56 protein-coding genes (1 of these 56 running past the window's edge) are annotated in these 55,241 nt (G+C 72.6%); 24 read left to right on the top strand and 32 right to left on the bottom strand.

The features are described 5' to 3' along the window. The 7 genes from ggt to hemH form a co-directional block, all read right to left on the bottom strand. On the bottom strand, positions 1–1,734 hold the 5' portion of the coding sequence (ggt, locus tag CRT23_RS05915; RefSeq protein ID WP_103708971.1) for a gamma-glutamyltransferase. The gene continues 48 nt to the left of window position 1, outside the view; only the first 1,734 of its 1,782 coding nucleotides appear in the window; the start codon lies at positions 1,732–1,734; the stop codon falls past the left edge of the window. A gap of 1 nt (position 1,735) precedes the next feature. After that, positions 1,736–2,248, bottom strand: coding sequence for a hypothetical protein (locus tag CRT23_RS05910; RefSeq protein WP_103708970.1), 513 nt, complete (start codon positions 2,246–2,248; stop codon positions 1,736–1,738). Between the two features lie 3 nt (positions 2,249–2,251). Next, positions 2,252–3,553, bottom strand: coding sequence for a 23S rRNA (adenine(2503)-C(2))-methyltransferase RlmN (rlmN, locus tag CRT23_RS05905; protein WP_103708969.1), 1,302 nt, complete (start codon positions 3,551–3,553; stop codon positions 2,252–2,254). Between the two features lie 173 nt (positions 3,554–3,726). Next, positions 3,727–4,182, bottom strand: a complete 456-nt coding sequence (locus tag CRT23_RS05900) for a hypothetical protein (RefSeq protein WP_245435990.1) — start codon at positions 4,180–4,182, stop codon at positions 3,727–3,729. Positions 4,183–4,302: 120 nt separating this feature from the next. Beyond that, positions 4,303–5,283, bottom strand: a complete 981-nt coding sequence (hisG, locus tag CRT23_RS05895) for an ATP phosphoribosyltransferase (protein ID WP_055946560.1) — start codon at positions 5,281–5,283, stop codon at positions 4,303–4,305. Beyond that, positions 5,276–6,466, bottom strand: a complete 1,191-nt coding sequence (locus CRT23_RS05890) for an ATP phosphoribosyltransferase regulatory subunit (RefSeq protein WP_055946563.1) — start codon at positions 6,464–6,466, stop codon at positions 5,276–5,278. The genes hisG and CRT23_RS05890 overlap by 8 nt, the downstream gene beginning before the upstream one ends. A gap of 106 nt (positions 6,467–6,572) precedes the next feature. Continuing rightward, entirely contained in the window at positions 6,573–7,703 is a 1,131-nt protein-coding gene (hemH, locus tag CRT23_RS05885; protein WP_245435989.1) for a ferrochelatase, read from the bottom strand. A 125-nt stretch (positions 7,704–7,828) separates the two neighbouring features. Between hemH and CRT23_RS05880 the strand changes: the two genes are divergently transcribed. The 3 genes from CRT23_RS05880 to CRT23_RS05870 all read left to right on the top strand — a co-directional run bounded on the left by CRT23_RS05880 (position 7,829) and on the right by CRT23_RS05870 (position 11,135). Further along, a complete protein-coding gene (locus tag CRT23_RS05880) occupies positions 7,829–8,782 on the top strand; it encodes a class I SAM-dependent methyltransferase (RefSeq protein ID WP_103708968.1) in 954 nt (317 codons plus the stop codon). Between the two features lie 110 nt (positions 8,783–8,892). Beyond that, positions 8,893–10,431 carry a bifunctional UDP-sugar hydrolase/5'-nucleotidase gene (locus CRT23_RS05875; RefSeq protein WP_245435988.1) on the top strand — a complete coding sequence of 513 codons (1,539 nt, stop codon included), beginning with the start codon at positions 8,893–8,895 and terminating at the stop codon, positions 10,429–10,431. Next, a complete protein-coding gene (locus CRT23_RS05870; RefSeq protein ID WP_103708967.1) occupies positions 10,431–11,135 on the top strand; it encodes a uracil-DNA glycosylase in 705 nt (234 codons plus the stop codon). The genes CRT23_RS05875 and CRT23_RS05870 overlap by 1 nt, the downstream gene beginning before the upstream one ends. 21 nt (positions 11,136–11,156) lie before the next feature. Here the strand turns inward: CRT23_RS05870 and CRT23_RS05865 are convergent, their stop codons facing one another. Genes CRT23_RS05865 through CRT23_RS05855 form a run of 3 tightly spaced genes read right to left on the bottom strand, consistent with a single transcriptional unit; the run spans position 11,157 to position 13,002 of the window. Then, on the bottom strand, positions 11,157–11,507 hold the full coding sequence (locus CRT23_RS05865) for a lysozyme inhibitor LprI family protein (RefSeq protein ID WP_103708966.1): 351 nt from the start codon (positions 11,505–11,507) through the stop codon (positions 11,157–11,159). A gap of 29 nt (positions 11,508–11,536) precedes the next feature. Further along, positions 11,537–12,175, bottom strand: a complete 639-nt coding sequence (locus CRT23_RS05860) for a Maf family protein (protein WP_055946575.1) — start codon at positions 12,173–12,175, stop codon at positions 11,537–11,539. Then, positions 12,172–13,002, bottom strand: coding sequence for a pyruvate, water dikinase regulatory protein (locus CRT23_RS05855; protein WP_055946578.1), 831 nt, complete (start codon positions 13,000–13,002; stop codon positions 12,172–12,174). Before CRT23_RS05855 ends, CRT23_RS05860 begins: the two co-directional genes overlap by 4 nt. A gap of 551 nt (positions 13,003–13,553) precedes the next feature. Here CRT23_RS05855 and CRT23_RS05850 point away from each other — a divergent pair. The 8 genes from CRT23_RS05850 to CRT23_RS05815 all read left to right on the top strand — a co-directional run bounded on the left by CRT23_RS05850 (position 13,554) and on the right by CRT23_RS05815 (position 20,598). Then, positions 13,554–14,729 (top strand): uroporphyrinogen decarboxylase, encoded by a 1,176-nt coding sequence (locus CRT23_RS05850; RefSeq protein WP_103708965.1) that lies wholly within the window; start codon positions 13,554–13,556, stop codon positions 14,727–14,729. Between the two features lie 7 nt (positions 14,730–14,736). Further along, positions 14,737–15,183, top strand: coding sequence for a protoporphyrinogen oxidase HemJ (hemJ, locus tag CRT23_RS05845; protein WP_103708964.1), 447 nt, complete (start codon positions 14,737–14,739; stop codon positions 15,181–15,183). A 116-nt stretch (positions 15,184–15,299) separates the two neighbouring features. After that, on the top strand, positions 15,300–16,322 hold the full coding sequence (locus tag CRT23_RS05840; protein ID WP_103708963.1) for a cation diffusion facilitator family transporter: 1,023 nt from the start codon (positions 15,300–15,302) through the stop codon (positions 16,320–16,322). Continuing rightward, a complete protein-coding gene (locus CRT23_RS05835) occupies positions 16,319–17,158 on the top strand; it encodes a shikimate dehydrogenase (RefSeq protein WP_181017264.1) in 840 nt (279 codons plus the stop codon). Before CRT23_RS05840 ends, CRT23_RS05835 begins: the two co-directional genes overlap by 4 nt. After that, the gene (gene coaE / locus CRT23_RS05830) at positions 17,155–17,769 is read left to right on the top strand and encodes a dephospho-CoA kinase (protein ID WP_103708962.1); all 615 of its coding nucleotides are present in this window, start codon (positions 17,155–17,157) and stop codon (positions 17,767–17,769) included. The genes CRT23_RS05835 and coaE overlap by 4 nt, the downstream gene beginning before the upstream one ends. A 58-nt stretch (positions 17,770–17,827) precedes the next feature. After that, complete coding sequence (gene dnaQ, locus CRT23_RS05825) at positions 17,828–18,553, top strand: DNA polymerase III subunit epsilon (protein ID WP_103709068.1); 726 nt, start codon at positions 17,828–17,830, stop codon at positions 18,551–18,553. 139 nt (positions 18,554–18,692) lie between these two features. Beyond that, positions 18,693–19,118, top strand: a complete 426-nt coding sequence (locus CRT23_RS05820) for a hypothetical protein (RefSeq protein ID WP_055946596.1) — start codon at positions 18,693–18,695, stop codon at positions 19,116–19,118. Positions 19,119–19,185: 67 nt separating this feature from the next. Next, complete coding sequence (locus tag CRT23_RS05815) at positions 19,186–20,598, top strand: PHB depolymerase family esterase (RefSeq protein WP_245435987.1); 1,413 nt, start codon at positions 19,186–19,188, stop codon at positions 20,596–20,598. A 13-nt stretch (positions 20,599–20,611) separates the two neighbouring features. Here CRT23_RS05815 and panC read toward each other — a convergent pair whose 3' ends face one another. From panC to CRT23_RS29055, 11 genes are all read right to left on the bottom strand, one after another. Next, complete coding sequence (gene panC, locus CRT23_RS05810) at positions 20,612–21,469, bottom strand: pantoate--beta-alanine ligase (protein ID WP_103708961.1); 858 nt, start codon at positions 21,467–21,469, stop codon at positions 20,612–20,614. 100 nt (positions 21,470–21,569) lie between these two features. Then, positions 21,570–21,965, bottom strand: a complete 396-nt coding sequence (locus CRT23_RS05805; protein ID WP_103708960.1) for a hypothetical protein — start codon at positions 21,963–21,965, stop codon at positions 21,570–21,572. Between the two features lie 50 nt (positions 21,966–22,015). Beyond that, positions 22,016–22,948 (bottom strand): class A beta-lactamase, encoded by a 933-nt coding sequence (gene bla, locus CRT23_RS05800; RefSeq protein WP_103708959.1) that lies wholly within the window; start codon positions 22,946–22,948, stop codon positions 22,016–22,018. 39 nt (positions 22,949–22,987) lie between these two features. Beyond that, positions 22,988–24,295, bottom strand: coding sequence for a BatD family protein (locus CRT23_RS05795; RefSeq protein WP_103708958.1), 1,308 nt, complete (start codon positions 24,293–24,295; stop codon positions 22,988–22,990). Next, positions 24,289–25,197 (bottom strand): tetratricopeptide repeat protein, encoded by a 909-nt coding sequence (locus tag CRT23_RS05790; protein WP_103708957.1) that lies wholly within the window; start codon positions 25,195–25,197, stop codon positions 24,289–24,291. Before CRT23_RS05790 ends, CRT23_RS05795 begins: the two co-directional genes overlap by 7 nt. After that, complete coding sequence (locus CRT23_RS05785; protein WP_055946614.1) at positions 25,197–26,138, bottom strand: VWA domain-containing protein; 942 nt, start codon at positions 26,136–26,138, stop codon at positions 25,197–25,199. Before CRT23_RS05785 ends, CRT23_RS05790 begins: the two co-directional genes overlap by 1 nt. Next, positions 26,135–27,145, bottom strand: coding sequence for a VWA domain-containing protein (locus CRT23_RS05780; RefSeq protein ID WP_103709066.1), 1,011 nt, complete (start codon positions 27,143–27,145; stop codon positions 26,135–26,137). The genes CRT23_RS05785 and CRT23_RS05780 overlap by 4 nt, the downstream gene beginning before the upstream one ends. Before the next feature lie 18 nt (positions 27,146–27,163). After that, a complete protein-coding gene (locus tag CRT23_RS05775; protein WP_103708956.1) occupies positions 27,164–27,622 on the bottom strand; it encodes a DUF4381 family protein in 459 nt (152 codons plus the stop codon). A 78-nt stretch (positions 27,623–27,700) separates the two neighbouring features. Beyond that, on the bottom strand, positions 27,701–28,645 hold the full coding sequence (locus tag CRT23_RS05770) for a DUF58 domain-containing protein (RefSeq protein ID WP_245435986.1): 945 nt from the start codon (positions 28,643–28,645) through the stop codon (positions 27,701–27,703). Between the two features lie 8 nt (positions 28,646–28,653). After that, positions 28,654–29,664 (bottom strand): AAA family ATPase, encoded by a 1,011-nt coding sequence (locus CRT23_RS05765; RefSeq protein WP_055946622.1) that lies wholly within the window; start codon positions 29,662–29,664, stop codon positions 28,654–28,656. Positions 29,665–29,973: 309 nt separating this feature from the next. Next, entirely contained in the window at positions 29,974–30,201 is a 228-nt protein-coding gene (locus CRT23_RS29055; protein ID WP_181017263.1) for a hypothetical protein, read from the bottom strand. A 141-nt stretch (positions 30,202–30,342) separates the two neighbouring features. Here CRT23_RS29055 and CRT23_RS29050 point away from each other — a divergent pair, with 141 nt between their 5' ends. The 5 genes from CRT23_RS29050 to CRT23_RS05735 all read left to right on the top strand — a co-directional run bounded on the left by CRT23_RS29050 (position 30,343) and on the right by CRT23_RS05735 (position 35,784). Continuing rightward, the gene (locus CRT23_RS29050; protein ID WP_103708954.1) at positions 30,343–31,242 is read left to right on the top strand and encodes an alpha/beta hydrolase; all 900 of its coding nucleotides are present in this window, start codon (positions 30,343–30,345) and stop codon (positions 31,240–31,242) included. Positions 31,243–31,628: 386 nt separating this feature from the next. Continuing rightward, on the top strand, positions 31,629–33,320 hold the full coding sequence (locus tag CRT23_RS05750) for a methyl-accepting chemotaxis protein (protein WP_103708953.1): 1,692 nt from the start codon (positions 31,629–31,631) through the stop codon (positions 33,318–33,320). Between the two features lie 172 nt (positions 33,321–33,492). Further along, positions 33,493–34,194: an orotate phosphoribosyltransferase gene (locus CRT23_RS05745; protein WP_055946638.1), complete on the top strand. Its 702-nt coding sequence runs from the start codon at positions 33,493–33,495 to the stop codon at positions 34,192–34,194. 51 nt (positions 34,195–34,245) lie between these two features. After that, on the top strand, positions 34,246–34,962 hold the full coding sequence (locus tag CRT23_RS05740; protein WP_103708952.1) for an MgtC/SapB family protein: 717 nt from the start codon (positions 34,246–34,248) through the stop codon (positions 34,960–34,962). A 138-nt stretch (positions 34,963–35,100) separates the two neighbouring features. Beyond that, complete coding sequence (locus tag CRT23_RS05735; protein ID WP_103708951.1) at positions 35,101–35,784, top strand: SDR family oxidoreductase; 684 nt, start codon at positions 35,101–35,103, stop codon at positions 35,782–35,784. A gap of 61 nt (positions 35,785–35,845) precedes the next feature. Here CRT23_RS05735 and CRT23_RS05730 read toward each other — a convergent pair whose 3' ends face one another. Further along, positions 35,846–36,223 (bottom strand): hypothetical protein, encoded by a 378-nt coding sequence (locus CRT23_RS05730; protein WP_055946647.1) that lies wholly within the window; start codon positions 36,221–36,223, stop codon positions 35,846–35,848. A gap of 264 nt (positions 36,224–36,487) precedes the next feature. Here CRT23_RS05730 and CRT23_RS05725 point away from each other — a divergent pair, with 264 nt between their 5' ends. Then, a complete protein-coding gene (locus CRT23_RS05725; RefSeq protein WP_103708950.1) occupies positions 36,488–37,360 on the top strand; it encodes a C40 family peptidase in 873 nt (290 codons plus the stop codon). Here the strand turns inward: CRT23_RS05725 and CRT23_RS05720 are convergent. Genes CRT23_RS05720 through CRT23_RS05705 form a run of 4 tightly spaced genes read right to left on the bottom strand, consistent with a single transcriptional unit; the run spans position 37,338 to position 40,169 of the window. Beyond that, the gene (locus CRT23_RS05720; RefSeq protein ID WP_103708949.1) at positions 37,338–37,799 is read right to left on the bottom strand and encodes a low molecular weight phosphatase family protein; all 462 of its coding nucleotides are present in this window, start codon (positions 37,797–37,799) and stop codon (positions 37,338–37,340) included. The genes CRT23_RS05725 and CRT23_RS05720 overlap by 23 nt on opposite strands. A 39-nt stretch (positions 37,800–37,838) precedes the next feature. Continuing rightward, positions 37,839–38,387: a UPF0262 family protein gene (locus tag CRT23_RS05715; protein ID WP_082512765.1), complete on the bottom strand. Its 549-nt coding sequence runs from the start codon at positions 38,385–38,387 to the stop codon at positions 37,839–37,841. Between the two features lie 7 nt (positions 38,388–38,394). Then, positions 38,395–39,690 (bottom strand): histidinol dehydrogenase, encoded by a 1,296-nt coding sequence (gene hisD, locus CRT23_RS05710; protein WP_103708948.1) that lies wholly within the window; start codon positions 39,688–39,690, stop codon positions 38,395–38,397. Beyond that, positions 39,690–40,169, bottom strand: a complete 480-nt coding sequence (locus CRT23_RS05705) for a DUF2948 family protein (protein ID WP_055946659.1) — start codon at positions 40,167–40,169, stop codon at positions 39,690–39,692. Before CRT23_RS05705 ends, hisD begins: the two co-directional genes overlap by 1 nt. A 294-nt stretch (positions 40,170–40,463) precedes the next feature. Here CRT23_RS05705 and CRT23_RS05700 point away from each other — a divergent pair, with 294 nt between their 5' ends. Next, positions 40,464–41,528, top strand: a complete 1,065-nt coding sequence (locus CRT23_RS05700; RefSeq protein WP_245436007.1) for a glycosyltransferase — start codon at positions 40,464–40,466, stop codon at positions 41,526–41,528. A gap of 98 nt (positions 41,529–41,626) precedes the next feature. Continuing rightward, on the top strand, positions 41,627–41,989 hold the full coding sequence (locus CRT23_RS05695) for a hypothetical protein (RefSeq protein WP_245435985.1): 363 nt from the start codon (positions 41,627–41,629) through the stop codon (positions 41,987–41,989). Positions 41,990–42,034: 45 nt separating this feature from the next. On the opposite strand, the gene murA is transcribed toward CRT23_RS05695, so the two are convergent. Both murA and CRT23_RS05685 read right to left on the bottom strand, forming a co-directional pair. After that, entirely contained in the window at positions 42,035–43,324 is a 1,290-nt protein-coding gene (murA, locus tag CRT23_RS05690; protein WP_055946668.1) for a UDP-N-acetylglucosamine 1-carboxyvinyltransferase, read from the bottom strand. Positions 43,325–43,484: 160 nt separating this feature from the next. Further along, a complete protein-coding gene (locus tag CRT23_RS05685; protein WP_103709063.1) occupies positions 43,485–43,670 on the bottom strand; it encodes a hypothetical protein in 186 nt (61 codons plus the stop codon). Positions 43,671–44,103: 433 nt separating this feature from the next. Between CRT23_RS05685 and hemA the strand changes: the two genes are divergently transcribed. Continuing rightward, entirely contained in the window at positions 44,104–45,447 is a 1,344-nt protein-coding gene (hemA, locus tag CRT23_RS05680; RefSeq protein ID WP_103708946.1) for a 5-aminolevulinate synthase, read from the top strand. Positions 45,448–45,465: 18 nt separating this feature from the next. Here the strand turns inward: hemA and CRT23_RS05675 are convergent, their stop codons facing one another. Further along, positions 45,466–45,999 carry a TspO/MBR family protein gene (locus tag CRT23_RS05675; RefSeq protein ID WP_103708945.1) on the bottom strand — a complete coding sequence of 178 codons (534 nt, stop codon included), beginning with the start codon at positions 45,997–45,999 and terminating at the stop codon, positions 45,466–45,468. 135 nt (positions 46,000–46,134) lie between these two features. Between CRT23_RS05675 and CRT23_RS05670 the strand changes: the two genes are divergently transcribed. Both CRT23_RS05670 and CRT23_RS05665 read left to right on the top strand, forming a co-directional pair. Beyond that, on the top strand, positions 46,135–47,334 hold the full coding sequence (locus CRT23_RS05670) for an aminotransferase class I/II-fold pyridoxal phosphate-dependent enzyme (protein WP_181017271.1): 1,200 nt from the start codon (positions 46,135–46,137) through the stop codon (positions 47,332–47,334). A 104-nt stretch (positions 47,335–47,438) separates the two neighbouring features. Beyond that, positions 47,439–47,861 (top strand): hypothetical protein, encoded by a 423-nt coding sequence (locus CRT23_RS05665; protein WP_103708943.1) that lies wholly within the window; start codon positions 47,439–47,441, stop codon positions 47,859–47,861. A gap of 15 nt (positions 47,862–47,876) precedes the next feature. Here the strand turns inward: CRT23_RS05665 and mdoH are convergent, their stop codons facing one another. Continuing rightward, positions 47,877–49,787, bottom strand: a complete 1,911-nt coding sequence (gene mdoH, locus CRT23_RS05660) for a glucans biosynthesis glucosyltransferase MdoH (protein WP_103708942.1) — start codon at positions 49,785–49,787, stop codon at positions 47,877–47,879. Between the two features lie 226 nt (positions 49,788–50,013). On the opposite strand from mdoH, the gene CRT23_RS05655 reads away from it, so the two are divergent. Then, positions 50,014–51,486: a glucan biosynthesis protein gene (locus tag CRT23_RS05655; protein WP_245436005.1), complete on the top strand. Its 1,473-nt coding sequence runs from the start codon at positions 50,014–50,016 to the stop codon at positions 51,484–51,486. A 164-nt stretch (positions 51,487–51,650) separates the two neighbouring features. Here the strand turns inward: CRT23_RS05655 and CRT23_RS28370 are convergent, their stop codons facing one another. Further along, the gene (locus CRT23_RS28370; protein ID WP_181017261.1) at positions 51,651–51,824 is read right to left on the bottom strand and encodes a hypothetical protein; all 174 of its coding nucleotides are present in this window, start codon (positions 51,822–51,824) and stop codon (positions 51,651–51,653) included. A 282-nt stretch (positions 51,825–52,106) separates the two neighbouring features. Here CRT23_RS28370 and CRT23_RS05645 point away from each other — a divergent pair, with 282 nt between their 5' ends. After that, a complete protein-coding gene (locus CRT23_RS05645; RefSeq protein ID WP_103708941.1) occupies positions 52,107–54,431 on the top strand; it encodes a Tex family protein in 2,325 nt (774 codons plus the stop codon). A gap of 65 nt (positions 54,432–54,496) precedes the next feature. On the opposite strand, the gene CRT23_RS05640 is transcribed toward CRT23_RS05645, so the two are convergent. Further along, positions 54,497–55,057, bottom strand: a complete 561-nt coding sequence (locus tag CRT23_RS05640) for a DUF4337 domain-containing protein (RefSeq protein WP_055946689.1) — start codon at positions 55,055–55,057, stop codon at positions 54,497–54,499. Positions 55,058–55,241 lie beyond the last annotated feature (184 nt).

The raw sequence follows: 55,241 nt of genomic DNA, 5'->3' as shown, positions 1-55,241 counted from the left end.
CGCCAGCAGCCCGTCGCCGACCTGCACCGAGTTGGCCGAGCCGGAGGTCGCCCCGACCCGGACCGTGTGGCCGCGGGCCCTGAGCAGGGCCAGGGTGTCGGGGGAGAGGCCCTCCTCGGCCATCAGCACGTCCGGCTGCCACTGGTGGTGGATGCGGGGCGCGGCCACGGCCTCGGCAAGGTTCATCCGGAAATCGAGCACGTTGACGATGACCTGCAGCACCGTCGAGATGATGCGGCTGCCGCCGGGGCTGCCCGTCACCAGGACGAGCCGGCCGTCGCGGAAGACGAAGGCGGGAGTCATCGACGAGAGCGGCCTGGCCCCGGGGGAGACCGCGTTGGCGACGCTGCCGACGAGACCGTAAGCGTTGAGGGCACCGGGCTTGGCGGAGAAATCGTCCATCTCGTTGTTCAGGAGCACGCCGGTGCCCTCCGCCACGAGGCCGAGCCCGTAGGAGAAGTTCAGCGTAGTGGTGTTCGAGACGGCGTTGCCGGCAGCGTCCACGACGGAGAAATGCGTGGTCTGGTCGGACTCGAAGGGGAGGGGATCGCCCGCCTTGACCGCGGCGGCGGGGCGAGCGCGGGCGGGATCGATCCCGGCCCGCACGGTGACCGCGTAGGGCTTGGCGATCAGGCCCTCCACCGGCACCTGCGTGCGGGCGGGGTCGCCGAGCCAGGTCGCCCGGTCGGCGTAGGCCGGCTTCATCGCCTCGGCCAGGATGTGGAGGGCATCGGCGCTGCCGGCTCCCATGCGGGCGAGGTCGAAGCCCTCCAGCACGTTCAGGATCTCGATGAGGTGGATGCCGCCGGAGCTCGGCGGCGGCATCGACGCGATGGCGTAGCCCCGGTAGGAGCCGCGCACGGGCTCCCGCAGCACGGGGCGGTAGGCGGCCAGATCCTCGGCCGTCATCACGCCGCCCGCGCCCCGGACGGCAGCGGCGATGCGCTCGGCGATGGGCCCGGTGTGGAAGGCGTCGGGGCCGGATTTGGCGATGGCCGCGAGGGTGTCGGCAAGATCGGTCTGAACCAGCCGTTCACCGCGCTCCAAGGGTCTGTCGCCGGCAAAGAAGATCTTGCGCGAAGAGGGCCAGCGGCCGAGCAGGCCGGCGGCGCGGGGCAGCGAGTCCGCGAGGCCCGCCTCCACCGGGATGCCCTCGCGGGCGAGCGTCTCGGCCGGGGCGATCAGGTCGGCCAGGCTGAAGCGGCCCGAGCCGTAGAGGCGGTGCGCCTCGGCCAGCCCCCGCACGGTGCCGGGCACGCCCACCGCCTTGCCGGTCCGGGTCGAGGCGGCGCGATCGGGCTCGCCCCGGGGGTCGAGGAACATGTCGGAGCGGGCGGCGGCCGGGGCGATCTCGCGGTAGTCGAGGGCGATGGTCTCGTCGCCCTCCGCCCGGTGGATCATCATGAAGCCGCCGCCGCCGAGATTGCCGGCCCGCGGCAGGGTCACGGCGAGGGCGAAACCGACCGCTACGGCGGCGTCGACGGCGTTGCCGCCCGCCCGCAGGATCGCGACGCCGACGCGGGTGGCGCGGGCCTCCTGCGAGGCGACCATGCCGTGGGCGCCGAGCACCGGCAGCAGGCGCGCATCGTCGGACTGGATCGGCGGCGGCTCCGGCAGGGCCGGTACCGGCCCGCCCCCCCCTTGCGCGAAACCCGGCCCCGTGGCGACCAGGACCGTGCCGGCCAAGACGCTGCCGGCCAAAACCAGGGCGATGCGCGAGGGGGTCAGCCGCATGTCAGGCGCGTCCGTTGTCGCGGGGCGGGAGGGCGGGCGCGCCGTGATGGCGCCCCGCGATCAACCAGTAGACGAGGCCCGACGCCGCGCCGGTGAGGAACAGCACCGCGGTGATGCGGCCCTCCAGCGCCAGGGCCTCGCCGCTTGCCCCGCTGCGCGACAGGCCGCGGGCGAGCCAGGGCACGGAGGCGGTGAGCAGGCCGGTACCGGCGCCGTACCAGGTGGCGGCGCGCCAGTTCAGGACCGCCCCGAGGACGGCCACCAGGACCGGCGGCACCACCAGGAGCACGAACAGCGCGCGGGCGATGGCGGCCAGGGCGAACAGCAGGGTCTCGGGACCGATCCCGGACGCGAGATCGGTCAACCCGGAGAACAGCCCGACGAGGCCGAGGCGGGACAGGGTCTCGCTGGTGGCCGGGTCGAGCATCGCGCCGAGGGCCAGGACGGCCGCCCCGCAGGGAATCGCCAGGATCAGGGCGAGGCTGGCGATGAACAGGTCGCCGAGGAGACGCACCCGTCAGTCTTCGTCGCCGTCGTCGGCACCCGCATAGACGCCCTCGGCGCCGATGCCGTCCTCCAGCATCATCCGGGCCCGGGCGCGCAGCTTCTCGGTCTCGCTCTTCAGCTGGCCGCAGGCGGCCAGGATATCGCGGCCGCGCGGGGTGCGCACGGGTGAGGCGTAGCCGGCTTCGTAGATAATTTCCGAGAACCGTTCGATCCGCTCCCAGTCGGAGCATTCGTAGACGCTGCCCGGCCAGGGATTGAACGGGATCAGGTTGATCTTGGCCGGAATGCCCTTGAGCAGGCGCACCAGCTCGCGCGCGTCGGCGTCGCTGTCGTTCACGCCCTTCAGCATCACGTATTCGAAGGTGATGCGGCGGGCGTTGTTCAGGCCGGGATAGGAGCGGCAGGCGGCCAGCAGCTCGGCCAGGGGGTACTTGCGGTTCAGGGGCACGAGAGTGTCGCGGATGTCGTCGCGCACCGCGTGCAGCGAGATCGCCAGCATGGCGTGGGCCTCGTCGCCGAGGCGCTGCATCTGCGGCACGACGCCGGAGGTCGAGACGGTGATGCGCCGACGGGAGAGGCCGAGGCCCTCCTGGTCGGCCATGACGCCGACGGCGTCGACCACGTTGTCGAGGTTGTAGAGGGGCTCGCCCATGCCCATGAAGACGATGTTGGTGACCTTGCGCCGGCTCTCGTCCGCACCCGGGGCGGTCGGGTTCTGGCCGGCCCAGTCGTTGAGGTGGTCGCGGGCCACGACGAGCTGCGCGGTGATCTCGGCCGCCGTCAGGTTGCGCACCAGACGCTGCGTCCCGGTGTGGCAGAACGAGCAGGTCAGGGTGCAGCCGACCTGGCTCGAGACGCAGAGGGTGCCGCGGCCGCGCCCCGGGATGTAGACGCACTCGATCTCGGCGCCGCGGTTGTGGTCGTGCTTGCCCGTGGGGGCCATGCGCATCAGCCACTTGCGGGTGCCGTCGCGGGAGACCTGCTCGGTGACCACCTCGGGCCGGTCGAGGGTGTAGGCGTCGGCGAGCTGGGTCTTCAGGCCCTTGCCGACATTGGTCATCTCGTCGAAGGCCTTGGCGCCGCGCACGTTGAGCCAGTGCCAGATCTGGCCGGAGCGCATGCGCTGCTCGCGCTCGGAGACGCCGATGGCGCCCAGCCGGGCCTTCAGCTGCTCACGGGTGAGCCCCACCAGGGACGCGCGCCCGGGCGGCAGTGCCGGGGTGCCGGCCTGGGGCTCGAACTCGGGCAGCTTCTCGATTGCGGGAACGGCGCTCGCGTCGCGCCGGGCGGTGTCGAACGACGCCGTCGCCATGATCTGGATGAACCTTCGGACTTGGAATGGGTCCGATATAGGGGATTCGGGTCCAAAACGCGAATGCGGGACGGGGCTGTGCTGGGATCATGCGATCCGACACCCCGGCCTTACGCCTTATTCCGGATCGGTCACCCGGGCCGGACGGCGCTCGCCGCTCGGCCGGCGGGCACTTACTGCGCCGGCTTGACGTCGCTCGGCTTGGTTTCGCCGGGCTTGATTTCTCCTTGCTTGATCTCGCTCTGCGGGGCGCCGGCGTCAGGCGCTTCGGCGGGCAGGAGGACGTTCTTGCTGACGTTGCCCTCGGGGCCGTACTCCCCCGCGACCGCGATGCAGGCCTTCTCGCGGTTGAGCTGCATCTGGTTCGACATCAGGGCGAACATGGTCTGCACCCGCCCGCCGAACGGGCCGCGCGGGCTGACGTCCGCGGCCCGCACGTTCTGCTTCTCGAGGAGGGCGTCGAACTCCTCCGTGCCGATGCGGTAGCCGCAGACATTGGCGGCCGCGAAGATGTAGGCGGCGAATTCCAGGGCCCGCGGCGAGGGCGCGTTGCGGATCTGGGCCTGCGCGGCGAGCGGCAGCGCGAGGCAGGTAACGAGGCCGGCGGCCAGCGGAAGGCGAGCGAACATGCGGGGGTTTCCTCAGGCGCGGAGGCTTCACGCTCCGCTTGCGCGCTGAGATAGGCCCCGGGCGCGGCGCGTCAAACGCCCGCCCGAACACCTGCCCAAACACCTGCCTAAGCGCCCGCCTTAGCCGAGCCGGCCGAGCAGCCGGTCCATCAGCGGGTTGTCCGGCGTGAAGGCGTAGTCGATCTTGCGCACGTTCACGGCGCCCGCTCCGGCCTTCACCAGGGCGTCGGCGAGGTCGAACACCGCGTCGACGGGGCAGTGCAGCACCATCTCGCCGCGCCCCTCGGGTGCGCCGTAGGGCAGGGCCGCGTCGTGCAGGGCGGCGATGCCGGCCAGGTCGATGTCGCCGTCGTCCGGCATAGCGGCGCGGACCTCGCGGGTGGTGCGGGCGCGCTCCTCCGCCTGGATGCGGCCGAGGACGGCGCGCAGGGCCCGGCGCTGGGGCTCGCCCCAGGGGGCGTTCAGGGCGGCGACGAGGTTCGCTTCCGAGCGCAGGATGATCCCGTCCTCCAGGATCTTCAGGGCGTTGGCCGCCAGCGTCGCTCCCGTGGTGGTGATGTCGACGATGATCTCGGCCGAACCCGCCGCCGGTGCCCCCTCGGTGGCGCCCAGGCTCTCGACGATGCGGTAATCCGCCACGCCGTGCTCGGCAAAGAAGCGGCGCGTGAGGTTGATGTACTTCGTGGCGATGCGCAGGCGCTTGCCGTGGCGGACCCGCATCTCGGCGGCGACCTCGTCGAGGTCGCTCATGGCGCGGACGTCGATCCAGGCCTGGGGCACGGCGACCACCACGGTGGCTTGGCCGAAGCCGAGGGGCGTCAGGAGTTCGACCTGGCCGCGGGCGTCGGGCAGCGACTCGCGGATCAGGTCCTCGCCGGTGATGCCGAGATGGGCCGCCCCGCTGGCGAGCTGGGCCGCGATCTCGGACGCCGAGAGGTACCGCACCTCGACGCCGGGCACGCCCACGAGCTTTCCGCGGTAATCCCGCGCGCCGGTGTTCTGGGCGAGCTTGAGGCCGGCCCGGGCGAAGAAGGCGGCGGCGTTCTCCTGCAGCCGGCCCTTGGAGGGAACCGCGAGGACGAGGGAATCCGGTTCAGCCAACGGTCGCGTCCTTCTCGGTGGGGGCGTCCGCGACGACCCGCGAGAGCCAGACGGCGCAACCGACGGCGGGCACGGGGACGGGGCTCCCGAGGTGCTGGAGCAGGCCGTCGTAGCGGCCGCCGCCCACCAGGGGCAGCTTGGGCGCATCGGGCGCCGTGCCCTCGAAGATGAAGCCGGTGTAGTAGTCGAGGTTGCGGGCGAAGCCGCCCGAGAAGCGGAAGCGCTCCACGGCCAGGCCGCGGGCGGCCATGAAGCCGGTGCGCTCCTCGAACAGGTCGAGGGCCGCATCGAGAGGCGGATGGTCGAGGCCGGCCTCCTGCACCAGGGCCCGCACCGCGGCGGCGGCGCTGTCGGGATCCCCCTCGATGGCGCGATACCGATCGATGAGGGCGCGGTTCTCGGGGTTGAGCCCGGAGCCGCCGCTCGCCTGCGCGGAGGCCTTGGCGAGGAAGCGCTCCGCGATCTCGCCGGCGCTGCGGCCGCCGACCCGCGAGATGCCGGCGATCGACAGCACATCCTCCACGAAGGCGCGAACCCCCTTCGGATCCTGGCCCTGGATCGCGGCGAGGAGCCCCGCATGGGGGTCTTCCGTGCGCAGGCCGTTGGTGACCGCGTCGAGGGACCGGCCGGCGGCCAGCGCCCGCAGGGTGCGGCGCTTGGCGGTGGGGGGCACGCTCAAGGCATCGAGCAGGGCGTCGACGAGGCCCATGTCGCCGAGGCGGACGGCGACGTCGCTGCGCCCGAGCAGGGCGAGGCCCTCCAGGGCGAGGCCGATCACCTCCGCGTCGGCGGCCGGCGTGTCGGTGCGCCCGACCGACTCGATGCCGGCTTGGAGGAACTCGTCCGGCTCGTCGCCGGCGAGCCGGAAGACCGGTCCGAGATAGCTGTAGTCGGCCCCCTGCGGGTCCTGGGGAGCGGAAAACTTTGGGGCATGCGCGAGGTGGTGGCGGCAAACCGGAATCGTGAATTCCGGGCGCAGGCAGAGTTCGCTGCCCGCGGCATCCTGCGTCACGAAGATGCGCCGGCGGATGTCCTCGCCGGACAGTTCGAGGAACGGCTCCACCGGCTGGAGCACCGGCGGCGTCACGGCGCCGTAGCCGGCCTCCTGGAAATGCGCGAGCAGGCGCAGGTGCTCCTGCGATTGTTCGCCCGCGGTGCCCCCGCCTGCCTCCGGTCTCGTCATCGTCTCGCCTGCCGCCTCGTCGCGGGCTCTAGTAGCAACCGGGCCTGCGCTTGGCGATGGCTTTCACCTGGCGATGGCTTCCGGCGACACCGTCCGGCCCGGAACCCTAGACCCAGCCCTGCAATTCGCGCCGGACCACGGTCTCGATCACCGTCATGCCGAGGTCGCTGTCGTTCAGGCAGGGGATGTAGGCGAACTGCTCGCCGCCATTGTCCTCGAAGTAGTGGCGGTTCTCGCCGTCGAGCTCCTCCAGGGTCTCGAGGCAGTCGGCGGTGAAGCCGGGCGCCACGATCGCCATGCGCTTGACGCCGCTCTTGGCAAGGGTCTGCACCGTCTCGTCGGTGTAGGGCCGCAGCCATTCCTCGTTGCCGAAGCGCGACTGGAAGGTGGTGCGCATCTTCTCCGGCGAGAAGCCCAGCGCCTCGCGGATCAGGCGTCCGGTCTTCACGCACTGGCAATGATAGGGGTCGCCCTTGAGAAGGTAGCTCTTGGGCACCCCGTGGAACGAGGTCAGGATCACCTCGGGCTCGAAGTCGAGCTTGGCCAGGCCCTCCCGGATCGAGGTCGCCATCGCGTCGATGTAGACGGGGTCGTCGTGATAGGGCGGCGAGACGCGCACCGTCGGCTGCCAGCGCATCTGCATCAGGGCCTTGAAGGCCTGGTCGCAGGCCGTGGCCGAGGTCGCGGCCGCGTATTGCGGATAGAGCGGCACCAGCAGGATGCGGTCGCAGCCCTGGTCGAGCAGGGCCTGAATCCGCACGGAAACCTCCGGCTTGCCGTAGCGCATCGCCCAGTCGACCACGACCGAATCCCCCATGGCCGCCTGCAGGCGCTCGGCCTGGCCGCGGGTGATCGTCTTCAGGGGACCCTCGTCGCGCTCGTTGTTCCAGACGCTGGCATAGTCGCGGCCCTTCGGCCCCGGGCGCTTCGTCAGGATGATCAGGTTGAGGAGCGGCCACCAGATCAGGCGCGGCACCTCGATCACCCGGCGATCGGAGAGGAATTCCTTGAGGTAGCGGCGCATCGGCCAGTAGCTCGTGCCTTCCGGCGTCCCGAGATTCATCAGGAGGACGCCGACCCGGCCCCAGCGCACCGGCGGATGTTCGGCGGGCAGGCTGCCAGGTCCCGGTCCGGGAGCGGCTCCCGGAGCCGTGTTGGGAGCGCTTCCGGGCACGTCCGTCTGGGTCGGGAGCGACAGTCCGTCCTGCGGAAGCGGCGGTGCGACGCGTTCGTTCATCGGGTTTCCGTATCGCCCTGGAGGTGAGCGCTTGAGAGCGGCGGGTTCACAAAGGTTGTGTCGTTGGGGATATCTATCTAGAGCACGGAGCCTTCCAGCGATCACACGATGGATGAAGGCGCGACATGCCGTCTCCCCGGTACTTCCTCAACCACTTCATGCCCTTCACGGGTTATCCCTATACGGGGGGGCCGACCGCCTGCAATCTCTGCGGATCGGCGGAGTCCGTGGTGGTGGCCGAGAGCGACCGCCGGCTCAAGACCCTGAAATCCATCGCCTGCCGCCAGTGCGGCCTGATCCGCACCGACCCGATGCCGACGCCGGCCGAGCTGGCGGACTACTACGCCAGCGCCTACCGGGCCGATTATCAGCTCGCCTTCGCGGGCGGCCCGCCGCGGGTCCACCTCAAGCGCTCGGCCCGCGAGGCGGACTTCCGCACCGGCCTCCTGGCGCCCAAGCTGAAGCCGGGGGCCCGGGTCCTGGATTTCGGCTCGGGATCGGGCGAGTTCCTGGCCGAGGCCCGCGCCAAGGGCTGCGAGGCGATCGGCATCGAGCCGGGTCGGGACTACGCCAACTACGCCCGCACCCATCACGGCGTCGAGGTGCTGGACGATGCCGGGGACGAGCGCTTCCCGGAGGCGCATTTCGACGTCATCACCACCCGGCACGTGCTGGAACACCTGCGCGACCCCGCCGACGTCATGGAGCGCCTGTCGCGCTGGCTGAAGCCGGACGGCGTGCTCTTCGCCGCCGTGCCCGACATGGCCACCACGGGCAAACCCGCGCACGAGCGCTTCCACTTCGCCCATGTCCACGGCTTCGTGCGCGAAACCTTCGATCTCACCGCCCGCCGGGCCGGCCTCGTGCCGCATCCGGACTACCCGCGCGAGAACACCGCGGTGGTCTATGCCAAGACCGATGCCCTGCCCGTGGCCCTGGCCAATCCCGGCCTCGCCGAGCGCCTGGCCGTGGACCTGAAGCCGATGCCGCCCGCCGTCTTCCTGGCCTCCGGCGCCTGGCTCTGGCCGATGGTCCGCCGCAACGCCAAGGCGGTGCGCGACACCTTCGTGTCGCGCTGAGGCGGCCGCGCGCCGCTTGCCGGCCGTCGTAGCCCCTTCGTGAACGGCGTCCTAGAACACGGGATCGGGCGGCGGCATCCGTCCGCCCGCCCAATGCCCGAGACGCCGCCGTGACGAACCCCCACAGGACCATTCCGAACCGCCGCCAGACCCTCGGCCTCGGGGCGGGTCTCGCCGTCGGTCTGGGCGGCCCGGCCGGGGCCGCGCCCGCGGCGGCGCCTGACCCCACCTTCACCCTGCTCCTCGTCAACGACCTCTACCAGATGGCCGAGGTCGACGGCCGGGGCGGCTTCGCGCGCCTCGCCGCCATCGTGAAGGCCGAGCGGGCGCGGGGCGTGCCAATGCTCTACGCCCATGCGGGCGACACCCTGTCGCCCTCGCTGCTGTCGGGCTTCGACCGCGGCGCCCACATCGTCGAGCTCCTCAACCGCGCGCCGCCCGACGTGTTCGTACCGGGCAATCACGAGTTCGATTTCGGTCCCGCCACCTTCGCCGAGCGCATGGGCGAGGCGAGCTTTCCCGTCCTGGCCGCCAACCTGCGCGACGGGGCCGGCCGGCCGCTGGCGGGCCTGCGCGACCGAATGCTGGTCACCCTCGGGGGCATCCGGGTCGGCGTGGTGGGCATCGCACTGGCGAGCACGCCGGAGAAATCGCAGGCGGGCGACCTGCGCTTCGCCCCCGAGATCGAGACCCTGGCCCGCGAGGTCCAGGCCCTGCGAACGGAGGGCGTCGACCTCGTGGTGGGCGTCTGCCACACGGCCCGGGCCACCGACGACGCCATCGTGGCTGCCCGCCTCGTCGACATCCTGCTCTCGGGCCACGACCACGACCTCGTGGTGCGCTACGACGGCCAGACCGTGATGGCGGAATCGAGCTTCGACGCCCATTACGTCACCGCCATCGACGTGACGGCGACGGTGACCGGCACGGGCCGGGACCGGCGCGTGGACTGGCGCCCGAGCTTCCGCATCCACGACTCGGCCCAGGTCACCCCCGATCCGGAGACCCTGGCGGAGGTGCAGCGCCTCCAGGGCGCGCTGTCGCGGGAACTCGACGTGCCGGTGGGCGCGACCCGTGCCCCCCTCGACAGCCGCATCGCCGCGGTGCGGGTCCGCGAGGCGAGCTTCGGCAGCCTCGTGGCGGACGCCATCCGGGCCACCACCGGGGCGCAGGTCGCGATCACCAACGGCGGCGGCATCCGGGGCAACCGGCTCTATCCGGCCGGCGCGACCCTGACCCGCCGGGACATCCTCACCGAACTGCCCTTCGGCAACACCATCGTGCTGGTTTCGCTGACGGGCGGGCGCCTGCGCACCCTCCTCGAAGGGGCGCTGGCGGATTGGGGCCGGCCGGCGGGGCGCTTCCCGCACGTGTCCGGCCTCGTCGTCAGCGTCGATCCCGCCGCGCCGGTGGGCAAGCGGATCGTGTCGCTGACCGCGGCGGGCAGCCCCGTCGACCCGGACGCGACCTACACGGTCGCGTCGAACAACTTCCTGTACGACGGCGGCAACGGCTACGGTGACCTCGCCCGGGGCCGGACCCTGATCGGCCGGACGGACGGACAGCTCGTGGCCAATGCCGTGATGGCCTATATCCGCGCCAACGCCCCGCTCCCCGCCCCCGCGGAGGGCCGTATCCTGGTTCGCTGATGTCCGAGACGCCCGTCGCCGACGCCCTTGCCCGCTTCCGGAGTTCGGGCTCGCCCTGGCTCGCCCTGCCGTTCTTTCACGATGGCGCCGCCGACGCGGTGGCCGCCCGGGTCGATGCCCGCATCGCCGCCGGTGCCACCGTGCTGCCGGCGCCCGAGAACATCTTCAACGCCCTCGCGCTCACGCCCCTCGACCGGGTGAAGGTCGTCATCCTGGGGCAGGACCCCTATCCGACGCCGGGCGACGCCAACGGCCTGGCCTTCTCCTATGTCGGCCCGCGGCGGCTGCCGGCCTCGCTCAAGGTGATCCTGGCCGAGCTCGCCGAACCGGGCGCCCCGCCGGCCAAGCCCCGGACGGGCGATCTCACCCCCTGGGCCCGGCAGGGCGTGCTCCTCCTCAACGCCGCCCTCACGGTGGAGGCCGGCAAGGCCGGTGCGCACCTGCGCTACGGCTGGTCGGCCCTGACCGACCAGGCGGTCACGGCGGTCTCGGCCCGCCCGGAGCCGGCAGTGTTCCTGCTCTGGGGCGCCCAGGCGCGGGCGCGCGCCGCCCTGGTGGAGGCCGGCCGCCACGGCATCGTCGCATGCGGCCATCCCTCGCCGCTCAACCGTGCACGGGATTTTCCCGGCTCGCGCCCGTTCGACGCCGCCAATGCCTGGCTGTCGGCCCACGGCGTCGCCCCGATCGACTGGCAGCTCGGCTGAGGGCCGGGGGGTGTCGTGCCCTCAGAGCGGGCCCTGCTTGGCGAATTCCGAGAACACGGCCCGCAGGACCTTCAGCCGGCCCTCGTAGGATTGCTTCAGACAGTCCACGTCGGCGCCGCAGGCGCGGCGCTCGGTGAGCCAGGCTTCCTGGTCCTCGCGCAGCTTGGCATTGCCGCCCATGGGCAGCATCGCCCGCAGGATCTCGAAGCGGGTCGCCATCTCCACGTCGCGGTCGTTGAGGGGCAGGTGGGCGCAGATCGCCTTCTCGTCGGGGGTCTCCGCCTTCTCGCAGGAGAAGCTCGCGGCCTCGGCCGAGCCGGCCGCGAGGACGAGGAGCAGGCCGCCGAGCAGCGGGCGGAGAATCGTCACCATGGAGCAGGCCTCGCGCGGTCGGAGAAACATCAGAAGCTGAGCCAGCCCCGCGCCCGCAGCCGTGCCAGGAGCGGCAGCAGCGGCAAACCGAGGATGGTGGAGTGGTCGCCCGCGACCGTCGCGAACAGGTGGATGCCGAGGCCTTCCAGCTGGTAGCCGCCGACGCTGGAGCAGACCCGGTCGGGCCCGGCGAGATCGACATAGGCCGCGATCGCCGCGGCATCGAGGGGCCGCATGGTCAGGTGCGCGGTCTCGACGAAGCTCTCGACCACGGCGCCGTCGACGGCGAGTGCCACCGCCGCGTGGAGCGCGTGGGTCCGGCCCGCGAGATCGCCGATCTGCGCGCGGGCGGCGGCGAGATCCGCCGGCTTGTGGAACAGGATGCCGTCGCAGGCCAGGACCTGGTCGGCGCCGACGACCACGCGCCCGGGCCGGCGGGCCGCCACGGCTCCCGCCTTGGCCTCGGCGAGCCGCCGGGCCAGGGCCTCCGGCGGCAGACCGGCGCAGGCCGCCTCCACGGCGCGCTCGTCGACCCCGGGACTCTCGGTGTCGACCCCGAGGCCCGCGCTCTCGAGAAGCGCACGCCGCGTCGCGCTGGTGGAGGCGAGGAGGAGGGGCAGGCCCCCGCGCCAGGGCGAGGCGACCGTCGGCTGGCTCGGGGCGCTCACGAGGCGATGAACTTCAGGCGGTGCTCGCGGTGCAGGTCGAGGATGGCGGCCGCCGTCTCCTCGATCGAGCGCCGGGTCACGTCGATGGTCGGCCAGCGGTGCTTGGCGCAGAGCCGCCGGCAGGCGGCGATCTCGTCGGCCACGGCGCCGCGGTCGACGTAGAGGGAGGAATCGTCGGCCTTCAGGCTGAGGAGCCGGTTCTGGCGGATCTGGACGATGCGCTCCGGGCTGGCGAGGAGCCCGACCAGGAGCGGCTTTCGCGCCGTCTCCAGGCTCTCGGGCAAGGGCATGCCCGGCACCAGGGGGAAGTTCGCGGTCTTCAGCCCGCGATTGGCGAGGTAGATCGCGGTGGGGGTCTTCGAGGTGCGGCTGACGCCCACGAGGATCACGTCGGCCTCGTTCACGTCGAGCGGCAGGTTGCCGTCGTCGTGGGCCAGGGTGAAGTTCATCGCGTCGATACGCTTGAAGTACTCGGCATTGAGCATGTGCTGCGCGCCGGGCCGGGCCGTCGAATCCGCCCCGAGATAGGATTGCAGCAGGGCGTGCACCGGCTGCAGCACCGAGAGGCAGGGCGAGCCGGTCTCGCGGCAGGCCGCCTCCAGCCGCTCGGTGAGATCGTGGCCCACCAGGGTGTAGAGCACGAGCCCCGGCGCGGCCTCGATCTCGGAGATCACCCGCTCGAGCTGCGGGGCGGAGCGCACCAGCGGATAGACGTGCTCGATCGCCGAGACCCCCTCGTACTGGGCGGCGGCCGCGCGGCCCACGTTGATCAGCGTCTCGCCGGTGGAATCCGACACGAGGTGCAGGTGGAAATAGCTACGGCTCATCGAGGGGCAGTCTCCTCCGGCCCGGCGGAGAGGATCCCTGAGGACGCGCCGCAGGGTCTTGTCCACCGGGCTCGGTCAGGGGAGTCGATAAGGGTGGATAAGCCGGCTTGCCCGGGCGGTCCAGCGGGAGGCCCGGCCGGCTTGTCGACTCCGGCGTCAACACGCGATCACACCGGCGCGATTCCCGCACGGTTTTGGGAGAATCCGGGACCGAGGCCCGGTCGGCGTCCGCCGGGCAGGGGCAAGGCACTGTCGGCCATCACCTATCCGAGACATTGGACCCAATCCGTTAAAGCCTGATTAACGCCGCGGCCGCGGGGACGCCCTGTGGACGGTTTTTCGCTCCCGCCATCCGCCCCTCTAAAAGAAAAAACAGAGTCCTAGAATCTCTCTTTCCTTTTAGAAGACCGGTGTGGGGATGACGGCGTTAGCCCCCCCTCCGGCACCCGCAGGCGAACAGAGGTTTTCGCGAGCACGGGTTTTCGAGAGGGGGACATCCGACGCTTCGGTGCTACATACCGGCCATCGGGGAACGGGACGTCGGAGATCGGATGAGCCAGGCAGTTGCAGGGGACCGTCTTTCAGGGGATCGGACGGTCCTGCGGGTTCTCGCGGGCGAGGCGCAGTCCCGCCCGCCCGCCTGGATGATGCGCCAGGCCGGGCGCTACCTGCCGGAATACCGGGAGGTCCGGGCCCGGGCCGGCTCCTTCCTCGACCTCTGCTACAATCCCGACTTCGCCACCGAGGTGACGCTGCAGCCGATCCGGCGCTTCGGCTTCGAGGCCTCGATCCTGTTCTCCGACATCCTGGTGATCCCGGACGCCCTCGGCCAGAACGTCCGCTTCGTCGAGGGCGAGGGCCCCCGCCTCGACGCCATGGCCGGCCGGGCCGAGTTCGAGCGCCTGCGCGAGGCCGGCGACCCGGCGATCTTCACCCATCTCGAGCCCGTCTTCGAGACGGTCCGGCGCCTGCGCGCGCAGCTGCCCCACGAGACCACGCTGCTGGGCTTCTGCGGCGCCCCCTGGACGGTGGCGAGCTACATGATCGGCGGCCGCGGCACGCCGGATCTCGCGCCGGCCCGGGCGCTCGCCCGGCACGACACCGCCCTGGTGGAGGCGCTGATCGACCGCCTCGTCACCGTGCAGACCGAGTACCTGGTGCGCCAGCTCGAGGCCGGGGCGGATGCCGTGCAGATCTTCGAGTCCCACGCCGGTGCGCTCCCCGACGCGCGCGGCGCCGGCGAAAACCCTGGCGAGACCGTCGGCGAGGAGACCGTCAACGAGGTCGCCGAGAGCGCGCTGCCCGAGAGCGCCTCGGCCGGGTCGAACGACCGCGACGCCCTGACCCGCTGGTCGCTCCAGCCCATCGCCCGGATGATCGCCGGCGTCCGTGCCCGGGTGCCGGGCGCGAAGATCATCGTGTTCGCCCGCGGCTCCGGCCTCGACGGCCATGCCCGGGTGATGCCCGAGACCGCCGCCGACGCGGTCGGCGTCGACTGGTCGGTGGACCTGAAGGCCCTGCGCGACCGGGTGCCCGCCACGACCGTGACGCAGGGCAATATCCATCCGGAGACCCTGATCGAGGGGGGCACGGCCCTCGACGCGGCGGTGGACGGGGTGCTGGCCGCCACCGAGGGCCTGCCGCATATCTTCAACCTCGGCCACGGCATCACCCCGCAGACGCCGATCGCCCATGTCGAGCGCATGCTCGCCCGCCTGCGGGGCTGAGGCGGCGATGGACGGCCTCTATCCCTGGCTCAAGGCCGGGCACCTCGTCGCGCTCATCTCCTGGATGGCGGCGATGCTCTACCTGCCGCGCCTGTTCGTCTACCACGCCTCCCTGGTGCCGGGGCCGCACGCGGCGGCCCAGTCCGAGACCTTCAAGGTCATGGAGCGGCGCCTGCTGAAGGCGATCATGACCCCGGCCATGATCGCCACCTGGATCTTCGGACTGATCCTGGCCTGGATGAGCGGCTACTACGCCGCCGGCTGGCTCCAGGCGAAGTTCGTCCTGGTCCTCGCCATGAGCGGTATCCACGGCTGGCTCGCCCGGATGGTCAAGGACTTCGCCGCCGACCGGAACACCCGCGGGCACAAGTTCTACCGCGTCCTCAACGAGGTGCCGACGCTCCTCATGATCCTGATCGTGATCCTGGCGGCGGTGAAGCCGAGTTTCGGGTGAGGGCGTTTGCACGGTATCCCGGGATCACAGGATGCCGGGATGCGGTGAACCCGGGAGCCGGGGCCGGCCGCGGGGGCTGACCGGTACGGCCCGAGGCGCGACGGAAAGCGGGATCGATGGCTGACCACATGCACGATCATCATGACCACGATCACGCCGAGCACGGGCATGCCCACGCTCCCAACCCTGCCCCCGCCTCTGCCGGGCACGGCCATTCGCATGGCGGTGGTCATTCCCACGGGGGCGGCCATTCTCACGCGCCGGCGACCTTCGGGCGCGCCTTCGCCATCGGCATCGGCCTGAACATCGCCTTCGTGGTCATCGAGACGATCTACGGCTTCGCCAGCGAGTCCATGGCCCTGGTGGCGGATGCCGGCCACAACCTCTCGGACGTCCTCGGGCTCCTCGTCGCCTGGATCGCCTCGGTGCTGGTCAAGCGTGCGCCCACCCCCCGCTTCACCTACGGCCTGCGCGGCTCCTCGATCCTCGCGGCCCTGTTCAACGCGGTGTTCCTGCTGGCGGCCACCGGCGCCATCGCCTGGGAGGCGGTCGCCCGCCTGATCGCTCCCGAACCCCAGCCGGTGGCGGGCATGACCGTGATGATGGTGGCCTGCCTCGGCATCCTCATCAACGGCGTCACCGCTTGGCTCTTCGCCTCGGGCAGCCACGACATCAACATCCGTGGCGCCTACCTGCACATGCTGGCCGATGCCGCCGTCTCGGCCGGCGTGGTGGTGACCGGCCTCATCATCGTGCTGACGGGGGCGGCCTGGATCGACCCCCTGGTCAGCCTCGTCATCGCCGGGCTCATCATCTGGGCGACCTGGGGCCTCCTGCGCGACAGCGTGGTGATGGCCCTCTCGGCCGTGCCCCCCGGCATCGACCCGACGGCGGTGGGCGCCTACCTGCGCGGCCGCTCCGGCGTGGCGGATCTGCACGACCTCCACATCTGGCCGATGAGCACCACCGACATCGCCTTGACGGCGCATCTCGTCATGGCGGAGGGGCATCCGGGCAACGGCTTCCTCATCGCCACGGCCGCCGAGCTGAAGGCCCGCTTCGGCATCGGCCACGCCACCCTGCAGATCGAGGAGGCGGGCGGCCCCGCCTGTGCGCTTGCCGGAGACTGCACCGTATGATCCGGGCCTTCGTCGTCGGACATCCCATCGCGCATTCGCGCTCGCCCCTGATTCACGGCCATTGGCTCGCCGAGCATGGCATCGATGGCCGCTACGAGCGCATCGACGTGGCGCCGGAGGCCTTTCCGGCCTTCCTCGCCGGGCTGCGCGCGAACGGCTTCGCCGGCGGCAACGTCACCATTCCGCACAAGGAGGCGGCGTTCGGGCTGGTCGAATCCCTGACGCCGCGGGCGGAGCGGATCGGGGCGGTCAACACGCTGTTCTTCGACGGGTCCGCGCGCCTCTGCGGCGACAACACCGATGCCCCGGGCTTCGTCGCCCATCTCGACCAGAGCCTCGGCCTCGGCTGGACCGAGCGCGGCGCCGGCACCGCCCTGGTGCTCGGGGCCGGCGGGGCCGCCCGGGCCATCGTCGTCGGCCTGCTGGAGCGGGGCCTGTCCCGGATCCGGGTCGCGAACCGGACGCTGGCCCGAGCCGAGGCCCTGGTGGCGCTCGATCCCGCCCGGGTCGAGGCCGTGGCCTGGCCCGACCTGCCGGACGCCCTGGCGCGGACGGGGCTCCTCGTGAACACCACCTCCCTCGGCATGGTCGGCCACCCACCCCTCGCCCTCGACCTCCTGCCCCTGCCCGAGGACGCGGCGGTGGCCGACATCGTCTACGCGCCCCTGGAGACGCCGCTCCTCGCGGCGGCGCGGGCGCGAGGGCTGCCCGCCGTCGACGGCCTCGGCATGCTGCTGCACCAGGCGGTGCCGGGCTTCGCCCGCTGGTTCCGCACGACTCCGCGCGTGACGCCGGCCCTGCGCGCCCGGATCGTCGCGGACCTGGCGCCCGCATGACCCGGCCGGTCATCCTCGGGCTCACCGGCTCGATCGGCATGGGCAAGTCCGCCACCGCGGCGATGTTCGCGCGCCACGGGGTGCCGGTCCACGACGCGGACGCGGCCGTGCATGCCCTCTACGGCGCCGGGGGGGCGGCGGCCGCCGTCATCGGCGCGGCCTTCCCCGGAACCCTGGACCCCGACGGCGCCGTCGACCGGACCCGCCTGCGGGAGACGGTGATCGGCGCGCCCGAGCGCCTCGCCGCCCTCGAGGCCCTGGTCCATCCCCTGGCCCAGGCGGCGGCCCGGGACTTCCTCGCCCGCCAGGCCGGGGCGCCCCTCGTGCTCCTCGACATCCCGCTCCTGTTCGAGACCGGCGCCGAGGCCCGCTGCGATCGGGTCCTGGTGGTCACCGCCCCGCCCGAGGTGCAGCGCGCCCGGGTCCTCGCCCGGCCCGGCATGGATGCGGCGACCTTCGAGGCGATCCGTGCCAAGCAACTGCCCGATGCCGAGAAGCGGGCCCGCGCCGATTTCGTCCTCGATACCAGCCTGGGTTTCGCCCATGCCGAGGCCGAGGTGGCGGCGATCATCCGGCAACTGACCGCGGGACCGATGCCGGCTGCGCCTTGACGCGGTCTCAGGAGGGCGCATGGTCCGGTGGCCGAACGCCACCCTCCAGGATCCTTCGATGCTGCGCGAGATCGTCCTCGACACCGAGACCACCGGCACGGATGCCAAGAACGGCGACCGCCTGATCGAGATCGGCTGCGTCGAACTGATCAACCACGTCCAGACCGGCCGGTCCTACCACCAGTTCATCAACCCGACCCGGCCGGTCTCTCAGGGCGCCTTCGCGGTGCACGGGATCTCCGACGCCTTCCTGGCCGACAAGCCGCTCTTCGCCGACATCGTCGACGCCTTCCGCGACTTCTGCGGCGACTCACCCCTGGTGATCCACAACGCGCCCTTCGACGTCGGCTTCCTCAACATGGAATACGCCCGCCTCGGCACGGCGGCGCCCCCGCCGATCGACCTCGCCGACGTCGTCGACACCCTGCAGCTCGCCCGCCGCAAGCACACGGGGGCGGCCAACAACCTCGACGCCCTGTGCTCGCGCTACGGCATCGACACCACGCGGCGGACCAAGCACGGCGCGCTCCTCGACGCGCAGATCCTGGCGGAGGTCTATGTCGAGCTCCTCGGCGGCAAGCAGACCAGCCTCGGGCTCGCGATGACGGAGGTCGAGGCGGTGGTGATCCTCGGCGACGGAAGCGAGGTCGTCCCCGTGGGGCCGCGCCAGCTGCGCCACCGGCTCAGCGAGGCCGAGCGCACCCGGCACGCGGCCTCCATCGCGACCCTCGGGGGCGGTGGTGCGGTCTGGCGCGATTATCTCGGCGAGGAGGAGACTGCCTGAAGACGACTCGAACCGACCCGGATCGACGCCGGTTGGTCATCCCGTCAGCGCCATGATGCTGCGACGCACGAGGCTGCTTATTGCATCGCAGCAAAAGCCTCCCATATACCATCCCACTGGATGGTAACGGGAAGGTCCGATGCTCGATCTCGAGGATAAGCCCAGGGCGCCGATCCGGGTCGGCGACACCGAGAAGATCACGATCAATCTCGGCTACGTCGATCTCGGCCACATCGACCTTCTCGTGTCCGAGAGCGTCTACGCCAACCGAAGCGACTTCATCCGCACGGCCGTGCGCAACCAGATCGCCCGCCACGGCGACGTGACCCGGCAGTCGGTGGCCCGCAAGGGCGTCGAACTCGGTCTGCGCCGCTACGACCGGGCCGAACTCGAGGCCGCGCGCGCCAGCGGCATCCGCCTCGACATCCGCGTCCTCGGGCTCGCCAGTATCGCGCCCGACGTCACGCCGGAACTGGCCCGCGACGCCATCGCGTCGATCGAGGTCATGGGAAGCCTGCAGGCGACCCCGGCCGTGAAGGCGGCCCTCGCCGACCGCCTTCGCTGACCATCTCCGAAACCGCGTTCCCGATCTCGCATGGTTCGACCCGTCGTCGAGCCGGAAAGCGAACCCCATGACCGACTCTTCGAACCGGATGCAGGACCGCCTCGCCGACATGATGGAGGCGACGCGCCTCACGGCCGCCGGGCGCCTGCAGGACGCGACGGACCTGTTGCAGCGCGGCTTCGCCGGCGCGCCCGGCCGGTCGACGGCCGACCACGGCGCCCCGGCGCCCCAGCCCCACACCATCGACCTCGTGGCCGAGCGCGTCGAGACCGGCCCTGCGACCGACCGGTCCGGCGCATCGGCCAAGCCAGCATCCCCGTCGGCATCCGAGCCTGCGTTCAGGACCGAGCCCAAATCGGGTCCGGCCGCGGCCAAGTCGGGTCCGGCCGCGGCCCAATCGGGTTCGGCCGCGGCCGAGGAGGCGCGCCTCGCCGCGATCCTCCCCGAGAAGCTGCGCAAGGTCGTGGAGACGGTGACGCGGGGCATCGCCCCGGTGCTCGGCAGCCTTGGCAAGGCCGGCCACGGCGGGGCGAGCCTCGCCGGCAATCTCGGCACCCTCGTCTCGGGCCTGGCCGGCGGTCTTGGCCCGTCGGGCTTCAACCAGGCCCGCGCGCCCCTCACGGAGGGCGGCAGCTTCACGGAACACAGCTTCGCCAACGCGGCCGGGGCGCGGGACTACAAACTGTTCGTCCCCAGCGACGCCCGTCCGAACCTGCCCCTGGTGGTGATGTTGCACGGCTGCACCCAGTCGCCGGACGATTTCGCCGCCGGCACCGGCATGAACGCCCTCGCGGAGGCCGAGGGCTTCCTCGTGGCCTACCCGGCCCAGAGTGGGCGCGCCAACGGCCAGCGTTGCTGGAACTGGTTCCAGCCCGTCGACCAGGGCCGGGACTCCGGCGAGGCCGGCATCATCGCCGGGCTGACCCGCGCGATCATCGCGGAGCATCGGGTCGACCCGACCCGGGTCTACATCGCCGGCCTGTCGGCGGGCGGCGCGGCGGCGGTGAACATCGCCCGGGCCTATCCCGACCTCTACGCGGCGGTGGGCATCCATTCCGGCCTCGCGGCAGGCTGTGCCCGCGACGTCTCGACCGCGCTCACGGTGATGCGCCTCGGCCCAGCCGCCGCCGCCGACTGCGCGGTCGCCGCGGTGCGGGTGCCCACCATCGTCTTCCATGGGGAGAGCGACGGCACCGTGAACCCGCGCAACGGCGAGCAGGCGCTGGCCCAGGCCGGCATCGACGGACTGACGCCCGAGGCGGCGGAGGCGGTGAGCCCGGGCGGCCTGCCCTACACCCGCACCCGCTACGCCGATGCGGACGGCCGGGTCGCGGTGGAGGGCTGGATCGTGCGCGGCCTCGGCCATGCCTGGTCCGGCGGCAGCCCGGCCGGGAGCTACACCGATCCGCGCGGGCCCGACGCGGCGCGGGCGATGCTCGACTTCTTCCGGGCCAATCCCCTGGCGGCGGGCCGGGCCTGAACGTCCGGCGGGTTCAGCCCGCCGCGACGTTGTCGATCAGGCGCGTGCGGCCGAGATAGGCCGCCGCCAGCACCCGGGCCGGCCGCGAGGCGTGCTCCACCGGCGCCAGCGTCTCGGCATCGCGGACCTCGAGATACTGCACCGGCGCGAAGCCCGCTTCGACCAGCGCGGCCCGGCCTCCCGCGATCAGGGGGCCGGCGCTTTCGCCGGCCGCGAGGCCCGCGGCGATCTCGGACAGGACGGCGTGAAGGCGTGGCGCGCGCGCCCGCTCCTCGGGGGCGAGGTAGCGGTTGCGCGACGACAGGGCGAGGCCGTCCGCCTCCCGCAGGGTGGGAACGCCCCGGATCTCGACGGGCAAGTCGAGGTCGCGCACGGCGCGGCGGATCACCAGGAGCTGCTGGTAATCCTTCTCGCCGAACAGGGCGCAGTCCGGCTGGACTTGGTTGAGGAGCTTGGTCACCACCGTGGCGACGCCCGAGAAATGCCCCGGCCGATAGGCGCCGCACAGGCCCTCGGTGAGCCCGCCCACCTCGATCCGGGTCGAGAAATGCTCGGGGTACATCCCGGAGACTTCCGGCAGGTAGGCGGCATCGACCCCCGCCTCCGCCAGCAGGGCGAGGTCCGTCTCGGTGTCGCGGGGATAGCGCGAAAAATCCTCGTTCGGGCCGAACTGGGTCGGATTGACGAAGATGCTCGCCACGACGCGTCGGCCGAGGCTGCGCGCCCGCGCCATCAGGGCGAGGTGGCCGGCATGGAGCGCCCCCATCGTCGGCACCAGCACCACCCACTCGTCGGCCCGGCGCCACGCGGCGACCGCGGCCCGCAGGGGGGCGACGGCCGTAAACCGGAGCAGGGAGGCGGGATCGGACATCGGCGGGTCGTCCTTGACAAGGTCTTCGGCAAAGTCTCGCGGGCGCGGATCGCGTCCCGGCGCGAGACCTAATCGCCCCGCCGACGGGACGCCAGACGCCTCAGGGACAATAGGGCCTCAGGGGCCGGCCGTAGGGATCGTCGACCCCGAGGGGTGGGGTGAAGCCGTAGTAGCTCGGCTTGCCGAGGCCGTAGGCCGAGCCGACATAGCTCGGGTCGCCGGGGGCATCGGTGGGGATCGGAACCCGCCGGGGAATGCAGCCGGCCAGCCGCCGGCGCGGTATCGGTGAGCGGTTTACCACGCCACCGTCCTCCTCCGCCTGCGGGAAGTAGCGCGGCAGGCTCTCGGGCTCCGGCGCGTAACCCTCCGCCGCGCGGCCAGGGGTCGGGAAGGCCAGGCCGCCGAGATCCGCCGCACCGGCAGGGGCTGCCAACAATCCGGCCAGGAGGGCGAGCACCGTCCCGTCCCGTCTGATCGTCACACCACCACGCCGCATCGGGTCCACTCCTCGCGGGACGACGGTGGCAGGCAGGCGTGAACCGAGTGTTAACCATAGGCCGTTGCGATGACCCGGCCGATCGCCGCGTGGGCCGCGTCGCGGGCCTCGCTCGTGGCGTCCGACCCCGTGATGTAAACGGCTGCCACCAGGGGCGCCCGGGCCGGCGGGCGCAGGAGCGCCACCACGTTGGCGGTGCCGTAGGCCCCGCTGCCCGTCTTGTCGCCGATGCCCCAATCGGCCGGAAGCCCCGCCCGCAGGCGCTTCGTTCCGGTGCGGGAGGCCGTCATCCAGCCCTCGAGCCGGGCGCGGCCGGCCTCCGACAGCGACGGTCCGAGCAGGATCTTCCCGACGGTCGCCGCCATCGCGGCGGGCCGGGTGGTGTCGCGGGGATCGCCGGGCACGGCCGAATTCAGGTCGGGTTCGGTTCGGTCGAGGCGGGTCACCGGGTCGCCGAGGTCCCGGCAAAAGTCGGTCAGGGCCGCGGGACCACCGAGGGCACCGAGCAGGAGGTTGGCGGCGGTGTTGTCGCTCCAGACCAGGGCGGCGGCGCACAGAGCTTCCACCGACATCGTCCCGGCCTCCGGTCCGCCCGCCCTCAAGGCGTGGGTGGTGACGGGGGCGTAGGTGTCGAGGTCGGCCTCGCCGTAGGCGAGCCGCCGGGCGAGCCGTTCGCGGCCCGCCTCGACCCGGGCCAGGATCGCGGCGGCGAGGGGCAGCTTGAAGGTGCTGCAGAGCGGGAAGGTGCCCTCGGCGTCGTGCAGCAGGGCGGGTCCGCCACCCGTGTCGAGGACGGCGATCCCGGCGCGGCCGCCCAGGTCGCCGGCGATCCGCGCCAGCGCCGCTCCGGCGTCGGCGAACCGGCCCGCGGGACCTGGATCGGTCTTTCCCTGACCCTGGTTCTGGCCCTGGGCCGCGCTCGGCCGTGGCCGCAGGGGCAGGAGGGCACCCGCCCCGAGGAGGATCCGTCGCGTCAGGCTCATGCGGTTCCGGTCGAGGGGCTCAGGTGGGTCGTGGAGTGGTCAGGGTGCGGTCCGGGCCCGGCCGTCGAGGGAGGCGAGGCGCGAGGACATTTCCCTCGGCTGCGCGGCCGCGGCCGCCGGCCGGCTCAGGGCCCGGGCGAGGCCGGGGAGGTCGGGGGCCGCGACGGTGCCGGGTCCGTAGAGGTGGGAATCCAGGGCGTCGAGGCCTGCGGCGACCTCCGGCTGGGCCCGCCAGGCCTGCACGAGGTCGGGCTGCTCCAGGAGGACGGGGTCGAGATGGGCGCGGAAGCCCCGCGCGTCCCGGGCCGAGGCGGCACGTCCGAGCGCCCGGCGCGTCCGCGCGTCGAGGCGCCGGCGTCCCGAACGCCCGCCGGTGCCGAAGCCCAGCAGGGCGAGGCCGAGGCCGAAGGCGCCGAGGGCCGCGGTCGCCACCACGAGGGGGGAAGCCGGCAGGACGGGTTTCGCCTCGTCGTCCCGGTCGGGCAGGCCGCCGCCGATCTGGCGGGCGGGAATCTCGGCCTCGCGCAGGGTGCGCGAGACGGTGTCGAACCACGGGATGACGATCGCGTCGAGGGGGATGATCTCCTCGATCGCGGGGCGCACGTCCCACTGGTAGGTCGCCCGTGCCACCGGGCCGGCAGGCGTGATGATCGTCTCGCGGGTCACCGGCCCGGCGAAGGTGAGGATGCCGCGCGTGCGCATCACCGGGCGGGGCGGCAGCCCCTCGGCGACCATGCCCTGCGCCTCCAGGGTGACGATGCGCCGTGTGGTCTCGCCGAGCTTCACCGTCTCGGGATCGGGGCTCCAGGAATCCGTGATCGTCACGTCCTTGGCCGGCAGCCACCAGGGCTCCTTCGCGTCGGGGCCGCCCACCGGCTTCGTCCAGGTGGCGACCGGTAGGGTCACCGGAGCCGAGGGCACGTCGACCACGACCCGCTTCCCGCCGTCGTTGACGGTGAGGCGATGCAGGAACGGATCGATGGTGAAGTCGCCCGGATGGTGCGGGAAGATCGCGACCACCCGGTCGAAGGCGATGGCCACCTGCCCGTCGGGCAGGCGGGTCTTCGACCAGAGGTCGCGGCCGAGCTGCGTCCAGCTGAAATTGGCGAGCGACGGCTGGATCACCTCCTCCAGCAGGATCGGCTGGCGGTAGACCCCGTGGATGCGCAGCAGCACCATCTCGCGGGAGAACGGATCGGCGTTGCCGTTGCGCTCCGGCGTCACCGTGAGGGTGAGGTCGCCGGGACCGATCTCGGCCCGGGCCGGGAAGGGCGCGAGGAGGAGGACGGCGAGGCCCGCCGCGAGGACGCCCCGCCGAGTCCGGAACGCGAACCGATCGCTCACCATGGATTGCTCCCGCCGGGCACCGCCGTGCCGGCCTCGACGCGGGCGGCCTGTTCCGCTTTCAGGCGCAGCTTGAGATACCGTCCGGGATCGTCCGGCAGAGTCTGCAGCCAGAGGCGGTCGGGGCGGATCTCATGGGCCTCGAAGCTCTTCGTCACGCGGCGCACCTCCCGCTCGGGGGCCGCCGCGACCATGGCCGATCCCGCCCCGGTGCGGCCGCGCCCCGCCGCGTCGCTGGCCGAGCCGCGGGCCTCGCCCTTGCCGGAATCCACGGAGACCTGCTCGGCCTTCCCGCGCCGGGCGACCTTGCTGTTGCCCGGCGTCGAGGAGGTGGTGCCGCCCTCCTTGTTGCCGGCCAGACCCTCGCCGCTGGAGGTGGCCTGGGTGTCGTCGTTGGGGTCCTGGTTGGAGGTCTTGTTGTAGCGCGCGCCCACCGTGGCGGTGGCGTTGGCCACGCCGCCGCCCTTGCCGGGATCGCCGGCGCCCTCGTCCACGAGGCGGGCGATCAGCGAGCGGTTGGCCTGTGCGTCGGCATCGCGGGGGTTGTACTGGAGCGCGGCATCGTAGGCGTCGAGGGCGCCCTGCAGGTCGCCGGATTTCGCCAAGGCATTGCCGAGGTTGTAGGCGTTGCGCCGGCCGCCGTTGCGGAACAGGGCGGCGGCCTCGTCGTAGCGCCCGGCCTGGTAGAGGGCCGGGCCGCGCCAGGCCGGGTCGTCGAACACCCAGGCGGCGGCCCCGGGCAGGCCGGCCCCCAGCAGAGCACGGCCGAGGCTGGTGCGCGGCTGCGCCGTCGCCGTCAGGGCAAGGATGCCGGCGCCCGCGAGTCCCAGGGCGGCGAGGCGTGCCCGGCGGGTCCAGTCGCGGGGAAGGGCGGGCAGGCGATCGGACAGGACACCGAGGGCCATCAGGCGCTCCTGCGGAACAGGACGAGGGCCGGCAGCAGCGCCAGCAGCACGAGCCAGCGCCCGAGATCGGCGAAGGCCAGGACGGTGTAGCCCCCGGCGGCGAGGTGCTGGGCGGTGCTGGCGCCCACCGCATCGAGCACCGGGGCGGGGCTGTCGAGGAGGGCGAAACGGCCCGAGCCCGCGTCGGTCAAACGCTCGAGGGCGCCTCGGTCGGGCTTGGGCGACCCCGCGGGCAGGCCGGGTCCGGCGGGGACGAAGAGGCCGTGCAGGTGCCAGCCCTTGGCGCGGATCGCGGCGGCCTCGCGCAGGGCCGCGTCGCCGATGCCGTCGCCGTCCGTGACGAGGACGACGTCGCCCGCGATCACGCCGGCCTCCGCAAGGGTGCGGCGGGCTAGGGCGAGGCCGCGCTCGGGATGGGTGCCCCGGTCCGGCACGGTATCGCCGTCCAGGGCGAACAGGGTGGAGGACAGGGCGTCCCGGTCGGTGGTGGGCGGGGCGGCGAGATAGGCGTCGCCCGCATAGACCACCACGGCGACGCTGCGGGTGCCGGCGGCCTCGGCGACCCCCTGCGCCACCTGGCGCACGTCCTTGAGGTGACCGCCCTCCGCGACGGAACGCGACAGGTCGCATACCACCACGGTCGCGTCGAGGTTGCGGAAGGTGGCGGCGTCCGGGCGCTCCACCGCCGGGCCGGTGAGGGCCAGGGCGACGAGCCCGGCCGCGATCGCCGCGGCGAGGTTCGCCTGCCGGCGTCCGCCGAGGACCGCGCCGCGCCGGGCGAGCAGCGCCATCAGGCCGGGATCGACGGCCCGGGTCCAGTCGCCGAGCGGCGCCGAGCGCCAGGCCGCGCGCAGCGCCAGGGCGGCCACGAGGGGGATCGCCACCAGCCACCAGGGCCGCAGGATCGCGCAGGTGGCGAGGACGGTGTCGAGGAAGCTCATGCGGTCCGCCGCGACGCGAGGAGGCCGGCCGCGGCCAGGAAGGCGAGGGCGGCGGGCCAGGGCCAGAGGTCCTTGCGCAGGGGCACCGGCGGCGCCTTGGCGCGCCCGCCCTCGATCGCGTCGATGGCGTCCGCCATGGCGATGAGGTCGTCGGTGGTCTTCACGCGGAACATCCGGCCACCGGTGAGGTCGGCGATCTCGCGCAGGGTCTCGGTGTCGACGACGTCCTGCTCGCCGTCGGCGTTGGAGAGGTCGCGGGGCCCCAGTGCGATGGTGTGGACGCGGACGCCGAGCTCCTTGGCGAGGCCGGCCACGTCCCGGGGCGTGGTCTGGCCGGCATTGTTGGCGCCGTCCGTCATCAGGATCACCACCTTGGCGGTGGCGGCCGGCACGCCCTCGGCCTCCGGTCCCGCCGGGGTCAGGCGCTTGAGGGCGAGGCCGAGGCCGTCGCCGATGCCGGTGGAGCGGCCGACGAGGCCGATGGTCGCCTCGTCGAGGGCGCGGGCGACGGTGGCGGTGTCGAAGCTCGGGCTGGCGGCGACGTAGGATTCGTTGGCGAAGATGACGAGGCCGATGCGGTCACCGGCCCGGCGGCGGATGAAGTCGGTGCCGACGCGCTTGACCGCGGCGAGGCGGGTCACGGTCTGGCCGTCGAGGGCAAAGTCGCGCCGCTCCATCGAACCCGAGAGGTCCATCACCAGCATGATCTCGCGGCCCGATGCCGGCAGGGCGGTGGCCGGCAGGACGAGGCGCGGTCCCGCCAGCGCGACCACCAGGCCCGCCCACAGGGTCCAGACCAGGAGGGTGCGGCCGCGGCCGCGTGCCGCCACGCTGTCGCCGCGGGCGGCCTCGGACACCAGGGACGGCGGAACCCGCAGGGCGCCACTCGCCCCGACCCGCTCGGGGGGCATCAGCCTCGCCGCCAGGAGCGGCAGGGGCAGGAGGAGCAGGGCGTACGGGCTCGCGAGGTCGAAGGCCGAGGCGAGGGCGGTGAACCAGTGCGGCAAAAATCCCGTCAGCATGGCTCAGGCCCCGATCCGGGCGAACAGCCGCGCCAGCTCGGCATCCACCGGGCCGGGCTCGGGCGCGCCGCGCCGGTAGAGCCCCTCGGCGAAGATCCGGCCCGCGCCGGCGCTGAAGAAGGTCGTGGCGAAGAGCCGGTCGAGGGCGGCGGCCCAGGCGTCGCCCTGGGCGTCGGCCGCGGCGTCCCCCTGGAGGGTGCGGGCGAGGCGGCGCAGGAGCTGCGCCTGCGCCACCCGGCGGCGCTCCGGCGGCAGGGCGTTGGCGGCGGCGAGGTCGGCCAGGGCCGCGCGCCGGACGGAGCCGCGCCGGCGCGCCCGCAGCAGGCGGACCAGGCCGAGGACGAGGGCCGCCGTGAAGCCCAGCGCGATGGCGAGCATCACCGCGCCCTGGGCCCCGCCCGTCTCGGCGGGCAGGTGCAGGCCGCGCAGCTGGTCGAGGCCCTGCGGGGCGTCGGGCGTCACCTGGCCTCTCCCTGTCGGCTTGGTCCCCGAGAGCTTCTTGGTCCCCGAGAGCCTGTCGGTCCCCGAGAGTTCGGCGCCCTACAGCATCGCATCGAGGCGCTCCATCAGCGGGGCGTAGGCCTCCGGGCCGGCCTCGACGTCGAGGCGCAGGCCCGCGATGCCGCGCTGGGCGTAGGCGACGAGGCGGGCATCGGTGCCCGCGGAGGCCCGGTCGGTCCGGCTCGCCTGCACGGTGCCGCGCCGGCCGTCCGGCGTGGCGAAGGGGTAGAAGCCCGGCGGCCGGGCGCGCTCGAAGGCGTCGCTGACCAGGACGAGGCGGATCGACAGGCGCTCGGCCATGATCGTCAGCAGGGGGTCGAAATCCGGGCCCGGGGCGTCGAGGGCGCTGCCGATGACGAGGTGACCGCCCGAGGGCAGCAGGCTCCGGGCCAGGGTCAGGGCCGGCGCGAGGGGCGGATCCTCGGCGGCCCCGTCAGCCAGGGCCCGGGCATGGGCCAGCGCCAGGGCGCCGGTGAGGGCGGTCATCGCCCGCTCGCCGCCGGCCGGGCGGACCACCACGGGCTCGCCGGCGCCCGCCGCCACGAGGCCGATGCGGCCGCCGTCGCCGACGATGCGCCAGCCGAGCAGGACCAGGGCCTCCGCGGCCGCCACCGAGCGCAGGGCACGGCGGGTGCCGAACAGCATCGAGGGCCGGACGTCGAGGAGGAGCACCACGGCGCGGTCGCGCTCGTCGTGATGGGTGCGCACGTGCAGGATGCCGGTGCGGGCGGTGGCGTTGCGGTCGATGTGCCGGCGGTCGTCGCCCTCGGACCAGAGGCGCACGTCGTCCGGCTCGGAGCCGCGCCCGCGCCGCCGCGTCACGATCCCGCCGGGCAGGCCCGCCAGCGTCCGGGTGGCGGGGCCGGAGCCCCGTCGGGCGAGGTGGCGCAGGCCCATCAGCGCCTCCCCCGAGAGGTGGATGCCCGGCGCCCTCAGCGAGTCGGTGTCCGGCACGAGGGCGGGGGCCGGGCTCGGCACGGTCATGGTCGCTCTCAGAGAGCCCGCACCCGCTGGACGAGGCCGCGGATGACGCCCCGGGCCGTCTGGCCCTCGGCGGCGGCGCGCCAGGTCAGGCCGATGCGGTGGGCGAGGGCGTCGGCGGCGAGGTCCGCCACGTCCTCCGGGATGACGTGGTCGCGGCCGTGCAGATAGGCCCGCGCCTTGCCGGCGAGCATCAGCGCCAGGGTGCCGCGCGGGGAGGCCGGGTGCTCGATGGCGGCGCGCAGGTCCGGGGCCGCCGCGTCGGTGCGGGTGCCGGCGACCAGCCGCACGAGATAGTCCTTGAGGGCCGGGGAGACGTAGACGTTGAGGGCGGCCTCCCGGGCGGCGCGGATCTCCGCCACGGTGAGCCGCACCGGCATCGCCTCCGCGTGGTGGTTGAGCTCGCCCTCCACGAGGTCGAGGATGCGGCGCTCGGCGGCCTCGTCCGGCATCTCCACCAGGACGTGGAGCAGGAAGCGGTCGAGCTGCGCCTCGGGCAGCGGAAAGGTGCCCGCGTGCTCGATCGGGTTCTGGGTCGCCACCACCATGAACGGGTCGGGCAGGGCATGGGTGTGGCCCGAGACCGTGATCTGACCCTCGGCCATGGCCTCGAGCAGGGCCGACTGCACCTTCGGCGGCGCACGGTTCACCTCGTCGACGAGGACGAGGGAATGGAACAGGGGGCCGGGCAGGAACTCGAAGTCGCCGGCATCCTGGCGCCACACCGTGGTGCCGGTCAGGTCGGCGGGCATCAGGTCGGGGGTGCACTGGATGCGGGCGAAGCTGCCGTCGAGCCCGTCCGACAGGCGCTTGACCGCGCGGGTCTTGGCGAGGCCGGGAGCGCCCTCGATGAGGAGGTGGCCGCCGGTGAGGAGGCCGATGAGGAGGCGCTCGACCATCGCGTCGGCGCCGATGAGCCCGTGCAGAAGGCCGTCGCGGAGCGCGAGGACACGGCCGCGCAGGGCGGCGTCCACGGGCGGGGCGCCGGTCGCCGGCCGTTCGGCGAGGGCCGCGCCGCTCATGCGGAACGGCTCGCGCCGGCCGAACGGATCGCCCGGATCGTCGATGAAGCAGGACTCCGTCCAACCGGGCGCTGCCGTCGAACAGGACTCTGCGGAGCAGGAACGGTCGGCCGGTCCATGCGCGTCTCCTCGGTGATCTTTTTTGGGTCGGATCCCTGCGCGATCCGCCGCCTTCGGGTGTGCCCGCTGCGCGGGGCGGGCGTCAATCCCGCCCCGGCATCCGCGAGGCCGCAGGGCGTGCGCCGGGCCTCCCGGTCCGAACACAACTTTGCGGGCGCGGCGTCAGCGGAAGAGTTCGTCCGGTCCCGCTCAGAGTTTCTTCGACATCGGGGCCGCGCCCTGTCCGGCCATGCCCGCGCAGCAGCAGGCGGTCTTCTTCGTCCGGGACGGTTTCATGGCGCCGGCCCGCATGTCCATCTTGCCCTTGCCGCACATCATGCCGGCACCGCCTCCGCAGCACCCGGCGGCCTGCGCGGGAGCGAGGCCGGCCAGGGCGAGGCCGGCGGCCAGGGCGAGGGCGGTGAAACACGTCTGCATCGGGGAAAGTCCTGCTGGGGAGGGGAATGGGAGGGATCTAGTCGGAAAACCGCGCGCTTCTACCCGGAACGACGCCGCCCGCGACCGCGAACCGCCGCCCCGCCCCGTGCGTTCCCCGGGCCCCTGCCGGAGGCGCCGTCCGTGACCACCGATCTCTTTCCCCGCTTCGCCGCCCCCTGGATCGACATCCCGGCCGGCCGCTTCTTCGCCCGCATCGGCGGGCCGGAGGACGGGAGTCCGGTGCTGCTCCTCCACGGCTTTCCGCAGAGCCATGCCTGCTGGCATCGGATCGCCCCGGCCCTCGCCGAGCGCCACCGCGTGATCTGCCTCGACCTCAAGGGCTACGGCTGGTCGGCCGCCCCCGAGGGCGACCCGCGCCACGCGGCCTACGCCAAGCGCACCCTCGCGGCCGAGGTGGTGGCGGTGATGGAATCCCTCGGCCATGTCCACTTCGCCCTCGTGGGGCACGACCGGGGCGCCCGCATCGGCTACCGCCTCGCCCTCGACGAGCCGGGGCGGATCGCCCGGCTGGCCCTCCTCGACATCCTGCCGACCCTGGTCCAGTGGGAGCGGATCGAGGCCAACCCCCGCAAGCCCTCGCACTGGCACTTCCTGGCCGAGGCCGCGCCGGGCCCGGAACAGGCCATCGGCCGCAACCCGGACGCCTATTTCGAGGGGCTGCTGCGCGACTGGAGCGGAGACGGGTCCCTCGAGGCCTTCGCGCCCGCCGCCCTGCATCTCTACCGGCAGGCCTGGGGCGTGCCCGAGCGCATCCAGGCCTTCTGCGAGGATTACCGGGCGGGGGCCACCCGCGACCGGGAGGCCGATCTCGCCGACCTCGCCGCCGGGCGCCGGCTCGCCTGCCCGACCCTGATCCTCACCGGCGACAGTTATCTCGACCGCAGCACCGAGACGCCGCTGGCCGCCTGGCAGCGCACCTTCGCGCCGGGCGCCGTCGCCGCCGAGGTCACGTCCGGCCATTTCCTGGCCGAGGAGAACCCCGCCGCGACCCTGGCGGCCCTGCAAGCCTTCCTGGCGTGAGCCGGCGGGTCTGCAAGCCTTCCTGGCGTGAGCCGGCAGGTCTGCCGGCAGAACGGCGTATCCGTTCGCAGCCGGAGCCTCAGCTGTCTGATCCGCGCTCGCATGCGCGCTGTATTCCGCCGTACTGGGAGGCAGACGTCAGGGTTTCGAGCCTTTCGCTCGCCGCAACGCGCGGCCTGTCTGGGAGCGCGATTGATGAGCGATCCGCGCGCCGGGCCGAAAAACCTCGGAATACAACCAAGACGTCGCGGAACTTCGATCATGGGCTGCGAGATCTGAATACGTTAATCATTATTTCAGGGCCCTCTCACGAAAATGTGAGCACGACGCCGCGTCCCTGAGAGACCGATCAAGGTCCCGCGCCGGCGCCGTCCACGGGGGCCGCCATGCGCGCATTCAACGATCTCAAACTTCTGGGAAAGCTCGCTCTTCCGAGCCTGATCCTCATCCTCGTGGCGGTCGGGCTGGTGGTCCTGGCCCGCGCCAGCCTCGCCACCCTCGCGCAGAACACGACCCAGATCGTCGATGTCCGCGCCACCCGGCTCTCCGTGGCCCAGCAACTCGCCCTGGCCGTGGATGAGGCGGTGATCGCCGAGAAGAACACCATCATCGAGACCGACGCCGCGCTGATGCAGCAGGACTTCGCCCATTACCAGGCGAGCCGCAAAGCCGCGCTGGAGGCCAACGACCGCCTGATCACCCTCGCCGACACCGCGGAACGCCGGGGAATCCTGCAGGGCGTCCGCAGCGACCTCGCGGCGTTCTTCGCCGTCGCCGACCGCTCCATCGCCCTCGGCCTGCGCAACGAGAACGAAGCGGCCGCCCGGATCTCGAAGCTGGAGGTCCGCCCGGCCCGGCTCAAGATCGCCCAGAGCGTGGCGACCCGCGTCGCCTCGAACCTGCGCGACCTCGAGACCGCCAAGCAGGCAGCGACCGAGACGGCCGAGAGCGCCACGCGCACCCTCATCGTCACCGCCATCCTGGGTCTCGGCTTCGCGGTCGGCCTGCTCGCGCTGATCACCCTCTACGGCGTCACCCGCCCGCTCGCCGCCATGACGGCGGCGATGGGCCGCCTCGCGGCCGGCGACCTCGCGGTGGCGGTGGCGGGCACCGCGCGGCGGGACGAGGTCGGCCTCCTGGCCCGCTCGCTCCAGGTCTTCAAGGACAACGCCCTGGAGGCCCGGCGCCTCGCCGAGGCGCAGGCGGCCGAGGACGCCGCCAAGATGCGCCGGGCCCAGCGCCTCGACACCCTGACACGCGCCTTCGAGAGCAACGTCTCGGTCCTGACCCAGGGCCTGGCGGGCGCCGCCACCGAGATGGAGGCCACGGCCCAGTCGATGAGCAGCGTCGCCGGCCAGACCAACCAGCAGACCGTGATCGTCGCGGGCGCCGCCGAGCAGACCTCCGCCAACGTCCAGACGGTGGCGGCGGCCAGCGAGGAGATGTCGGCCTCGGTGCAGGAGATCGTGAGCCAGGTCAGCCTGTCGGCCCGCATCGCCGACCAGGCGGTGGAGAATGCCCAGCGAACCGACGCCACCGTGCGCCGCCTCGCCGGCACCACCGAGCGCATCGGTACCTTCGTCGAGGTGATCTCCAGCATCGCCGCGCAGACCAACCTGCTGGCGCTGAACGCCACCATCGAGGCGGCCCGCGCCGGCGATGCCGGCCGGGGCTTCGCCGTCGTCGCCTCCGAGGTGAAGGAACTGGCCGGGCAGACCGCGAAGGCCACGGGGGAGATCGGCGAGCGCATCACCGAGATCCGGACCGCGACCCAGGAGGCCGTCGGCGACATCGAGGCCATCAGCCGGATCATCGCCGAGATGTCGCGCTACGCCGCCTCGATCGCCGCCGCCATGGAGGAGCAGGGGGCCGCGACCCAGGAGATCACCCGCAACGTGCAGGAGGCGGCGCGCGGCACCGAGGAGGTGACCACCAACATCGCCGGCGTGCGCGACGGCGCCGGCCAGACGGGGGCGGCCGCCTCGCAGGTGCTCAGCGCCGCCCAGGAACTCGCCCGGCACTCCGAGAACCTGACGCGCGAGGTCGGCGGATTCCTCGCAGACGTGAAGGCCGCCTGAGCGGGCCCGGGGGGACGGCGCCGCTCGTCGCGCGATCTCGCCGGCGATCTCCAGGGTTGACGCCCCTGGCGGTTGGCGGGAAGGAGAACCCAACCCTTCAGACGGATGCGCGGCCCCTCCCGTGAGCGGGACGGGGCCGCGGCCGCCGCCCGCACGAGAGCGAACCCCGCGCATGACGACCTCCTTCCTGCCGATCGACCGCGCCGTGATCGCCCGCGAGGCGGCCAAGATGCTGCTCGAGATCAAGGCGGTGCACTTCTACCAGGAGAAGCCCTTCACCTTCACCTCGGGCTGGGCGAGCCCGGTCTACATCGACTGCCGCAAGATCATCTCGTACCCGCGCCTGCGCTCCACCCTGAACGACTTCGCGGCCGCCACCATCGTACGCGACATCGGCTACGAGTCGATCACCCACGTGGCCGGCGGCGAGACCGCCGGCATCCCCTTCGCGGCCTGGATCTCCGACCGGCTGATGCTGCCGATGCAGTACGTGCGCAAGAAGGCCAAGGGCTTCGGCCGCAACGCCCAGATCGAGGGCGAGGTGGTGGAGGGCGCCAGGACCCTGCTGGTGGAGGACCTCGCCACCGACGGGCGCAGCAAGGCGCTGTTCTGCAAGGCCCTGCGCGATGCCGGCGCCCAGGTCGACCACTGCTTCGTGATGTTCTTCTACGACATCTTCCCCAACAGCCGCGAACTCATGGCCGACCTCGGCGTCCAGCTGCACTACCTCACCACCTGGTGGGACGTGCTGGCGGTGGCCAAGGAGAGCGGCCATTTCGACCCCAAGATCCTCGCCGAGGTCGAGAGCTTCCTGCACGAGCCCGCCAAGTGGTCGGCGGCGCATGGCGGCATCTCCGACTACCCGCAGGCCTGATCCCGGTCGCGCCGTCATGGTCCCGTCATGGGACCGCGTCAGGGCAGGACGATGATCCCCTTCCTGTCCGGGCCGATGCCCGAAGTCGTCAATTCGGCGCTCAGCCTCCTCGTCGCCTTCGGGCTCGGCACCCTGATCGGGGCCGAGCGCCAGTACCGGCAGCGCACGGCGGGCCTGCGCACCAACGTCCTGGTGGCGGTGGGGGCGGCCGCCTTCGTCGACCTCGGCATGCGCCTCGAAGGGGCGCCCGGCGGCACCCGCACGGTGGCCTACGTGATCTCGGGCGTCGGCTTCCTCGGCGCGGGCGTGATCATGAAGGAGGGCATGAACGTCCGCGGCCTCAACACCGCCGCGACCCTGTGGTGCTCGGCGGCCGTGGGCGCCTTCGCGGGCGCCGACTTTCCCCTGGAGGCGGCCTTCGTCACCGCCGCGGTGCTCGCCGGCAACACTCTGCTGCGTCCCCTCGTCAACGCCATCAACCGCGCCCCGATCGACGAGAGCCAGACCGAGGCGACCTACGAGGTGCAGGTGACGGTGCAGGCGGAGGCCGCCGGCCCCACCCGCGACCTCCTGGTGGAACGCCTGGAGGCGGCGCAGTACCCCGTCGGCGGGATCGAGGTGGTGGAGCGGGGCGAGGACACCGTCGAGGTGGTGGCGACCCTGGTGGCGACGGCGGTGGCCGGCGCCGAGCTCGACGCCGTGGTGGCGGGCCTCGCGCGGATGCCCGGCATCGAGCACGCGACCTGGTCGGTGCAGACGGCGGATTGAGGCCCGCGCGGGTGCGCCCGCGCACCTCGGCGCGGGCCGCCCGGATTGCCGGATCGGTGCCAGCGTCCAACCTCCGGCAGAGGGGAAGGCGGCGTCGCCGGGCGCCCGGCCTTTCCGCGAACCAGGAACCCCATCACCATGGCATCCCAGAAGAACGCGCTCATCGTCGGGGCCTCGCGCGGCCTCGGGCTCGGCCTCGTCGAGACTTTCCTGCACCGCGGCTGGCGGGTGACCGCGACGCAGCGCTCGGCCTCCCCGGGCCTCGCCGCGCTGGCCTCCGACGCCCTCACGGTCGAGACGGCCGATATCGACGATGACGGGGCGGTGTCCGCCCTGCACGACCGCCTCGCGGGCCAGAGCTTCGACCTGATCTTCGTGGTGGCGGGCGTCGCGACCCAGGCGCACGAGCCGCTGCACCTGGTGCCGCGCGACGTCGCCGCCCAGGTCTACCTCACCAACGCGGTCAGCCCGGTGCGCTTCGCCGAGGCCTTCCTCGACCGGCTCGCACCCCGGGGCCTCGTCGCCTTCATGAGCTCGATCCTCGGCAGCGTCGGCCTCAACGAATCCGGCGGCTGGGAGAATTACCGGGCGAGCAAGGCCGCCCTCAACACCCTGGTGCGCAGCTTCGAGATCCGCCACCGGGACGCCGGCTTCGGTGTTCTGCTGCTGCATCCGGGCTGGGTCCGCACCGAGATGGGCGGGGCCGATGCCGATATCGATGTCGCCACCAGCGTCACCGGCATGGCCGACGTGATCACGGCCCAGCTCGGACGGACCGGAACGGCCTATCTCGACTACACCGGCAAGACTCTGGACTGGTAGCAAGAGTCTGGACTGGTCGATGGACGGGAAACGCCGGGCCGGGGAAAACCGGCCCTCCCGGTCAGGGGCGCCCGATCGGCGGGCGTCCGCGCCGCTCGACCACCACCGGCGGCCGGGTCCGGCGCTCGACGATGACGGTGCGCGGTGCCCGGCTCGGGCTGGCGGCGGTGAGGATGCGCTCCGGCATCCGGTCCGAGACCCGGTCGGGCCTGGCCTCCGACCGGACCTTGGCGGCAGCGACCACGTGCTCGCGCACCGCCTCCGGCGGCAGGCCGATCAGGCCGGCGGCGATCTCCACCTGCTGGTCGATGTCGTCGGCGAGGTCCTGGGCCGCGGCGACGGCCTCCGGGATGGTCGGCGGCTCGCGCCGCACACGGATCGGCGGGAGATCCTGGAAAGATTTCGAGGGCTTCTTCACGGCGCGACTCGCTTCGGGCATCACCGGACCATACGCGCGATCCGGCCGTTTGTGCAGTGCACACATTCGCGGGCGAGCCGCGCGTTCGGCGCATCGCGGGGGCGTGATCGATTTCCGGTCAGCCGCCGATGGCCCGTCCTCGAACGGGCCTGCATGGGCGAGAAGCGTCCTGCCGGCGGATTGGGCAAATCCGGGCGTCGAAATGCCGCGCTCCCGCGGGAATCGTCCGGGCGGTTGCGATGCGGCCGGCGGGCGCCGATAGTCGGCGCCAGGATGGGTGGGGCTATGGCGGATTCCCTCTTCGATCTCTCCGACCCGCGTCTCGTGCCGGCCCGGCCCGAGATCGCCGATGCCCGCCTGCGCGGCCATGTGGCGGCCGAACGCTACGTCGTGGGCGAGGCGCGCGCGGTGGTCGTGCCCTCGGCCCCCTTGCGCCGGACGCCGCGCTTCGATGCCGGCCTCGAAACCGAGGCGGTGATGGGGGACGCGGTGACCGCCTACGGCGCCGAGGAGGGCTTCGCCTTCGTCCAGTTCGCCCATGACGGCTATGTCGGCTACCTGCCCGAGGCGGCCCTCGGCCCCGCTCTGGCACCGACCCACCGCGTCATCGCCCTGCGCACGTTCCTCTACCCCGGCCCGGACCTGAAGCAGCCCGCCAGCGGCTGGCTCACCCTGGGCGCCCGCCTCCACCCGACGGAGACCCAGGGCGACTATCTCCGGATCGCGGGCGGCTACGTCTTTGCCGGCCACTGCGCGCCCCTCGACGCGGTCGAACCCGATTACGCCGCCACCGCGGAGCGCCTCGTCGGGACGCCCTATCTCTGGGGCGGGCGCACCAGTCTGGGTCTCGATTGCTCGGGCCTGGTCCAGCTCTGCCTCGCGCAGGCCGGGCGGCCGGCGCCGCGGGACGCCGACCAGCAGGAGCGCGGGCTCGGCGAGGCCCTGCCCCCGGACGTCGGGGACCTGCGCCGCGGCGATCTCGTGTTCTGGCGCGGCCATGTCGGGCTGATGCTCGACGCCACCCGCCTCATCCACGCCAACGGCCACCACATGGCGGTGGCGGTCGAGCCCCTCGACGAGGCCGTCGCCCGTATCCGGGAGAAGAGCTACGGCCCGGTGACGTCGCTCCGGCGGCTCAGCCCTTCAGCCGCATCTTGATCCGATAGACCAGGCCGTCGCGGACGTCGCGGTAGGCGTCGAGGCGCTGCTCCCGGGTGCCGTCCTGGATGTTGGTCGGGTCTGGGGTCGGCCAGTACTCGACCTCGACCGCGTTGGTGCGGGTCAGCTCCAGGGCGGCGTGGTGTGCTTCCGGCGCCAGGGTGATGATGAGGTCGAAGTTCAGGCCCTCCCACTCCTCGAGCTGGGCCAGGGTGCGCGGCTTGTGACGCGCCGCGTCGATGCCGATCTCGTCGAGGGCCGCCACCATGAAGGGATCGGCCGGTTCGCCGGAGCGCACCCCGGCCGATTGCACGTAGATCGACCTGCCGAAGTAATGGCGTGCGATGGCCTCCGCCGCGAGCGAGCGCACGGCGTTGAAGTTGCACATGAACAGGGCCGACTGCACGCGCGTCTTCTTCGGGCCGGTCGCGTCCGCCATCCGGTCGTCTCAGCCTCGCACTTCGAGAGGGGTCGCGGCTCAGGCCTTCCAGTGCAAGGCGAAGACCAGGGTGAAGAGGCGGCGCGCGGTGTCGTGGTCGAGGTCGACCTTGCCCTCGAGGCGCTGGCGCAGCAGGTCGGACGCCTCGTTGTGCAGGCCGCGCCGGCCCATGTCGATCGCCTCGATCTGGGTCGGCGAGGCGGTGCGGATGGCGTTGTAGTAGCTCTCGCAGATCATCTCGTAGTCGCGGATCACCCGACGGAACGGGGTCAGCGACAGGAGGTGGGTCATCACCGGTTCGCCGTCCTCGCGCTTGATGACGAGGGCGAGCTTGCTCTCCACGAGTCCGAGGGTGAGGGCGTAGGGGCCCTCGCGGCCGGGGACCGTGAAGCTGTTGTCCTCCAGGATATCGAAGATCGCGATGGCGCGCTCGTGCTCCTGATCCGGGTTGCCCCGGCCGATCGATTCCTCGTCGAGGGTCACCACCGCGAGGCGATGCGGCGACTTCGCCTTCGCCTCCGGCGCCTTTCCCGCCGACGCCTGGGCGTCCTGGGATTTCACGTCGCTCGATTTGGCCGCGCCGGACATCAGGCCCTCACAGGTTCAGGCGGATCGCCACCGAGCGGGCGTGGCCCTCCAGGCCCTCCGACCGTCCGAGGGCGATGGCCGAGGGGCCCAGCGCCCGGAGGGCCGCCGGGTCGCAGCGCAGGATCGTGGTGCGCTTCATGAAGTCGAGGACGCCGAGCCCGGAGGAGAACCGCGCCGAGCGGGCGGTGGGCAGGACGTGGTTGGGGCCGCCGACATAGTCGCCGATGGCCTCCGGCGTGTACGAGCCGAGGAAGATCGCCCCCGCATTCCGCACCTGGGCGGCCAGGGCCTCGGCATCGGCGGTCTCGATCTCGAGGTGCTCCGGGGCGAGGCGGTCCACCAGCGGCACCGCCTCGTCGAAGTCGCGCACCACCACGATGGCACCGTAGTCGCGCCAGCTCGCCCGGGCGATCTCGGCCCGGGGCAGGGTGGTCAGCGCACGCTCCACCGCCTCGGCGACGTTGTCGGCCAGGGCCTCGGAATCGGTGATCAGGATCGACTGGGCCGCGGCATCGTGCTCGGCCTGGGCCAGGAGGTCGGCCGCCACCCAGTCAGGATTGGCATGCGCGTCGGCGAGGATCAGCACCTCGGACGGGCCGGCGATCATGTCGATGCCGACTTGGCCGAACACCCGGCGCTTGGCCGCCGCCACCCAGGCATTGCCGGGACCGACGATCTTGGCCACCGGCGCGATCGTATCCGTGCCGTAGGCCAGGGCCGCCACCGCCTGGGCGCCGCCGACCCGGTAGACCTCGTCGACGCCGGCCAGATGCGCGGCGGCGAGGACCAACGGGTTCAGGGTGCCCTCCGGCATCGGCACCACCATGACGACGCGGGGCACCCCGGCGACGCGGGCCGGAATGGCGTTCATCAGCACCGAGGAGGGGTAGCTCGCGGTGCCGCCGGGAACGTAGAGGCCGACGGATTCGAGGGCCGTCCAGCGCCAGCCGGCGGTGACCCCGAGGCTGTCGGTGGCCATGTGGTCGCCGGGCACCTGGGCGGCATGGAACGCCTCGATGCGGGCGGCCGCGAACCGCAGGGCCTCCAGGGCCTCGGCCGGGCAGGCCGCGACGGCCGCCTCGATCTCGGCCGGGGTCACCCGCAGGGAGTCGACGGTGAAATCCTCGCCGAACCGGTCGAAGCGACGGGTGTAGTCGACCAGTGCCGCGTCGCCGCCCGCGACCACGCCGGCGATGATGCCGCGCACGGTCTCGTCGACATCCTCCGAGATCTCGCGCTTGACGCTGAGCAGGCGCGCGAAGGCGGCGGCGAAGTCTTCGTCGCGGGAATGGAGACGGACCATCAGGCGTTTCCCTTCGGGGCGTTTCCCGCAATCGCGGCGCGTCCGGCAGCCACGGCCTCGTGGTCGGGCCGCCCTTCCACTTCCCAGACCGGCCCGAGATCCTTGAGCTGGGCCTCGATGCATTCGAGGTCCAGCTGGATCGCCGCGCCGCCGGCAAAGACCAGGGTGGCGGTGCCGGAGGGCGCCTCGGTCGGCTCGAAGGTGATGGCGAGGAGCTCGAGGGGCGCGTCCGCGTCGGTCCCTGGCGTGATTCCGCGGCTGCGCACGCGCAGCACCCGGTCGAAATGCATGCCGGTGAGGCGCCGGCGCGGCGGCGCATCGTCCGCCGCCGACCAGTCGAAGCGGCGGGCCACCAGGACGAAGCGGTGCTGCGCGCCCAGATAGGCGAGGTCGCTCGCCTTCAGGATCGCATCCTGCAGGTGGGCGGAGATGACCGCCAGGTCTTCGGCATCGAGGGCGGCGAGCTTGAGAAGCTCCATGATCGGGTGTCGCGCTCTTGTCGGCGGGCCGGCCCGGGCGCGGGCTCGACCCTTCAAGGGATGGGAGCCGTAGGTAGCGAGGCGACCCGCCCACGGCAACTGGCGGGTGGCATTCCGGGAGTCGGACGTCATTCAGGATCCGGACAGCGAGACTGGGTCATTGTCCCTCCGGCCGAAGCTGCTAGGGACCCGGCGCTGCGCCGCTCCTCCCCCGGCGAACGGAGTCGTCACGTGTCGGCCGCATCCCTGTCCCTCCCCGGCGAGGCCCCCCAGTCCCGCGACGGCGTCGCCCCGATCCGCGCGGTGGTCGCGATCCCGGTGCGCAACGAGGCCGAGCGCATCGCCGCCTGCCTAGGCGCCCTCGACGCCCAGACCGGCCTCCCGCCGGGCAGCCTCGGGGTGGTCCTGTTCCTCAACAACTGCACCGATGCCACCGAGGCCATCGTCGCCGACCTCGTGCCGCGGATGTCGGTGCCGGTCCGGGTCACGCATGTCGACTATGCCGGGGCCCATGCGGGCTGGGCCCGGCGCGAGGCGATGGACCGGGCCGCCGAATGGCTCGGCGCCGAGGGCATGATCCTGTCGACCGACGCCGACAGCCGGGTTCCGCCCGACTGGGTCGCGCGCAACCGGGCCGCCCTCGACCGCGGCGCCGACGCGGTGGCCGGCCGCATCCAGCTCGATCCGGACGAGCGGGCCCTGCTGCCGCCCTCCCTGCACTGGCGCGGCGACCGGGAGGACATCTACAGCGATCTCCTGACCGAGGCCGAGGCGCGCATCGACCCGGATCCGCACGACCCCTGGCCCTGCCATCGCACCACCATCGGCGCCACCTTGAGCGTCAGCGTCTCGGCCTACCGGGCGGTCGGCGGCATGCCGGCCATCGCCCTGGGCGAGGACGGCGCCTTCGTGGCGCTGCTGCTCGCCCAGGGCCTGCACGTCCGGCACGACCCGTCCATCCGCGTCACGGTCTCGGGGCGGCTGGTGGGACGGGCGCCGGGCGGCGTCGCCGACACCATCCGGGCGCGCTGCGAGAAGCCCGACAGCCTGTGCGACGCCCGCCTCGAATCGGTGCCGCGGGCGCTCTTCCGCTACGCCTGGCGCCGCCGCCTGCGCCGGCTGCACGCGGCCGGCCGCCTCGGGACCGAGCGCGGCTGGGCCCGGGCCCTGCGGATCGCGGAAGCGGACGCCGCCCGCGTCGCGGCCCATGCCCTGGCCGGACATGCCGTGGCCGAGGCCGAGCGCGCCAGCCCGCGCCTCGTCCATCGTCCCCTCGGGCCGCGGCAATTGCCCGCTCAGATCCGGGTTGCCCGGGCCGTGCTTCCGCTGGTGCGTCTCGTCACGCGGTTCCTCGGCTGAAACGCGCGGTCGAGACGCGCCAGGCCCCTCAGGCCGCGTTCAGCCCAGGGGCGCTAGACCGGGCCGTGATGAGACGGCACATCCGAGGGGAGCCATCCATGACGGGCAAGTCCACGAAAACCATCAAGTCCATGACGACCATCAAGTCCACGATCCTCGCGCTCGCCACCGCGGCGACGCTCGGCACCGGCTTCGGCGCCTTCGAGGCGCGGGCGCAGTACGACGACGGCGACGACGACCGGCCGCGTCGCTTCGAGCGCCGCTACGACGCGGATCGCTACGAGCACCGGCGCTACGACGAGGACCGGTACGACCGGCGCCCCCGGGGCTATGGCGGCGGATTCGGGCGCCTCTGCCTGACCCAGCGCGGCAACTGCATCACCCGCCCGCAGCCCTACGGCTCCCGCTGCGGCTGCGACATCCCGGGCTTCGGCCGCAAGCACGGCGAGATCGGCGGCTGATCTTCCGAGGGCCCTCCGCCCCGTTCGGGCGGAGGGCCGGTTCCGTCAGCTGCGGACGCGGGTGATCTCGGCGCCGCAGCGGGCGAGCTTGGCCTCCAGGGCCTCGAAGCCGCGGTCCAGGTGGTAGACCCGGTTGATGCTGGTCTCGCCCTCGGCGGCGAGGCCCGCGATGACGAGGGAGACGGAGGCGCGCAGATCCGTGGCCATCACGGGCGCGCCCTTCAGGCGCTCGACGCCCTCGACGATGGCGAGGTCGCCCTCGAGCCGGATCCGGGCGCCCAGGCGGGCCAGCTCCTGCACGTGCATGAAGCGGTTCTCGAAGATCGTCTCGCGGATGTGGGACTGGCCCTTGGCCAGCGTCATCAGCGCCATGAACTGCGCCTGCAGGTCGGTGGGGAAGCCGGGGAACGGGTCGGTGGTGACGTCGACCGCGGCGATGCCCCCGCCGTTGCGGCGGATGCGGATGGTATCGGTGCCCGTCGTGATCTCGGCGCCCGTGGTGGCCAGCACGTCGAGGGCGGCGTGCAGCAGGTCCGCGCGCGTGTTCTCCAGGGTCACGTCGCCGCCGGTCATCGCCACCGCCATGGCGTAGGTGCCGGTCTCGATCCGGTCGGGCAGCACGTCGTGGCGGGCGCCGTGCAGGCGCGAGACCCCCTCGACGGTGATGCGCGGCGTGCCGGCGCCCTCGATGCGGGCGCCCATCTTGGTGAGGCAGGCGGCCAGATCGACGACCTCGGGCTCGCGGGCGGCGTTCTCGATCAGGGTCGAGCCGTTGGCCAGGGCCGCCCCCATCAGCGCCACGTGGGTGCCGCCCACCGTCACTTTGGGGAAGTGGATCTCGCCGCCGCGCAGGCCGTTCTTGGCCCGGGCGACGACGTAGCCGCCATCGACCTCCACGGTGGCGCCGAGGCGCTCCAGCGCCATCAGCAGCAGGTCGACGGGACGGGTGCCGATGGCGCAGCCGCCCGGCATCGAGACCCGGGCCTCGCCGAAGCGGGCGAGCAGCGGTGCGATCACCCAGAAGCTGGCCCGCATGGTCGAGACGAGCTCGTAGGGCGCCGTGGTGTCGATGACGTTGGACGCGGTGAGGCGGATGGTCTGGCCGGTCTCGGTGGTCTGGCCCGGGCGCTTGCCCACCACCATGTGGTCGACGCCGTGATTGCCGAGGATGCGCAGGAGGGCGTTGATGTCGGCCAGTCGCGGTACGTTGCCGAGCTCCAGCGTCTCGCCGGTCATCAGGCTGGCGATCATCAGGGGCAGCGCGGCGTTCTTGGCGCCCGAGATCGGGATCACCCCGTGGAGCGGCCGGCCGCCGATGATGTTGATGCGGTCCATTGTTTCTAAAACCTTGCCCAAATCTTTGCGCGCCCGGTGCGCATGCGGCGCTGCGAGCGGGAGAATTCCGAAATCGAAACCTGGCGGGACGTGAACCGTCCCCGCGGAAACGGCACCGTTATAGCCAAGTTTTGTCGAAAAGGAGGTTTTCGGCGCGCGATTAGGCTTCGCTGCCGGTTCCGGGTGTTTCCCCGGTCTCAGGCGTTTCCCCGGTCTCGGGTGTTTCGCCGGCTTTGGGCGGATCCTGGCGACCGCGCAGCTGGGCCTTGCGCCGACGCAGGTTGTCGCGCAGGGCCGCCTTCAGGCGCTCGGCCCTCTGCTCGGCCGCACTCTTGGGTTCTGCCACGCTCTTAGTCTCTGCCGCGCTCTTGGGCGTCGCCCGCGGGGGCGCTCCGGCCTCGGTCTCGTCGTCCATCATGCGCCGCGCCGGTCCGTCTGCGGGGTGAGTGTCGCGCACGGCGCGCCGGGTCAGGAGGACCGACGCGACGCATCGTCGCCACGTCGTTGTGTCGGCTTTGCAGCCCCGGGTCGATGGATGCAAAGCAGGAATGCGGTTGTCGACTTGAACCAATTCCAAGTTCACCTGTATCGTCGCGACCGCGTCGGGGAAACCCGCGTCAGAGGGCGAGCATCGTCAGCGACTCCTTCAGGAGTCCGCGCCAGGCTCGCTCACGAGACCGATTGCATCGAGGGCCCCCCGCACGAGGGTCCGCGTGGAAACGATCCCGCCAGAGGCCGCGACTCCACCGTAGGCCCCTCAGCCCAAGCGTGAAGGACGGATGCCCGTGAACCGCATGCCCGCGACGATCAAGATCAGCGACACCAAGCAGGGAGCGGGCCAGAAGTCCCACGACGGCTGCCGCATGGGATCGCCGGCGCGGGGCCGGACCGACTACGAGACCCATTTCCGCACCGCCCTCGACCGCCTGCACGGCGAGCGCCGCTACCGCGTCTTCGCCGATATCGAGCGCATCGCGGGCCGCTTTCCGACGGCGCACTGGCGCAAGCCCGACGGCGGGACCTCCGAGATCACGGTGTGGTGCTCGAACGATTACCTGGGTATGGGCCAGCACCCGGACGTGGTCGGCGCCATGACTCGCACCGCCGCCCGCTGCGGCGTGGGTGCGGGCGGCACCCGCAACATCGCGGGCAACAACTCGCCCCTCGTCGATCTGGAGCGCGAGCTCGCCGACCTGCACGGCAAGGAGGCGGGCCTCGTCTTCACCTCGGGCTACGTCTCGAACCAGGCCGGCATCTCCACCATCGCCAAGCTGATCCCGAACTGCCTGATCCTGTCGGACGCCTTCAACCACAACTCGATGATCGAGGGCGTACGCCATTCGGGCTGCGAGAAGCGCGTCTTCCGCCACAACGACCTCGCCCATCTGGAGGAGCTTCTGATCGCGGCGGGCGACCGCCCCAAGCTGATCGCCTTCGAGAGCGTCTACTCCATGGACGGCGACGTCTCGGACATCGCCGCGATCTGCGACCTCGCCGACCAGTACGGCGCCCTGACCTACCTCGACGAGGTCCACGCGGTCGGCCTCTACGGTCCCCGCGGCGGCGGCATCGCCGAGCGGGACGGGGTGATGCACCGGGTCGACGTGATCGAGGGCACCCTCGCCAAGGGCTTCGGCTGCGTCGGCGGCTACATCACCGGCTCGGCGGTCCTCTGCGACGCGGTCCGCAGCCACGCCCCGGGCTTCATCTTCACCACCGCCCTGCCGCCGGCCATCGCGGCGGCCGCCATCGCTTCGGTGCGCTACCTCAAGCGCTCGAGCGGCGAGCGCGAGGCGCACCAGCGCCAGGCCGCCCGGACCAAGGCCGCCCTGGAGGCCGCCGGCCTGCCGGTGCTGCACACCGACACCCATATCGTTCCCGTGATGGTGGGCGATGCCGAGCTGTGCAAGGCGGCGGCCGACCACCTGCTGGAGCACCACGGCATCTACATCCAGCCGATCAACTACCCCACCGTGCCGCGCGGCACCGAGCGCCTGCGCATCACGCCGTCGCCCTTCCACGACGATGCCCGCATCGCCCGGCTCACGGCGGCGTTGACCGAGACCTGGGATACCCTGGACCTGCCCCGCGCCGGGACCGTCTTCGTCGAGGCGGCCGAGTAGGCCGCCCCGCGGCGCCCCTCAGTTCAGGCGCCAGATCGCGCCGGTGAGCACGGTGGCGAAACCGACCCAGGCGGCGTAGGGCACCAGCAGCCACGCCGCCGCCCGGTCGAAGCGCCAGGACAGGCGGATCGTCCAGAGGATCATCACCCACATCGCGGCCGAGACCACCAGGGCGGCCCCCAGCGCGTGGGCGGCGAAGAAGGTCGGGGTCCAGGCGGCGTTGAGGGCGAGCTGTACCGCGAAGGCGGCCAGCGCCAGGCGCCACGGCCCCAGGGTCGGGCCGCCGCGCGGCTTCGCTCCGAGAAGGCGGAAGGCCGAGACCGCGATCATCGCGTAGAGAATCGTCCAGGCGACCGGGAACGCCCAGTTCGGCGGGTTGAAGGACGGCTTCGTCAGGCCGGCATACCAGCCCTCGATGTTCGGCTCCGTGGCGGCCGAGCCCAGCACGGCCGTCAGCGCCACGGGCAGGATCGCGACCGCCAGCCGCCAGGGCAAGGCGAGGGCGGGCTCGGCGGGAACGTGGATCGGTGACGATGCGGGCGCGCGGGACATGACGAGCGGTTTTCCTTGCCTCTGAACCGGGCCTCGGGACGGAGCGCCGAGACCCCGGCTTGCGGTCCGTGCACGGGTCTGCGAGGCCGGGTCCATCGAATCCCGACCTCGCGGACACGCTCCATGCCGGATCCCCTGTCAGAACCGAACGCGCCGAACGGCCCTTCGGATGCCGCGCCCGCCTTCACCCCAGCTTCCGCCTTCACCAAGCGCAGTCTCGCCGCTCAGGCCCTCGGCCGGGTCGATCCGGTGACGCGGGGCGTGGTGACGCCCCTGCACGTGGCCACCACCTTCCTGCGGGATCCCGACAACGGCTACAGCTCGGGCTTCTCCTACGCCCGGCCCGACAACGCCACCGTGCGCGAGGCGGAGGCGGTGCTGGCGATGCTGGAGGACGCGGCGGCGGGTGCCCTGCTGTTCGGCTCCGGCATGGCGGCCGCCACGGCCGTGTTCACCGCCCTGGAGCCCGGCGACCACGTGGTGGCGCCCCGCGTGATGTACTGGGGCCTGAAGCGCTGGCTCAACGCCGAGATGCCGCGTCGGCGGATCGCGGTCGATTTCGTCGACATGGACGACCTCGCCGCCCTGGGGCTGGCGATCCGCCCGGGCACCACGAAGCTCGTCTGGATCGAGACACCGGGCAATCCCCTCTGGACGATCACGGACATCGCCGAGGCGGCCCGCCGCGCGCACGCCGCGGGCGCGCGGCTCGCCGTCGACTCCACTGCCGCCTCGCCGATCCACACCCGGCCGCTGACGCTGGGCGCCGACATCGTAATGCACTCGGCCACCAAGATCCTGAACGGCCACTCGGACGTGGTGGCGGGGGTGCTGGCCGGCGCCCGGGTGGACGCGTTCTGGGAGCGCCTCGTCGCGATCCGTTCCGGGGGCGGCGCGATCCTGGGTCCGTTCGAGGCCTATCTGCTGATGCGCTCCCTGCGCACCCTGCCGTTGCGGGCGGCGGCGCAGGCTGCCAGCGCCGCCGCGCTCGCCCGACGCTTCCAGGGCCATCCCGGCATTTCGCATGTCCTCTATCCCGGCCTGCCGGACGATCCCGGTCACGCGGTCGCGGCCCGGCAGATGGAGGGCGGCTTCGGCTACATGCTGTCGATTCGGGTGCGGGACGGCGAGGCGGCGGCCATTCGCACCGCAGCGCGGGTGCGGCTGTGGAAGCGGGCGACCTCCCTGGGCGGTGTCGAGAGCCTGATCGAGCACCGGGCCTCGGTGGAGGGGCCGGCCTCCCCGTGTCCCCCCGACCTGCTGCGTCTCTCCACCGGGATCGAGGCGGTGGACGACCTGTTCGCCGATCTCGACGCCGCCCTGCGGGGCCCGTGACGTTTTCGGTGGTGCCGCGGGCGGAACTCGCGCGTTGGTGGGGCAAATCCCGATCCTGCCGCCCGATCGCGGCGCAGGGTCATGGCTCGAGAGACCGCTCCCCCATGATGAAGCCCGTCCTCTTCTCCGGAACCCTCGCCCTCCTGTGCCTCGCGACCGCCGCCCGGGCCGAGAGCGGCCCGCCGGACCTGAACATCGAGCGGACCTGCCGGTCGGCGGCCTCCGCGAGCGTCAGCGACAATGCCAGCCAGGAGGGATGCCTGCGCTCCGAGCGCGCCTCGCGCGACGAGATCAAGCGCCGCTGGAACGAGTTCACCCCGGCCGCCAAGAACCAGTGCGAGAAGCAGTTCGAGGCCGGCGGGTTTCCGTCCTACGTCGAGATGGTGACCTGCCTCGAACTCGCGAGCGGCACCGGCCTGCCGAAGCAGTCGGATGATTCGCGCGCGGGCCGGGGGACCAGCAGCGCCACCAAGGAGCCGAGCCCCGCCCAGCGCACGGATCCGATCAAGGTGCTCGAGAACCAGTAGGCCGACGATCCCGGGTCAGCTCGACGAGGCCGGCACCTCGTCGGCGATCCAGGCCGGCTGCGGCCGGCCGCGACCGGGCTCGGCCGTCCCGCCCCGGCTCTGCGCCAGGGCGGTGAGTTCCGGCGCCCGGGCGGTGTCGTCCACCGTCAGGAACAGGCGCCGCCCTTGCGAGATCCGGCCGAGGCGGGCGCTGCTCGTCAGCACGCTCTGGGCCGGGCTCGACAGCAGGCCGAGGGCCACCGGTGCCATCCAGAGGGCGAGCCACGGGTCGCCCGCCCAGGCGAGGCCGCCCGCCAGCAGGCCACCCGCCACGAGGGTGTCGACCTGGAGCCGGCACGCTTCCCGCCACGGCACGCGGCGATCGTCGCGCACCTGGGCATCCCAGCGCACCACGCGGCCGACGAAGGTGGTGGCCACGGCGCCCGCCGCGAACAGCGTCATCACCGGCCAGAGCAGGACCCAGATCGCCTGTTCGAGCGCGGCGCTCTTCAGGAGCGAAGCGGTGCCGCCGAAGGCCGCCCGGCGCTCGCCGGACGCCAGGACGTGGCCGAGGCTCAGGAGCTTCGGCAGGGCCAGGATCGTCAGGACGAGGGCCGCCAGGGCATGGGCGGCCGCGCCCGTGCCGGTGAGGCCGTAGCCGAGGAGGCCGAGGTCGCCGGTCCGCGCCGCCTGCAGCGTTCCGAGGGCGAGGAACAGGACCCAGAGCGGGCAGGCCATGTAGGACAGGATGCCGACGGCGAGGTGCCAGCGGCTGGCGGGGCGCAGGCCCGGCATGGCGGTGACGCGCAGGTGCTGCATGTTGCCCTGGCACCAGCGCCGCTCGCGCCCGAGGAGGTCGACGAGGTTCGTCGGCATCTCCTCCCAGGTGCCGCCCATCTCCGGCAGCAGGCGGACCTCCCAGCCGGCCCGGCGCAGGAGCGCGCCCTCGACGATGTCGTGGCACAGGATCTCGCCGCCCAGCGGTGCCTTGCCGGGCAGCACCGGCAGCGCGGCGTTGTCGGCGAAGGCCGCGACCCGCACGATCGCGTTGTGGCCCCAGTAGCTGCCGTCGGGCCCCTGCCAGGTCTCCAGGCAGCGGATCGCCAGGGGCGCGTACAGCCGCACGGCGAATTGCTGGATGCGGGCGAACAGGGTGTCGCGCCCGGTGGCGTAGGACACGGTCTGGATCAGGCCGACCCGGGGGCTCTCCTCCATGAGCCGGGCGAGGCGGCGCATGGCGCTGCCGGTCATCAGGCTGTCGGCGTCGAGCACGATCATGAAGTCGTACTCGGCCCCGTAGGTCTTGCAGAACTCGGCGATGTTGCCCGCCTTGCGGCCGGCATTGTCCCGGCGACAGCGATAGCGGATGCGCGGCAGGCCGGGGCCGTGCTGACGGGTCCAGGCCTCCATCCGGGCGAATTCATGCTCCTCGATCGCCGCGATGGCCCCGTCCCGCGTGTCGGAGAGAACGAAGATGTCGAGGTCGCCGCCGTCGCCCCCGTCGCGCTGCAGCGAGCGGGCCATGACCCGCAGGGCCGCGAACACCGCCACGGCGTCCTCGGCGTGGATCGCCACCACTGCCGCCGTGCGACTCAGGCCCGAGGCCTCCGCCGGGACGGTGAGGGAGCGCCGCTCCAGGGCGGATTTCGCCCGGTTGCCGAAGGCCGTGGCCACGAGGCCGTAGACGTATTGCCAGGCCACGAAGGCCTGCCAGGTCATGACGAGGGCGAAGAGCCCGAGCACCGCTCCGCCGAGGAGGCCGGACGGCGTCCCGTAGGCGGCCCGCGCCAGGGCGGTGACGGCTGCCCCCAGGACGAGGGGTGGCAGGGCCAGCAGCAGGCGGCGGCCCAGGAACCCGCCGGGGCGGGCTCCGGGGGCGTCGAGGGCGATTTCCAGCGAACCCGGGATTTCAGCCGCCGGGGCGTCGTGCGACAACCTGTGGGACATGGGACGCGGGAAACTCGAAGGAGGGACACCGCGATCCGCCACCGGGCACGATGCCGGCAAAGGGGAAGCGATGCGCGATGGCGAGGGTCTCGAAGGATGCGGGCGGACCGAACCCTTCTCGCGGCGGCAGGCCCTGCGGACCACGCTGAGCGTGGCCGTCGGGATGATCCTCCCTACCGCGCAGGATCTGAATGCGGGCCGAACGCGCGCCGCGGCCCTCGCTCCCATAACATTTGACGCCGTGAAGGCGAAGGCGCGGGCCCTCGCGGCGCACCCCTACGCGGCGCCGCAGGACGATCTGCCGCCGGCCCTGGCCGGCCTGTCCTATGACGGCTACCGCGCCATCACCTTCCGGCCGGAGGCGAGCCTGCCCCTGGGACGCCGCTTCTCGGCCCAGCTGTTCCATCGCGGCTTCCTGCAGCGCAAGCGGGTCGCCCTCGTCCTGCAGCCCCGCGACGGCCCGGCCCGGGCCATCCCCTACGCCCCCGACCTGTTCGAGCTCGGGCCGGACCTGAGGGGCCGGAGCTTCGCGCCGGATCTCGGCTTTGCCGGCTTCCGGCTGCACTATGCCTTTGCGGCCGACCGGCCGGCGGATCAGGAGGAATTCCTGGTCTTCCTCGGCGCCTCCTACTTCCGGCTGCGCGGATTCGGCCAGGAATACGGGCTCTCGGCCCGGGGCGCCGCCATCCGCACCGGGGGGCCGGGCGCGGAGGAATTCCCCGACTTCACCGCCTTCTGGATCTGCGAGCCCGAGGCCGATGCCCGCGCCATCGAGATCTGGGCGCTGCTCGATTCCCCGAGCCTCGCCGGGGCCTACCGCTTCCGCGTCGCGCCGGGCGACCCCTCGGTGATGCAGGTCGAGGCGTCGCTGCATCCCCGGACGACCCTGGAGCATCTCGGGCTCGCCCCCCTCACCAGCATGTTCCTGCACGGAGCCAACGGGCCGGGGGCACGGAGGGCCGAGCCCTTCGACGATTTCCGTCCGCAGGTGCATGATTCCGACGGGCTGGCGGTGGTGACCCGGGGCGAGCGGCTCTGGCGGCCCCTCGTCAACGGCCGGGCGCAACCGCAGATCTCGGCCTTCGGCGTCGACCCGCTGGAGGGCTTCGGCCTGCTGCAGCGCGCCCGCGACTTTCCCGCCTATCTCGACGTGCAGGCCCGGCACGAGGCGCGCCCGGGGCTCTGGGTCACGCCCGAATCGGGGTTCGGGGCCGGCGCGGTCCGGCTCTTCGAGATCCCGTCGCGCGAGGAGTACATGGACAACATCGTGGCGGCCTTCGTGCCCGGCCCCCCCGTGCCGGCCGGGACCGAGCGGAGCGTGTCCTACCGCCTCACGACGGTCGGCGCGGAGCCGGCGGCCGTGGTGCCCGGCGCCCTCGGCCGGGTCGTCTCCACCCGCGTCGGCTCAGCCGAGCGCCTGCGCCCGACCACGCCGCCGAGCCCGGGCCGGCGCCTCTACGTCGTGGATTTCGAAGGGCCGGCCCTGCCCGACCGGGGCGCGACCCTGTCCGCCGACGTTTCGGCCAGCGCCGGCACGATGGTCGACCCGGTGGTGGAGTTCGTGCCTCAGACCGGCGGCTGGCGGCTCTACGTCGAGTGGCGGCCGCCCGCACCGATGCCGGCCGGCGACGTGATCCTGCGCGCCCGCCTCCTCCGGGATGGCCGGGCCGTGACCGAGACCTGGGACATGGCCGCCTGAGGCTCCGGCGATCCCGGGTCGATGGGGCGCGCGGCCGCCGCAGCCGCGCCGCCGGCAGGCAAGCCGGCAACGGCCGCGCGCGGGTGCGGGGACGGGCTCCGTCCACGGCCTCGCCGCGGATCGAACGATCCGCGTCGCCCGGGTGTCGGAGGTCGCGGCCGGACCTACTGACAATCGTAGGATTGCGCGTCCGCGGGATGGGCGCCGAGGGTCAGCGCGTAGGTATCGATTCTCGAAATGGCCCGCGCCTCGGAGACCGGAGGCTTGGTCAGCATCGTGATGGTGAATGCAGCGGCGGCAATCACGAATGCTACCGCAAGCGTTGTCACTGAACGCATTTCAGCCTCCATTGGCAGGGTTTGCTGCCAACACTTCGTTGTGCCGAGCGGTTTGGAAGCTAGATTGATTCGGTGGCCGCTTCAATCTTCGAATACTGGAAAAGACGGCTAAATATTGTGCGGTGTCCTGGTTCTGAGCCATGTTCGGCCTGGGCATCCAGGAGTGCGGTGTCCGTGCCCGTCGGATCCGCAGCACCGCTCCGCCGCGGGTTTCTCGCGGCGTCGGGTTTGACCGCCCGGCGGGCGGCCCTGTAGACACCCGGCCCCACCCGGAGACGCCCCATGGCCGCCATCAACACGAGTCTCGCCGCCGAACTCGGCGTCGCGGAATGGCAGGTGAAGGCCGCGGTCGACCTGCTCGACGGCGGCGCGACGGTGCCGTTCATCGCGCGCTACCGCAAGGAGGTCACCGGCACCCTCGACGACGCGCAGCTGCGCACCCTGGAGGAGCGCCTCGCCTACCTGCGGGACCTGGAGGAGCGCCGGGCCGCCGTGCTGCAGGCGATCGAGGCCCAGGGCAAGCTCGAGGCCGGGCTGAAGGCCCGCATCCTCGCCGCCGACACCAAGGCCCGGCTGGAAGACCTCTACCTGCCCTTCAAGGTGAAGCGCCGGACGAAGGCGCAGGTCGCCCGCGAGGCCGGCCTCGATCCCCTCGCCGAGGCCCTTCTCACCCGGCCGGACCAAGCCCCCGAGGGGGCCGCCCGGGCCTACGTGGACGCGGGCAAGGGCGTCGCCGACGTCGAGGCCGCCCTGGAGGGCGCGCGTGCCATCCTGATCGAGCGCTTCAGCGAGGACCCGGAGCTGGTGGGCTCCCTCCGCGAGAGCGGCTGGCAGCGCGGCCGGATGGTCGCCACGGTGAAGCCCGGCAAGGCCGCGTCCGGCGAGAAGTTCTCGGATTATTTCGACTTCTCAGAAGCCCTCGTGAAGCTGCCCTCGCACCGCATCCTGGCCCTGTTCCGCGGCGAGAAGGAGGAGGTGCTCGACCTCGCCATCGCCGATGCGCTGGGCGACGCGCCGGCCAAGGGACAGCCCGGATCGCAGGAACTGCGCATCGCCAAGACCTTCGGCATCCGCGACCAGGGGCGGCCGGGCGACGCCTTCCTGACGGAGACGGTCCGGCGCGCCTGGCGCACCCGCCTGAAGCCCGCCCTCGATACGGACCTGCGGGCGCGCCTCTGGGCGGCGGCCGAGGCCGGCGCGGTCACGGTCTTCGCCGGCAACCTGCGCGACCTCCTGCTCGCGGCCCCGGCGGGCGCGCGGCCGACCCTCGGGCTCGACCCGGGCTTCCGCACCGGCGTGAAGGTCGCGGTGGTCGACGCCACCGGCAAGGTGGTGGCCACCGACACGATCTACCCGCACGAGCCGCGCCGCGACTGGAACGGGGCCCTGATCGCTCTCGCCAAGCTCTGCCGGGCCCATGGCGTGGAGCTCGTCGCCATCGGCAACGGCACCGCCTCGCGGGAGACCGACAGGCTCGCCGCCGAGCTGATCGCCAAGCAGCCCGAGCTGACGCTCACCAAGGTGATGGTCTCCGAGGCCGGCGCCTCGGTCTACTCGGCCTCGGCCTATGCCAGCGCGGAGCTGCCCGAGCTCGACGTCTCGATCCGCGGCGCGGTCTCCATCGCCCGGCGTCTGCAGGACCCGCTGGCCGAGCTCGTCAAGATCGAGCCGAAGGCGATCGGCGTCGGCCAGTACCAGCACGATCTGGCCGAGGGGAAGCTCGCGCGCTCCCTCGACGCGGTGGTGGAGGATTGCGTGAACGGCGTCGGGGTCGACGTGAACACCGCCTCGGCGCCGCTGCTGGCCCGGGTCTCGGGCCTGACCGCGCGGGTCGCCTCGAACATCATCGTGCACCGGGACGCCCACGGCCCGTTCCGCAGCCGCACCAGCCTGAAGAAAGTGGCGGGGCTCGGGCCTAAGGCCTACGAGCTCGCCGCCGGCTTCCTGCGCATCCGCGACGGGAGCGATCCCCTCGATGCCTCGGGCGTGCACCCGGAGGCCTACCCGGTGGTGCGCCGGATCCTCGCCGCCACCGGCCAGCCGATCCAGGCGCTGATCGGCAATACCGGTGCCCTGCGCAGCCTGGACCCCAAGACCTTCACCGACGCCACCTTCGGCCTGCCCACCGTCACCGACATCCTGTCGGAGCTGGAGAAGCCGGGCCGCGATCCGCGCCCGGCCTTCCGGACCGCGACCTTCCAGGAGGGGGTCGAGAAGATCTCCGATCTGAAGCCCGGCATGCGCCTCGAGGGCGTGGTCACCAACGTGGCCGCCTTCGGCGCCTTCGTGGATGTCGGGGTTCACCAGGACGGGCTGGTGCACATCTCGATGCTGGCCGACCGCTTCGTCAAGGACCCGCGCGAGGTGGTGAAGCCGGGCGACGTCGTGCAGGTGCGCGTGGTGGAGGTCGATCCGAACCGCAAGCGCATCGCCCTGACGATGCGCTCGGACGAGGCCGGCGCGCCGCGTCCCGCCGCCCGCCGCGAGGCGCCCGCCGCTCCGCCGGCGGGACCGGCCCCGCGCGCGACGCCGGCGCCCGAGGCGGGCGGCGCCATGGCGGAGGCCCTGCGGCGGGCGGCCCTCGCCAAGGGGATGCCGAAGCGCTGAGCGCCCGGCCGGCTCTCCAGGCAGAGTCTTCCCGGCCCCCGCGGCGCGCGACCGGGCGCGAGGCCTCAGTGGAAGAACGGCAGGGCGTGCGGGGCGTAGAGGCCGAAGCCGAGGAGAGCGAGCCCGGCAACACCCAGGAGCCCGCCGCCGACCACCAGGGCGAAGATGCCCGTGATGACCTCCGCCGAGGCGAGCACGATGCCGATCTGGAAGGCGGCCGAGGCGAACTCGTAATGGTGGTAGCGGTGCAGGGCGAGGTCGCGCACCTCCTGCGAGTGCCGCGCCTTCTCGGCCAGTTCCTTGCGCCCCTCGCCGGTGGCGGGCTCGCTGTCCCAGCGGGCCATGGTCTTGGCCCACTCGGCGCGCTTGGCCTTCACGGCCTCGGAATTCGCGACCTCCGGCGGCAGCAGCGCCAGGGTCTCGTCGGCGGTCTTGAGGACGGTGCCCCGGATGGTGCGGGCCTGGAAGTAGGCCCATTGGTTGGACGCCTCGACGTTGGCCCCGAGGGCGTCGGTCTGGGCGCCCTTGGCCAGGGTCTCGGCCAGCGCCAGGAACAGCGCCAACACCGAGATCAGCAGCGCCACGCGCTTGTTCGAACTGCCGCCCGCCCCGTGACCACCCGACATGCTGCCTCCTCCTGATTTGGACGGCGGCAGTCACACCCGATCGCGTCGGCGAGCGCAAGACGCTTTCCCGTCAGTCCGGAACCGCCGCCCTAATTCGGAAACACGTGGCCGCCGATGATCCGCAGACCTACGGGGCTGCCGGCGGCGAAGCGGTTGGTGTCGGCGGCCTCCACCACCACGGTCC

Origin of the sequence: Methylobacterium sp. V23 (assembly GCF_002917135.1) — a bacterium.
GTDB lineage: Bacteria > Pseudomonadota > Alphaproteobacteria > Rhizobiales > Beijerinckiaceae > Methylobacterium.
This window is presented reverse-complemented; position numbering and strand designations above follow the sequence as displayed.

Coding starts and splice junctions, on each gene's coding strand:
- rlmN (WP_103708969.1), bottom strand. CDS start 3,553: ATGGCGACGGCGTCGTTCGACACCGCCCGGCGCGACGCGAGCGCCGTT.
- CRT23_RS05900 (WP_245435990.1), bottom strand. CDS start 4,182: ATGTTCGCTCGCCTTCCGCTGGCCGCCGGCCTCGTTACCTGCCTCGCG.
- CRT23_RS05890 (WP_055946563.1), bottom strand. CDS start 6,466: ATGACGAGACCGGAGGCAGGCGGGGGCACCGCGGGCGAACAATCGCAG.
- hemH (WP_245435989.1), bottom strand. CDS start 7,703: ATGAACGAACGCGTCGCACCGCCGCTTCCGCAGGACGGACTGTCGCTC.
- CRT23_RS05880 (WP_103708968.1), top strand. CDS start 7,829: ATGCCGTCTCCCCGGTACTTCCTCAACCACTTCATGCCCTTCACGGGT.
- CRT23_RS05870 (WP_103708967.1), top strand. CDS start 10,431: ATGTCCGAGACGCCCGTCGCCGACGCCCTTGCCCGCTTCCGGAGTTCG.
- CRT23_RS05865 (WP_103708966.1), bottom strand. CDS start 11,507: ATGGTGACGATTCTCCGCCCGCTGCTCGGCGGCCTGCTCCTCGTCCTC.
- CRT23_RS05855 (WP_055946578.1), bottom strand. CDS start 13,002: ATGAGCCGTAGCTATTTCCACCTGCACCTCGTGTCGGATTCCACCGGC.
- CRT23_RS05850 (WP_103708965.1), top strand. CDS start 13,554: ATGAGCCAGGCAGTTGCAGGGGACCGTCTTTCAGGGGATCGGACGGTC.
- hemJ (WP_103708964.1), top strand. CDS start 14,737: ATGGACGGCCTCTATCCCTGGCTCAAGGCCGGGCACCTCGTCGCGCTC.
- CRT23_RS05840 (WP_103708963.1), top strand. CDS start 15,300: ATGGCTGACCACATGCACGATCATCATGACCACGATCACGCCGAGCAC.
- CRT23_RS05835 (WP_181017264.1), top strand. CDS start 16,319: ATGATCCGGGCCTTCGTCGTCGGACATCCCATCGCGCATTCGCGCTCG.
- coaE (WP_103708962.1), top strand. CDS start 17,155: ATGACCCGGCCGGTCATCCTCGGGCTCACCGGCTCGATCGGCATGGGC.
- dnaQ (WP_103709068.1), top strand. CDS start 17,828: ATGCTGCGCGAGATCGTCCTCGACACCGAGACCACCGGCACGGATGCC.
- CRT23_RS05820 (WP_055946596.1), top strand. CDS start 18,693: ATGCTCGATCTCGAGGATAAGCCCAGGGCGCCGATCCGGGTCGGCGAC.
- CRT23_RS05815 (WP_245435987.1), top strand. CDS start 19,186: ATGACCGACTCTTCGAACCGGATGCAGGACCGCCTCGCCGACATGATG.
- panC (WP_103708961.1), bottom strand. CDS start 21,469: ATGTCCGATCCCGCCTCCCTGCTCCGGTTTACGGCCGTCGCCCCCCTG.
- CRT23_RS05805 (WP_103708960.1), bottom strand. CDS start 21,965: ATGCGGCGTGGTGGTGTGACGATCAGACGGGACGGGACGGTGCTCGCC.
- bla (WP_103708959.1), bottom strand. CDS start 22,948: ATGAGCCTGACGCGACGGATCCTCCTCGGGGCGGGTGCCCTCCTGCCC.
- CRT23_RS05795 (WP_103708958.1), bottom strand. CDS start 24,295: ATGGTGAGCGATCGGTTCGCGTTCCGGACTCGGCGGGGCGTCCTCGCG.
- CRT23_RS05790 (WP_103708957.1), bottom strand. CDS start 25,197: ATGGCCCTCGGTGTCCTGTCCGATCGCCTGCCCGCCCTTCCCCGCGAC.
- CRT23_RS05785 (WP_055946614.1), bottom strand. CDS start 26,138: ATGAGCTTCCTCGACACCGTCCTCGCCACCTGCGCGATCCTGCGGCCC.
- CRT23_RS05770 (WP_245435986.1), bottom strand. CDS start 28,645: ATGACCGTGCCGAGCCCGGCCCCCGCCCTCGTGCCGGACACCGACTCG.
- CRT23_RS05765 (WP_055946622.1), bottom strand. CDS start 29,664: ATGAGCGGCGCGGCCCTCGCCGAACGGCCGGCGACCGGCGCCCCGCCC.
- CRT23_RS29055 (WP_181017263.1), bottom strand. CDS start 30,201: ATGCAGACGTGTTTCACCGCCCTCGCCCTGGCCGCCGGCCTCGCCCTG.
- CRT23_RS05750 (WP_103708953.1), top strand. CDS start 31,629: ATGCGCGCATTCAACGATCTCAAACTTCTGGGAAAGCTCGCTCTTCCG.
- CRT23_RS05745 (WP_055946638.1), top strand. CDS start 33,493: ATGACGACCTCCTTCCTGCCGATCGACCGCGCCGTGATCGCCCGCGAG.
- CRT23_RS05740 (WP_103708952.1), top strand. CDS start 34,246: ATGATCCCCTTCCTGTCCGGGCCGATGCCCGAAGTCGTCAATTCGGCG.
- CRT23_RS05735 (WP_103708951.1), top strand. CDS start 35,101: ATGGCATCCCAGAAGAACGCGCTCATCGTCGGGGCCTCGCGCGGCCTC.
- CRT23_RS05730 (WP_055946647.1), bottom strand. CDS start 36,223: ATGCCCGAAGCGAGTCGCGCCGTGAAGAAGCCCTCGAAATCTTTCCAG.
- CRT23_RS05725 (WP_103708950.1), top strand. CDS start 36,488: ATGGCGGATTCCCTCTTCGATCTCTCCGACCCGCGTCTCGTGCCGGCC.
- CRT23_RS05720 (WP_103708949.1), bottom strand. CDS start 37,799: ATGGCGGACGCGACCGGCCCGAAGAAGACGCGCGTGCAGTCGGCCCTG.
- CRT23_RS05715 (WP_082512765.1), bottom strand. CDS start 38,387: ATGTCCGGCGCGGCCAAATCGAGCGACGTGAAATCCCAGGACGCCCAG.
- hisD (WP_103708948.1), bottom strand. CDS start 39,690: ATGGTCCGTCTCCATTCCCGCGACGAAGACTTCGCCGCCGCCTTCGCG.
- CRT23_RS05705 (WP_055946659.1), bottom strand. CDS start 40,169: ATGGAGCTTCTCAAGCTCGCCGCCCTCGATGCCGAAGACCTGGCGGTC.
- CRT23_RS05695 (WP_245435985.1), top strand. CDS start 41,627: ATGACGGGCAAGTCCACGAAAACCATCAAGTCCATGACGACCATCAAG.
- murA (WP_055946668.1), bottom strand. CDS start 43,324: ATGGACCGCATCAACATCATCGGCGGCCGGCCGCTCCACGGGGTGATC.
- hemA (WP_103708946.1), top strand. CDS start 44,104: ATGCCCGTGAACCGCATGCCCGCGACGATCAAGATCAGCGACACCAAG.
- CRT23_RS05675 (WP_103708945.1), bottom strand. CDS start 45,999: ATGTCCCGCGCGCCCGCATCGTCACCGATCCACGTTCCCGCCGAGCCC.
- CRT23_RS05665 (WP_103708943.1), top strand. CDS start 47,439: ATGATGAAGCCCGTCCTCTTCTCCGGAACCCTCGCCCTCCTGTGCCTC.
- mdoH (WP_103708942.1), bottom strand. CDS start 49,787: ATGTCCCACAGGTTGTCGCACGACGCCCCGGCGGCTGAAATCCCGGGT.
- CRT23_RS28370 (WP_181017261.1), bottom strand. CDS start 51,824: ATGCGTTCAGTGACAACGCTTGCGGTAGCATTCGTGATTGCCGCCGCT.
- CRT23_RS05645 (WP_103708941.1), top strand. CDS start 52,107: ATGGCCGCCATCAACACGAGTCTCGCCGCCGAACTCGGCGTCGCGGAA.
- CRT23_RS05640 (WP_055946689.1), bottom strand. CDS start 55,057: ATGTCGGGTGGTCACGGGGCGGGCGGCAGTTCGAACAAGCGCGTGGCG.